Origin of the sequence: Sporosarcina sp. NCCP-2716 (genome assembly GCF_023707985.1) — a bacterium.
Lineage (GTDB): Bacteria > Bacillota > Bacilli > Bacillales_A > Planococcaceae > Sporosarcina.
Genome location: NZ_BRCF01000009.1, coordinates 114,097 through 165,440, shown reverse-complemented (window position 1 = coordinate 165,440; position 51,344 = coordinate 114,097). Strand labels below are relative to the sequence as shown.

Genomic DNA, 51,344 nt, shown 5'->3' with positions numbered 1-51,344 from the left:
TAAAACAAGATGATTGGCAAGGACCTACATTTTTAATTGCCGAAACATACATTTTCTACTTGCCAAATACACGTATACGATGGTGATGAAGACCTATATCCACAGCTTCCTGATCACGGGCAGTTTTCTACTGGCGGCGGGTCTGTTCCTCGGGATTTCGATCTACATGGCTGCACTGTTTTGCGGCGTGAACCAGGTCGAACGGGCGGCTGATGAAGAGGCCGGGGAGTCACCGGATGCTCCGTAACTGGAAACAGCTGTTCTTCAGGGAAAAGCCGCCCGGTGTGACAGGAAGACTGATGGAGTTCGCCGTCTTCTTCTTGCTGCTGACCCTGGTGAGAAGGCTTTTTCATCCGGAGATCCGCTGGGTGGAGAATCTCGTACTGGCCGCCGCGATTTTCGCAGTGAATGCGTTTGTGGAATGGGCCTGGAAACCGATTGACTATACAAACGGGAAGAAACCGAAATGAGGGATTGCATGGACGGGGATGACCCGCAAGTTTCCGGCAGATCTCCAGGACTCCTCCTAGCGATATTCGCTGCCGCATATCTGCTCATGAGCATCCCTGCCATGCTAGGTGTCGGTCAGGTGATTGATTGGGTACCGGAAGCGACCGTCTTCCAGAAAGTCAGCGGCACGTTCGTCAGTGCCTTGACCGACCATGTTGCCTTGAAGCTCACAGCATCCGCCGTCTTGGCGTTGTTGGTCAGCTGGAGGTGGAAGCGGCGTGCGCGAAGTGGAATAAGATAGTGACAGCTCAACCGGAGTTGCGTCTGAATTCGGTTTTCTGAATTATGAAACGGAAAGGGAGTCGGAGGGATGCGAAAATTCCTATTTTCACTTGTGATGCTCGTGGCGCTCTTATCAGCTTGTGGACAGCAGGAAGCAAGCCTAGTTGAGATGAACCATCTTCCGGATAAGGTGGACAAAGCGATCGATCCTGAAGAGCAGTTGCAAGTCGTGAATGACAGCGGCGGATTCTACTACATCGTTTTCCAGTCGGACGCGGATGTGAAAACCGCTCTGCAAACGAAGGATGACATAGCGATTGTCCAATTGGAAGAATCGCCTGCCGCCAGCGGGGAGAGTAAAAGGACCATCTATAAGCTGACGACAGGTCCGGAGCATGAAAAAATGGACATCCGGGTCAATGGCGAGTCGGTATCCTACCCGGTGATCATTGTGAACTAATCTGCCTTACTGGATATTCCGGCATTGACGAAACGAAGAAACGGACAGGCGGAAGGAGGTGCCGAGGTGATCGGTATCCTAGTGAGATATATTGTCGTTTTCCTCGTGATTGCCATCTTCATGTGGGCGGCGAAAACCATCGTCCGCAAGGCATTCGGCATTCCAAAGGAACCAGAGGGGAGCCGCACGCAAAACTATGTGAAGCAGCGATTTGACGAGGTGGATCAGCAGGTGAAAAATTACACTTGGGTCGTCCTGTTCGCGGTGCTTGTCGTGAACGTGGCGTATTTCCCCCAGTCCTATGCCTTCATCATCGCTGTCTTCCTCTACACCGCAACCCGGATGCTGATCAAAGCGTATATCGAGCGGAAATACTCAACAGTCCCGAGACAGGCACTTGTCACGATAACCGAACTGGCTGTTCTGACCGCGTCACTCATAATCATACTGAACTTCAATTTACTCTAATAACGACAGGTGCCGATCAGGACACAATCGATATTATCTTCAATGGGGAGAACATGTCTTATCCGTTACCCAATGTTCTGTGATGAAAGCATAGTCCAGGGCTAATAATTATCCTGGGATTAGATTTTTGAATTGATCATCGGAATAAGGAAAGGGGAGATGGAATGTTAGTTGAATTCATCTGGCTAGGTCTGGCAATTGCAGCTGCCGGTTATTTTATAGGGGATGGACTAAAAAACTTCAATAATCCGAATGCAAAAGATCATCTGAGTGATTTCTTCGACGATGACGATGAACCAGAACTTATAAAGGAAAGCGACGTTCATCACTTTATGGGAATTTCTAAAGAAGACGCCAAGAATTTGTTGTTGGAATATCCGGACATTCCACATGTATTCATCAATAATAATGTGTATTATCCCAAATTGAAATTACGTAAGTGGCTAACGGAACAATTAGGAGGACGCTAACAAATGAAATACACCATCTGTAAGATGAAAAAAGAAGACACACCGGACGTCCGGGAAGTGGCAGAAATCAGCTGGTACTCAACGTATGAAGGGATCATCCCGCGTGAGATACAGGAGAATTTCCTTAAGACGGCTTACAGCGATGAGATGTTGGCGACCCGTTTGGCACGCTCCCTTCTCTTCGTAGCGAAAGCGGGGGAGCACATCGTTGGATTCGCCGATTTCACACCAGTGAATGACAAGGGGCATTCGGAGTTGAACGCCATCTATCTCGACCCCGACTGGCAGGGACATGGAATCGGGACGGCCCTGCTGCAGCGAGGTCTCGATGAACTGGGCGGCGCACGGAAATTATATATCAATGTGGAAAAAGACAATACGATCGGCAAACGGTTTTACGAAGCGAAAGGATTCGAAGCTGTCCGCGAGTACGATGATCTTTTTGATGGGCATGTCTTGAAAACAGTGCGTATGTACCTGACTCTGTGAGCGTAGGTCTGCTGTGTCCGATCACTTTAATCTACACTGAAAAGAAGGGAGAGGGAGTACATAAAAGCTGCACCGCTTAGTATCCGGCCATTGCTCATTCTCGCAGTTATTCTGTTAACGGCCTGCCAGCCACCGAAGCCGTCTGTTGAAAAGACCGAGGTGCCGAGTGAAGAACCTGCAATCACCTATACCTTCAAAAACCCACGGACAGGGCAGGCATTCAGCATCCATCATGCGTACTTGCTGTATGATAACTTTTTCACTGCAGTGAGCGAAAACCCCAAAGATTCGCCGTATGAATTGTACGATCGGGAAGTCTTGCAGTCTGTGAATGAGGCATGCTTCGAGAATGCCGAGCTGGCTCAGTTGGATTACACAGCCGCCTTGGAGTGGACGCCGGCGAAACGAGAATATGAACAGGTCACGAAGCAGATTGCGAGAATGAACACCGAGCAATTGAATGACTTGTTCGAGGAAGCGCTTGTGAAATCATCGGATCTCCTGCCATCCGACCAGCAGACGAATGTCTGTATTTTCCCGGAAAATGAAGCATTCCCTTCTGAGATGCTGACAGTCGGTTCCGAGGAAATATTGGTTTTTTACAGTAAATATGACAGGACGTACAAGGCAGGAATGGCCCATGAATATCACCACACTGTCTGGCTGGGCAAGCATATCGACGACGATACCCCTCTCACGCTATTTGACCATCTGGCGCTCGAAGGCCAAGCAGTCATGTTTGAAAGTATCGTATATCCGGACATGAACAGCACCTATTACATAGTCGATGAAAGTTACAACCAGGATTATTGGGACCAGATGGTATCGAAATTAGACAGCATCTACACGGAAGATATCGACGGAACGATCCAAGGGGGAATCAATGGTCTTCCTCATGCCTACGGCTATAGCGAAGGCTACAAAATCATCCGCGCCTACTTGGAGAAACACCCTGACATGTCCGTGGAAGAGTGGACCTCCAAAGATCCCCGGGAAATCTTCGAGGACTCGAAGTATGTGGATAACTATCAGTGAGCCCCTGCATATAGGACGCCGACTTTATTTTGGAGGAGGATGAACGATGGAGGAAAACCCATTGGAATGTGAAAAGCATGAGTATGAAGAGCACCTGTTACCAATTGACGACGAGATCTGTGCATTGGTGAAGAAACGGCTGGAACAACCGGTTGATCATACGGCCTTCCCTTCTGAACAAATGATAACCAGCTTAGCGGAGAAGCATGGGCTGCACGAAGAATTGGTCAGCGCTCTATTCAACACGCTGGAGATGGAGGAATACTTCAGGCCCCGCGTCGACCCGGTTGGTTTCCGGAAACATCTGCCCGTCTTGCAATCCGTGGAGATAGGTGATCGCCTGTACTCCGTCACATTTGTCCGGCAGTACAAGAACGCAAGCGTCGTAAATCTCAATGCTGATTGGGACGGCACCCAGGATTCCCCGCACGAGTACGAACCGAACACATTCGAGCTGTCCATCGGTGACTCCTATGATTGCCGGATGGACAGCGGTAGCGGATCGACCGGATACTCCCACACGACCTACATCGTCACGCCGCTGCCAGACGACTTGGCAGGCATCGACTTGACGTTCACCGAATACACCGATCATGTCAGAAAGAAACCGACAGGCGTGGCATTTGTGATGCGTCTGTCGTAAATGCAAACTGAAAACGAAGAGAGGAAGTGAACGTGTTGGGTATTCTGCTGCCGATCATGATGGCTGTTTCCATAGTCGTCACATTTTTTTCGCTGTCCTTCGCTATCTTGAAACGTTCGTGGCAAGCGATGCTGGTGTCCGTGTTTGCCAGTTTGCCGGTTTCCTTGTATCTCGCAGGTGTCAATCCGCCGTTGTCATTTCTAGGGGGGATACCCATGCTTCTGCTGTTCGGCACATTCATTATGAAAAGACGGGATCACAAACAAATTGCCCGATAAGCAGTTTGGAAACTGCATTGGCTCCTGAAAAGTAAGTCGGTCTGCTTGTTCCATAGCTGTGTAATTAAATTCGGCTGCTCGCAAGGCTGACTGGAACAGCATATAAATTCCGAAGATCAGCTGCGCAACAATTGGGGAGGATAACTCATGACCGTATTCAGGCGACTCTCTTTTTGGTTGCCCGTACTAGCCGTGATGCTTTATGTGAACGAGTTGTGGATGAATCCTGCAAAAGACATCGTGTTTGCTGTCGATCCTTTGCTGGCACAAATAGTGGGAGTGCTAAATCATCGCGATTATCTCTATGATCATGACAGATTGCAAATGCTGTTCCCCGGCTTTTTGGTGCACGTCATCCTGTGGTTTCTTTATGGGCTTTTCATTGACTATGCTATTCACATATTATTTAAACAAGAAGAAAAGGAGGATTGAAAAAATGGACTCAAGAGATTTGAAACTCAAGCAAGGTGCAGCTATTTCCATTTCAACTTTACTGATTGTCGTAGGATTCCTATTGATCGCACAGATGTACTTCACGTCCACAGAGAACCAGGCCATGACGAACGCTTGTTATGACCAAGGCGGTTTGCCGGTAGTGGAACGATCACTGTTCAGTATCACTTTTTTTGATTGTCAGGTGGATTTGTAATGCTGATCGGAGGTTTGGATGAGTTCCGATATGCTTCCGGGGAACGGGATTGCTAATGCTGACATTCCATGTGAATTGTGAAAGAGGAATCGTTTAAGCAGACGTGGTTCTTGGAACAAGAGCTACGCTAGTTCGACAATCGGGCCGGATTACGAAATTCTGGTAAAGTAGAATTAGGAGGGGACATTATGCCACGTTGCACTAATTGTAATTACAAGTGGAGTGGTAAAGATATACTAGCGCTCGGATTTTCTAAGAATGGAAAAGACTGTCCGAATTGCGGTAATAGGCAATATCTTTCTAGTGAAACACAGAAACTATTTACCTTGGGTTATTTAAGTTTAATTTTTGTTCCTTTTCTTCTTTTCAAGATTAAGCTGAGCAATAAAGATGAGCCTATATGGTAGTACTGCAATCGTGCTCGATAGTGGGAAAGCGGTTTGTACCCTTTCCTCAATCTGGCTAGAGATGATTGACCAGAAAGAATTTAGTATTAGGAGACTGAGCTGATGAAAAGAATCGCTAATATATTAATTCTTTTATTTATTCCATCGCTTTTAATAGCGTGTAACAACCCAGAGGATGAAGAATACTTTATTTACAGTTCAAACTTCACTGATCAATTAATAGAATGTCTTGATAATGAAGGAATTAAGTATAAGTTGGATGATAATGAAAATGTATTGATTAAAAGGAAAGATAATGGCAAAGCCGTTATGCGATGTGCTTGAAAATTTTACAAACGGACGCGATTACGGGAAAGGATTTTCGCCCGTTCATCAATCAGGTCAGATTCCAATGAACCATTAGTATTTTTTTAATCAATTAAGCCAGCTCAGTAACAAGCGCGAAAAATTTGATTTGATTAAAATATCTGTTTAAAAGGAGTAAATGATGATAAAAAATATCCAAGTTGATGTGTTTTTGAAAAAAAAGGATTTCACACCTTTAGAGGAAAAGCTTATCGAACTATTCATCATTAACATAGGTACCTTTGTTAATGCTTTTAATATAGCTAAGCCTATGGCTATGAATCCGATTGAACAATCTAACGCTGACTTTTCTATGGAATTTGTGTTCCAAGAATTAATTGAAAGAGAAATAGCTGTTAAAATGGCTGAAGATATAGAAAAAAGACTTGATGTAATGTTCTATATGGCGGAAATCGAGTTAGTGGAACTTAAATCCATGCCCATAGAGCAGCAATAATTAACTTCTTTTACTTTCTTGTTTCGCACTTGGGGCCAAGTGTGAAACAAGGAATTATGCCCATTCATCAATCGGGCCATTTTGTTGAAGAAGTAATTGTAGAAGATGATGATGTAGGCGAATTTCAATGGTAATAGTATATTAATGTATATTATTAACAGTTAATTTAAAATACTTGAAACTTAATGGGGTGCTAATGTGAAAGCTTTATTGGTCATAGATTTTCAAAATGGGTTTCTACAAATAGGTGATTTCAGCCTAGAGAAAGAAAAGGTTGAAAACCTTATTAAAGATTTTAAACGTAATAAACAACCGGTTATTTTTATTCGTCACAAGGATGAAAATAGTGAAAGTCCAATAGCTAATGGTTCTGAAGGAGGAAATATTGACTCGGATTTAGTTAAGTATGCAGATAATATTATTGAAAAAAGTACACCAAGTGCATTTTTTAAGACCAATTTGCAGGAAATACTACAATCGCTCGGTGTTAATCATATTTTCGTAACTGGATTCAATACAGAGTATTGTCCTCAATTTACGGCAATTGCTGCATATGACAGAGGATTTCAGGTTACTTTTATTGAAGATGCAACGGCTACAGTTAACGATGACAGTACCTATGAATTTCCAGGGTTAGATATCCGTGATTTTGTTGGGTCAGTGCTTAACTGGTCGAATGTCATTGAAGTTATCGATTATGAAGAATATGTAGAAGAATATGCCGATATAGAATTAAAATCTTAATCTCACTTTGGAATAATAACTGATGTTGTCTACCGCAATGGGGCGCGTTTGCTTGATAAACAAATGCTCCAATAAATGCTCCAGTATCGCAAGAGGGCCAAAATAGGGATAAGTATACTACGAGTATCAAATCATTTCTTTTCGACTCAGATATTCATGGAATTGGAAGGGATTGAACAGGATGAAAATAACTAGCCTGATTTTAGCCGCCATTGTACTAACTTTAAGTATTTATACGTTGGTTACAGATAATTATTTTGTAATGCCTTATTTCGAGTTATTTGTTTCTTTCATGTTTGTAGTATTAGGTCTCCTGCAGTTGCGGGAAAATCATAAAGTCTTTGGTATCTTTTTGTTGGTTTGCGCTGGTTTCGCACTTTACGCAAGTATCGTAGGTTTCGTATAAGTATACTGAAATTCACTATCGGGCACGATTGCGAGGCAAAGATTGCGTGTCAAACAGGTCATTCAGAAGCAGCTGGGAGGAAGAAAAGTGGATGTAAAAACAGAGACAAACAGTAAGTCCATTGTTTCTTTGGTACTGGGGATCCTGTCGATCTTCATTCCATTTGTGGGGTTCATCCTCGGAGTTATTGGTATAGTACTTTCAAGAATGGCGACTCGGGAAATTGCGATGAGGAATGAGAACGGAAAGGGGTTGGCGGTGGCGGGGTTGACTTGCAGCATTGTCGGTATAGTACTACAAATTCTCCTGGTTTTGCTTTACCTTTTGTTTTTCATTCTTTTCAGCGTGAACTCTTTCGAAATACAGTAACTACAGTGAGATTGGAGATTATCCAGTATCGGACAGCCATACTGCTTGCTCGTTTTTATTTGTGAAATTTATAATACGGGAGTGACGGGAATGAAACGATTGTGCCATCAGTGCCGGGACGAGATGATCGAGGACTGCAAAGTGACGGTGGAAGGCGGGTTCTATGGTATCAAAGTGAGCGAAACGGGGAACGGAATATTCAAGAATGCTTCATCCAGGCTGCAGGCGGCTGTCTGTCCGTCCTGTGGGTACGTGGCGCTCTATGTCGAGGATGTCAGGGAGTTTAGAAAATAAAGTAGCTCGTTACAAAGTCACGAAGAATAAGCCAGGGGGAATTGAGATGTACATACCGAAGTATTTTAACGTGGACGACACAGAGGAAGTTTGGAAATTTGTCGAGCAGCATGCGTTCGGGACGGTTGTAACGACCGTGGATGGTAAGCCGGTGGCGACGCATGTGCCGCTGCAAGTGCACCGAGAGGGCGAGAAGGTTTCGATCACCGGCCATCTGGCTTATGGGAACCGTCAGTGGCGGACGCTTGAATCGACGGACAGCGTGCTGGTTCTGTTTCAAGGTCCGCACGCATATGTCTCGTCTTCCTGGTATGAAAAGGAGAATGTGCCGACATGGAATTATCAGGCGGTGCATGTCTACGGGAAAGCGCGGCTGCTTTCGGAGGACGAACTGAAGCGGGATTTGGCGGGACTGCTGCACAAATACGAAGCGCACCGGGAGTCGCCGGTGCTGTGGGAGACGCTGTCACCCGAGCTGGTCGCAAAAGAGTTGAAAGGGATTGTCGGATTTACGATTCACGTGACAGACGTCCAAGCGGCGTATAAGTTGAGTCAGAACCGCAACGAAAGGGATTACAAGGCGATTATCGATAAGCTGGAAGAAGAAGCGGACGATCATTCACACCAAGTCGCACATGTGATGAAGCAGAGGACGGAAGATATGGTCTGATAGCGATGGCAGGTGGGACGCATGGTGTGAGTCAGGGGATGAAGCTAGAAGTGAGGAATTCTATGAAATCCATCTCAAAATTATTGCTGGGGGTTCTTTTGGCGCTCGTGCTGGCAGGCTGTATCGGGGAAGACTACGATTTTTCACCGCCTGCTGTGACGCTCCAACCGGCTGATGCTGCCCAGCAGGAGCAGTTAGCAGAAGCGAACATTGAGTGGTCGTATGACGAGAAGTATAACAAGAAGACGGATGATATTTTCGCCTTGGCGGTAAAGCAGAACAAACTGCTCCTGACACCCGATCAGCGTGTGCAGCTGACATTGGACCATGGGGATTTCAAGCTGGACGGTATTACAATTTTCGTGTGGCAGAACGACGAACGAGTCACCTTACCCTTCGATGAAAAGGACCAGTCGTTTGCCGCACCGGCAGAAGCCGGTAACTATGTCGTCGAAGTGGCACTGGCTGCCGATAAGGGGCAGGCTCAGTATGTAGGGATGCTCGCGGTGGAGTAAGGCGCTGGAAAGGCCGCATCGGAATTTGAAAAATCGGGAGACGTGGAAGAATGGAACAAAGACTGCAGGAAGCCATCCGTTTACGAGAAGCTGGAGACCACCAGAAGGCAAACGAGCAATTCATGGAACTGATACGGGATTTCCCTGAGGATGCTGTTGTTAACTATCAGTGCGCTTGGAGTTTCGATGTACTCGGGGAAGAAGCGAAAGCAGTTCCATTTTACGAACGAGCGATTGAGTTGGGATTGTCCTCTGAAGACCTGCAAGGTGCTTATTTAGGATTAGGCAGTACCTATCGAACACTGGGTGATTATGAGAAATCCAAAAAGACATTCGAACGTGCGATGGAAGTGTTTCCTGCTAACCAAGTGCTTCCCATATTCTATGCCATGACGTTATATAATCTGCAAGAGCACAGCAAGGCGATGGAACTGTTGCTGAAGTGTGTAGCGGAGACATCTGCTGACCCGGACATCGTCAGTTATAAAGGTGCAATTGAATTTTATTCTACTCAGTTGGACAAGGTCTGGAACTAGCGTACTTTCGTTATACGATGACTGAAAGCTTGTCAGGAGGATGCTCATGAGAGGGATGAAGGTATCGAAGTTTACATTGTTCCTCTGGTTGCTCGCGGCGGTGTTAGTCGTTTTACTCGTCGTTTGGAAGGTGGCACGCGACCATGAGGAGAAAAACTTGGCCGATGTACTGGTTGAGGATCGCTCGGATACAGAAGCAATTTCACTGGAGCTCCGAGGGGATAAGAATCTCTCGATGACTAGTGAGGAGCATGGTCAGTTTGAACAATTACTAGACTTTTTGGCAGCATATCAGGTGAAAAAGATAGAGGATTCTAAGGCAGCAGAAGCGGACGTTCACAACGCAAATGGTGCTGATTTGTTCGTCAGGAAGAGAGGACATTCATCCTCTGATCAATCCATAATACTAGAGGATTTTGTCTACATTGCAGGTTCGGGGCATTACCGAGTGACTAACGGGCCGATCGATATGGATTGGATTAATAAGTTTGTTTCAGAAAATCAGAAGTGAGAATCACCTGACACATACTCGTTCTGTATCCTCGGGAAACGGATTGGATATGCGGGTTACATGGCGGATCCACCTGGCAAGGAGACACCTCGTGCGATGGGTTGTCTGCATTTACTTTACAATTCACCAAAAAGCCCGACCTCACAAGTGAGGGTCGGGCATTTGTTTATTTAACTTATACCGTCTGCAGTTTGTATTTTTTGATCTCCGGCGGGATCGGGCAGATGTACTCTTCGCCGTTGCGCTGTTCGATGAGTTCCGCTTTTGCCTTTTCGAGCAGTTCCGGGTTATGGAGTACTTCGATTGCCGTGGCGGCCATGACTTTGCCCGCGTGGAGCATGCCTTTGTGGCCGACGGACGTTTTGCCGGTGGAGACGATCTGCCACGTGTGCAGCGGGGTGCCGATCGGTTCGCAGCCGACGAGTGCCTGGACTGTCGGGACGACCCAGCTGACATCGCCGACGTCGCTTGTGCCTGGCATGACGCCGTTCGATGGAATGAATGGATCGATGACATCCGCTAAGTCCTTGCCTGCAAGTTCTTTGTTGGCCAGAACGTCCTTCCGTTTGTCCGCTTCGTCGAGCGTTGCGCGGATGGCTTTTGCGAAATTATAATCTTGTTCGTCGTACTCCGGAACGCCGAGTGCTGTGAAGTTGTCGTACATGACGGATTCAAGCGTATTGTTCGGCAGGATGTCGGAGGCGGCGGATGCAAAATCGATTTCGACCTTGGTACCAGTCATGAGGGCCGCTCCCCGAGCGACGTCACAGACACGCTGATAGATCTCTTCGGCCTGTGCGACGCGCGGGGCCCGGACGAAGTACAGGACGTCTGCACGGTCCTGGACGACGTTCGGTGAGACACCGCCTGTGTTCGTGACGGCGTAGTGCATCCTTGCTTCCGGAATGACGTGTTCGCGCAAATAGTTGACACCGACGTTCATGAGTTCAACTGCGTCAAGTGCGCTTCTGCCGAGGTGCGGGCTGTCCGCTGCGTGTGCGCTCTTGCCTTTGAAACGGAACGATACCTCGTAGCAGGCGAGGGACGCCATGGACCAGACGGCATGGCGTGACCAAGGGTGCCAGCAGACGGCGAAGTCGACGTCGTCGAACAGGCCTGCGCGTACCATGAACGTCTTGCCGCTGCCGATCTCCTCACCCGGACATCCGTAATACCGGACGGTTCCTTCGAGGTTGTTTTCCTTCAGATGATCGCGGATGGCGATGGCTGCCGCAAGAGCCCCGGTGCCGAGCAGGTTATGCCCGCAGCCGTGGCCGCTGCCGCCTGGCTGGAGGGGATTGTAACTCGTCTCCCCACCGGCTTGGCTCAATCCGGACAGCGCGTCGAACTCGCCGAGTACGGCAATGACCGGCCCGCCGCTGCCATAGCTGCCGACGAATGCAGTTTCAATATCGGCGACGCCTTTCTCCACTTCGAACCCTTCTTCTTCGAGCGCCCTGCAGAGCAGTTCCGCGGACTGGAATTCGACGAATCCGGTTTCAGCATATCCCCAAAGTTCGTCACTGACGGCAATCAGTTTCTCGCGTTTCTCTTCGATGACTTTCGATACGGCTTCACGATAATTCACGTCATTCACCTCTGTGTAAGATTGTTGGATTGGCGGATATTCCGCCTCTTCGTTGAACTGTTAAATGTTAGAACGGTCCGTAATTAATCGCCTGGGCGATGATCAGGAACACGATGACAACCACGACTTGGATTGCGACATACGGTAAAATCCATTTCACCCACTTGGAGTAAGGGATGCCCATCATTCCAAGTGCAGCAAGGAGCAGGCCGCCTGTAGGGATGATCAGGTTCGACACGCCCGCACCCATAACGGTTGCAAAGGCAGCCGTCTGCCGGGTGACACCCACCAGATCAGCAAGCGGCGCCATGATCGGCATGACGAGCGATGCATGGCCGCTGCCAGACGGGACGATGAAGTGGATGAAGAAGTTGGCGACGCCCATTCCGACCGCCGTGATGCTTGGCGGCAGGTCGTCGAGCAGGCCGGACGTGACATGCAAGATCGTATCGAGCAGGCCGCCCGCTGTCAGGACGACGAGGATCGTGCTGGCGACCCCGATGATCATCGCGCCCGGCACCATTTCCGCACAGCCTTTGATGAAGGCGTCGGTCATGTCGTTGCCGGAAAGTTTACCGATGATGCCCATGATGATTGCGCCAAGCAGGAAGATCCCGACGATTTCCCCGATATACCAGCCGAGGCTGATGACACCGTAGATCAATGCGATGAAGCACGCAAGGAATACGAGCAGGGAGATGGCATGGCGCTTGCTGATTTTGTAATTTGTGTCGAACTTGACGCTTTCATCCGGATTGAACCGGCCGTACTCCGCAAGTTCAGGATTCTTCTCTATCCGATTGACGTGCCTCAGAATGAACGCGACCGACAGGATGTAGAAGATGATATAGATCGCAATCCGCAGCCCGATACCGGAGTACATCGGAAGTTCAGCGACAGACTGGGCGACCCCGATCGTGAACGGGTTGGTGATGCCGGCTGTAAACCCGGCGCCGAGCATGCCAAGCACGACGATCGCAAAGCCTGTGATGGCGTCAAAACCTAACGCGATCGCCATCGGTACGACGATTGTAATGTAAACGAGTGTATCTTCGGCTGAGCCGATCAAGGTTCCAAGCAGGGAGAAGATGAGCACCATCACCGGGATGATCAGCTTTTTCCGTGCGCCGAATTTCTGCGCTGTGAAGCGGATGAGTGCGTCAATGGAGCCGGTGGCCTGCATGATACCGAGCGCACCGCCGATGAGCAGGACGAACAGAATGATCGGAGCGGCGTTCACCATTCCCTGATGGAAGGAGTTGAACATTTGAAGCAGCCCGACCGGCGTCCTTGCCACGTACTCGAACTTCGCCGGGTCGATCATCGTCCGGCCGTTCTCCTCGAAGCGGGCATATTTACCGGCCGGAATGACATAGGTCAAAACCGTGATGGCGGCGATGATGAAGAACATCAGGACGTAAGCACTGACGCCTCCGCCTTTCTTCTTCGGCATTTTGTCTGCGCTTTCATTTACTTTCGCTTGGTTGGCCATGCTCATGTGTAACACTCCCCCGTGTCTTATATTTACAGCAGTTTGCTGCGAACCATCCAATAGCGTGAAGTATAGCTTGCGGACTTTCGTATCGCAAAGTAGGCCCCCAATTGAATGTTTTCTGAAAAATCATTGTCAACGCTTTCATTTTACCGGCTTTTGTATACAGTGATATTCAAAATAGGAATATTGGATAGTAAGAACCTGAATATCGATAAGGTATAATGGGAGCGGACCATCGTATACAACAGACAGATTGCCGTCTATTTTGACGTGAAATACAGGAATCCAAGAGAAAGGTCGCGGTCATATGGAAATCAGGCACCTCCAGACGTTTCAAATTGTTGTGGAAGAACAGAATCTTATTCAGGCTGCAATGCGTCTTAATTACTCACAGCCGACGATGACCAAGCACCTTCAGTTGCTGGAGGAGGAATTCGGCCAGCCGCTCTTCGAGAAAGTGGACAACCGCAGGAGGCTGACGAAGGCAGGAGAGTACTTGTATGAACATGCGAAAAGCATCCTGAACGAGATTTTCATCCTGCAGCGCGGGATGGATGAGCTGAGAGGCGAGCGGCAGATGATCCGGGTGTGCGGACTGGATGAATACTGCGACCGTTTCTTCCTGCCGTTCATCCGTGGGTTCCAGAAGAAATACCCGGACGTGCTGGTGGATGTCCAGGCCATCAACAGCAGTGATGATTCGCTGAAGGCCGTTGTGCTGAATGAAGCGGATTTCGCCATCGTGGCCGGCCGTCCGCTGACAGCGGATCTGTCTTCCCGGATCATCGATCATGCCGACCTTGTACTGGTCGGTTCCAGCAAAGTGGCAGGGGATCCGTCGAAAGCCGATGAATACTTGGCGAAGTATCCCGTTCTCGTCGATCATAACGCGCCGTTCATCAAGTTCGAGATCTTGAAGAAAGGAACGAACTTTACGAATACAATTCAATGCAACAGTGATGAAAGCATTAAGAACGCCGTGCTCCATCATGAGTATCTCGGCATTCTCGGCACGGGGCGCATCAAGGAAGAGATCAGGTCCGGCGCCATTACAGTGCTCGAAACATATGCCGCCAACAATGCAGTCAAGCTCATTGTCTCCTCGAAAAAGCTGGCCAATCCAGTATTTCAGGAATTTTTCACCGGATTCGTCGGACCGGAAAGTCGGCCGCCTGCAGAGTGAGAATGAAAGACAGATGTGCGGTCAGTGGCGCGGGTGTGCTAGGATCATAGAGGATGCGCTGTCAGAATCGCAGTCATGAGGCGGCGATTCAAGTGAATTTCTATTTTAGAGGAGAAGTGGGTCGATGAATCTCATTCAAGGGTTGATCAGTTTCATCTTGCATATTGACGAACATTTGGTCGATATCATCCAAATGTTCGGGAACTGGTCGTATCTCGTGCTATTTTTAATTGTATTTGTGGAGACGGGGGTCGTCATCTTCCCGTTCCTGCCGGGGGATTCGCTGCTATTCGCGGCGGCTGCGTTCTCAGCGGTCGGCGCGTTCCATATTTGGTTGCTAATTATCACGTTCTTCGTCGCAGCAGTGCTCGGCGACACGGTCAATTACCACATCGGCCGGAAAGTCGGGACGTCGATTCCGCCGAACAGCTGGCTCGGCCGGTTCGTGAACCAGGAGAAAATGGACGCGGCCGAACGCTTTTTCAACAAGCATGGCGGCAAAACGATCATCATCGCTCGTTTCATGCCGTTCATCCGCACGTTCGCGCCATTTGTCGCAGGCGCGAGCCGGATGAACTACCGCTATTTCCTCATGTATAACGTCATCGGCGCGGCACTTTGGGTCGGCATCTGTACGGCACTCGGCTTCGTGTTCGGCAACATTCCGGTCGTGAAAGACAATTTCTCGACAGTGCTGCTCGCCATCATCTTCATCTCCGTGCTGCCAGCGCTGATCGGCATCGTAAAGAGCAAGTTCGGCAAACAGTCTGTTAGCTGAGGGGGGGGTTGCTCGGGGGGCGCGCGCAAAGTTGGGTTTGTGCGTAAATTGCTTCTGAGCGCGCGCAAATGTGTCGTGAAGGCGCGTAAACGTCGGGGGACGGCGCGCATTGGTCTCGGGAGCGCGCGTAAAATTGGGATGGCGCGTAAATTGCTTCTGAGCGCGCGCAAATGTGTTGCGAGGGCGCGCAAACGTCGGGGGACGGCGCGTATTGGTCTCGGGAGCGCGCGTAAAATTGGGAATGCGCGTAAACTGCTGCTGAGCGCGCGTAAACTTGGGAATGCGCGTAAATTGCTATTGAGCGCGCGCAAATGTGTCGTGAAGGCGCGTAAATGTCGGGGGACGGCGCGTAAATTGCTTCTGACCGCGCGTAACGCATGGCCGAGGGCGCCTAAACGACAGCGAAGACGCGCATTTCCTTCGGTACCGCGCGTAAATAGGTTTTCCTTCAATGACAACCCTCGCTCTGCAACGAATAACGGCCAGGTCGGATGAACTTCATCCGGCCTGGCTGTTTTAATTTCCATTGAAACCCCAAAGAGATGCCCGATCGCTCTTCCAGACATCGAAATATTGTTAAGTATTATTTACATAATGTTAAGTATAGTATACATTAGAACAAAGGAGTGGCGTCATGCTGAAAAACCGTTTGAAGGAACTGAGGGCCCGCTGCAGTCTGACACAAATCGAGTTGGCAAAGAAAGTCGGCGTCACGCGGCAGACGATCGGATTCATCGAAAAAGGAGAGTTTTCGCCGTCTGTCACGCTTTCTCTGAAACTTGCCCGGGCGCTTGACTGTGATCTCAACGAAATCTTTTGGCTGGAAGGAGAAGAGGAACATGAAACATGATATGCGCTTGACGTATCCGCTCTGGCAGATGGCGGGGATCGCGATTGCAATTGGGTTTGTCCTGGTGATCGGCTATGCTGGAAGCTTTAATATGTTTTCGGACGGCGGTCTGGAGGTTGAATTGAACTTCACTACGGTCACGGGTGTCATTGCAATCTTTCTGTTGGTTGCCTTTGTCTCTTATATCATCCTGTTTGCCCGGCGTGTTGGGAGACATAACAGGGAATACCCGAACCATCCGATCACTGCGGCGAAATTCAAGCCTCAAGAATATATGGAAGACGATGAATTGTTTGAGGCCTTCACCCAGCGTGCGACAAAGAAAGTATACGCTTATTTTAACCTTCTGCTGCCTGCCATGATCGCGGTGTTTTGTATTGTACCTATCTCGAAAACTTGGATCATCGTCATCATCTGCCTGGCATCAATGGGGCAGTATTGGATCTATTACCGGACGATGCGCGCGTATGTCTCGGCAGAGTGATGAAAACAGAAACGGCCCATCCTGCTGCGGGATGGGCCGTTTCTCGTTCGGTTTATCACTTCACCTCGATGGCAAATGCATAATGGGCATCCCCGAGCGAAACTTCGGGGTTTTCCTTCTCGTGCCACCACACTGAGTAATCGTAATAGTAGACCCCAGCTTCCTCAGGTACAGTGAACGCCGAACCGTTCAGCGGTATGTCGGTTTGACGTGCTGCATCGAGCGACTGCACCAGGTGCTGTTCATCTGGAGCGGGTGTTTCATCCATCACCAGTTCCAGCAGTTCGCCCGGCTGCACTTCGATCGGAGTCTCGCCTTTCATCATATCGACAGCGCCCGCCGTGTCAACACATATTCCCGAGGTTTTGGTGCTCCAGCAATAGGTCCCGAGCTTCGTCTCATACCGCTCTCCGCCAATCATGATATCTACGCGGGGCGGTTTATTTCCAAGCGGCGATTTCCCCGAAGCTGCTTTTTCCGCACAGCCGCCGAGCAGCAGGATGGTCAGTACGCCCCCGATAATCAGTATCCTTTTCATCGTCCACTCTCCTCACTTCCATTTTGACGCCCTGTTACAATGACTCTTTTCAATACCTCGATAGTTACCCCATTTGACGGGCCGACCGCCAAGGAGTTACAGCTATCTGTATCAAAAAAAACAACTGTCCGCGCTTTTGTCAGGAAGCGGACAGCCGAAACTTTGTCAGGGGTTTCAATGAGTGGATTAAGGATTCGTCATACCTCTCACGTTGGAATCGCCTTTAAACAGATGCCGGATGCCTTTCCCCGCATGGACTTCATCCGCGTAGCGTGGCAGTACATGGAGATGTGCATAGGGCAGATGCTGTCCGCCGGTTTCCCCGCAGTTCCAACCGATGTTATAACCTTGCGGATGATACATCTCATCGATGTGACGCTTGGCGTCATGAAGCAGGGCATAGGTGTCATGCCATTCATCAGAGGTCAAATCGAATACAGTTTCCCTGTGCTGCTTGGGTACGATGATTCCGGCTCCGGCAAGGGTTCCTTGTATATCTTGTGCATGTCGCAACTGTAAAAACAGGCAGTGCTCGTTGCTCAGAAGGATGGTCTGTTCAGGATCGAGCTCCGGGTGGCAGAGCAGGCAGGTTTCCAAGGGGATTTCCTTCATTTCTATGCCTCAACAGACGTTTTCATCATTTTCTTGATCAGTCGGATCTGCCCGCGGTGATTCAGCTCGTCCTCAAACACGTGGAACCATTTGAAGTAGTTATTGGTAGGCTCGTTATACAAGAATGGGGCTTGTTCGAACAGCCAGGAATCCGGCAGCTTACTGAATGTGTCGAGTGTCTTCTTTCTGCTGTCCTCGATTTTTTGCAAATAATGCTCAGCGGGCTGGCTATGAATTTGTTCACGGGCTGTGTCTCCCAGTTCTAATCCGGGGTTCAGGTGTAGGACGTCGTCTTCCGTGACTTCCCGTTGTTCGAACGTATCGATCTGATAAAACCGCTCCACCGAATCCATATGCGCGAGCAGCATGCCGATCGAGTTGGCGTCTTCCTGGAAACGGAAATCCAGTTCCTCAGCGGACAGTCCCTGCACCTCAGCAATCGTCGTCGCGCGCACATACGCCATCATTGAAATCAGCTTGCTGAACTCCTCGCCGAAACCTTCTTTCCGGTCGATCAGGAATACTTCTTCTTTTTTCACAACAAGTTCCCTCATTCCCTGTTTTAAGAGTGTTGTGAATAGTATACCATTTGTCTTGCGGGTCTTCAACTAAACTCAAAACTCCTGTTTCCATATAGGCAGGAACCATTTGACGCCGCGGCGGTTGACCGGCAGCAGTTTCATGTCCGCGGCGAGATGGCTGAGGTAGCCGGCGAGTCCGGCGGCAACCATGCCGTCGATCGGCCATTCGGCGTACAAATAATGAAGGATGAATCCGTAAAACGCGACGCCGAGCAGGGAGTGGGTGTACGAGCGATGCGGCAGGAAGGATGCCATTATGATGTAACTGCCGGCGAGCAGGATGCCGATTGATTCGCCGAGTACGAATCCAAGGAGCATGACGAGGACCCCGGTGATGGTGAGCATCCGTCGCTGCGTGATGATGCGCGAGACGATGAGCAGCAAAAGCCCGAGGCCGCCATACAGATAGATATCGCTGCTCAAGCCTTCCGTGAATGTCTGGTAGACGAGCGTCAGCAAAATGACGATGCCGGCCGTCTCCATCAGCCATTTGCTCACCTTTTTGCTGACGGTGATGTGATTGCTGGCGAGTCCGTTCGTGTCGAGATCGGGAGCGACGCCCGATACGCCGCCGATCATTGCGCCGATCAGCGCTGTCTTGACGTCCGGCTGCGCTGTGTATCCGGCGATGGCGCCGGCGGCCGTGCCGATCAGTAAGTGTGAAGTGCCTTTCATGATGAATGAATCCTCTCTTGATGTGAGATTGGAACGTACATTCGCCCCGTCTGATCAGTATACCGGAGCGGCGCGTGAAAGGGAAATCACGTGGGGGAGTGGGAATGGAGCGGTTATGCGGAGGAAACGAGCGGTTAGCGGTGGGAATGGAGCGGATAGGCGTGGGAAATGAGCGGTTAGCGGCGGGAATGGAGCGGTTATACGGAGGAAATGAGCGGTTATGGACTTCCGTCAAGAAACGTACACCTAAAAAGGAGTGCTTTTTGTGAAATGTTGCTACCGCGCTTTACTTGGTGGGACAGACAAGGAGAATGATTCCGTTGGAATTATTCTCCTTGTCCGTCTAAAGGGTTACGAAATGAGCGCCTGTCGTGCACGTTCTTCCTCACGCTTTTTCGCCTCAAATAAATTCGGCGACAGGTAGTCCAGCGTCGAGTGCCGGCGCCTCGCATTGTAGAATTCATCAATGTATCGGGTGATTTCCCGACGAGCCTGCGCGCGTGTCACCTGGCCCCATTGATACACCAGCTCCTTCTTGATGGTCGCATGGAACGACTCGATACAGGCATTGTCATAGGGGTCGCCCTTCCGGCTCATACTGATCTGCACTTCACGCGACTCTAGAAGCTCGACATACTCCTTGGAACAGTACTGGCTGCCACGATCCGAGTGATGCATGAATCCGTTCTTCGGCTGCCGCAGAAGCAGCGCCTTCTTGAGCGCCGAACTGATAAGTTCTGTTTTCATCGACTCGCTCATCGTGTAGCCGACGATTCGCCGGGAACAGAGATCCATCACACTGGCCAGGTAGAGCCAGCCGTCCTTGGTGTAGATATACGTGATGTCCGCCACCCAGACGGTGTCCAGCTCCGGGACGGTAAACTGCCGGTCCAACAGGTTCGGATAGACCGCCTTGTCATGATTCGAATCTGTGGTAGTCACGAATTTCCGCTGCGTTATCGCGGCGATTCCCATCTCCTTCATCAGCTGACCGACATAGCTTTCGCTGACCAGGTAGCCAATCTCCAGCAGATCCTGATGGATCCGGGGACTGCCATAAGTGCCGTAGTTCATGTGGTAGAAGATAGCGATGTCCTGCTTCAGCGCCTCCCGTTTTTCCTTACGTGCTTGCCATTCTTTTGACAGCGGCCGCCGTTTCCATTCGTAGTAGCCGCTTGTCGAAACATCCAGTACTTTGCACATCTTCGCCACACTGTACTTGTCTACATTCGCTTCAATAAACTGGTACCTTATGACTGGCTTTTCACGAAGACATGCATAGCCTTTTTTAAAATTTCGTTCTCCTGTTTCAAGTCCTCGACTTCTTTTTCAGCTTTGCGAAGCTTCTTTTCGATGTCGCCGGGGGTCGCCATGCCTTCCTCTTTCCGCTCCGTCTGGGTTGACTGCCGGTGTTTCGCCACCCATTTTCGGATGGTCCCCAGTGCGACTCCTGTTTCGTAGGAGAGCTCGGTCATCTTCCGGCCTTCTTCAATCACCAACCGACAGATGTACAATTTAAATTCTTGTGTCTGATGTTTTCCCATGGTGTACACAACCTCATTTCAAGTAGTTTGAATATAACAAAAAGGAACGCTGTTGTGTACGTTTTCTATGGTAGCACCAGTTAGCGGTGGGAATGGAGCGGTTAAACAGGAGAAACGAGCGGTTATGGGCGCGAATGGAGCGGTTCGCCTCCCCGACGGAATCCCGTGCATGGACTGTCGCCAGTTTCGTTATGATTTATTGCAAAGCGTCAATTATTTATTGATTAACGATAAATAAACGGTTAAGATAATAGCAATCCATGCAAATGAGGTGTTCGGTTTGAAACGTGAAACGCTCTTTTTGAAAATAACGCTTGTGCTCATGGCACTACCGATTCTGGCGCTCTGTATCTTTTTAGCACCGCAAATCGCCGAGTTCTTTGCAGAGCTTGTTCCGGACTGGGCATTTTTGCAGTATCCTTTCCTGGCAGGTCTTTATATCACTGCACTCATCTACTTTGCGGCGCTTTGGCAGACGATGAAACTGTTGGCATTCATTGACCATGGGACGGCGTTTTCCGACGCTTCCGTGACGGTGCTTCGGAATATAAAACTGTGCGCAATGCTGATTGGTGCTTGTTATGTGCTGTTCCTGCCGCTGCTGTACCGGATGGCAGATGCCGACGACGCACCGGGACTTCTGGTCATCGGCCTTGCCATTATCTTCGGCTCCATGGTAGTCGCTGTGTTCGCGGCTGTCCTGCAAAAGCTGCTGCAGCATGCGATCACCATCCAACAAGAAAACGAATTGACGGTCTGAGGTGAATGCTATGTCAATAATCATTAATATCGATGTGATGCTCGCGAAACGGAAGATGAGTGTGACGGAGCTGTCGGAGAAGGTGGGCATCACAATGGCGAATTTATCTATCCTGAAAAACGGCAAAGCGAAAGCGATCCGGTTCTCGACGCTGGAAGGGATCTGCCAGGCGCTCGACTGCCAGCCGGGAGACATTCTGGAATACCGGGAGGGCGATGAGAATGAGTAACAAGCAATTGACGGCCCCCCGGAACCCGTTTCTTCTCCGCAAAGCCAACCGACCCGTTACACAATTGTTGAACTTTGGCTGGCAGCAGGCGATGTCCTGCGTATTTCCGGTCGTCATTTTCGGTTCCCTTGCGCTCACGCAGTGGGTTCCGCTGCCGCTGCTGCCGCGCTACGACTGGCTTCTCCTGCTGTTTTTAGGGATGCAAGTGTGGATGGTGCGTTCGGGACTGGAGACGAGGGACGAGCTGAAGGTGATTACGCTGTTCCACCTGATCGGGCTGGCGCTGGAAATCTTCAAAGTCAATATGGGCTCGTGGTCGTACCCGGAAGAGGGGTACTCGAAAGTGTTCGGTGTGCCGCTCTACAGCGGTTTCATGTACGCGAGCGTCGCCAGCTACTTGTGTCAGGCGTGGCGGCGGCTCGATGTCCGGCTGGTGAACTGGCCGCCTTTCGCGCTCGTCGTGACCGTGGCCTCATCCATTTATTTGAACTTCTTCGTCCATCATTTCTGGATCGACATCCGCTGGTGGCTGTTCGCGGCGGTCCTCGTCGTGTTCCGCCGAGCGTCCGTCCGATACAGCGTGAACGGGGTGCACCACCGGATGCCGATTGTCCTGTCGTTTGCTCTGATCGGCTTCTTCATCTGGATCGCTGAAAACATTGCGACGTTTTTCGGTGCCTGGCAGTATCCTGACCAGGCGGATGCGTGGAGTCTCGTGCATATCGGTAAAATCAGCTCGTGGCTGCTGCTCGTCATCGTGAGTTTCCTGATTGTCGCGAGTCTGAAGCGGGTGAAAGAGGCGAGGCCGGTGGAGTGATTGGCAGAAAGTTGCTTAGCGGGATGTGAACGGGTATACTGGCGCAAATAGTGAAGGAGGATGAACGCATGCGAAACGGTTTCAATGAGAACGAGTTGGAAATGGAGGAAGGCTTGGATAACGTCTACACTTCCGCACCGCCGCCCGGAGTGATCTTGGAAGAGGCGACGCAGGAAGAGATGGACAAAGCGGCATCGCTTGAAGTGCGCCATATTGCATTCATGAGACTGCAAGACATGAATATCCAGTTCGACGGCTCGTCGTACAAGGAACTGCTGAAAGACTTCCAGGACTTCGAGCAGGAGTCCAGTGACTTTTGGCGCGGTGTCGCAGCGCGTTTGTCCGTCCCCTATGAATGGCCGATCCATATCGATTATGCACTCGGCATCATTTATATGGGCGAGCACGACTTTGGAATGGAAGACGAGGATCTGGATTAAGACGTAAAAGAAATTCAATGTTGAGAGCGCATCGGCTATCCGGCTGATGCGTTTTTTTGTTGGTTGAAATTGGTGGCTTGAGCGTTTCAATCTGTTGCTTGAGCGTTTCAGCCTGATGCTCGATCGTTTTTCGCCTTGCTTGAGCGTTTCAGCCTGACGCTTGATCGTTTCTCGCCGTACTTGAGCGTTTCAGCCTGACGCTTGATCGTTTCTCGCCGTACTTGAGCGTTTCAGCCTGCTGCTTGATCGTTTCTCGCTGTGCTTGATCGCTTCAACCTGATGCTTGAGCGTTTCCCCCCATTCAGACTGCGCTCATCCAGACGCAAGCACCAGGGTGTTAATCTTCCGTGAAAATGGGCAGGATGAGGCCAAAGGAGGGATGCGGCGATGGAAATCGAAATCCGGCGATCGTCCGAATGGAAAGAAGGGTTTGCCGAACGGCTGGAGCAGCGCCGGCCGTGGGACAACTGGACGCTCTATCAGCTGTGCTATGAGGCGGAACAGGCGAAGTTGATCCCCGAGTTCCACGGTCTCCAATGTCCGCGGCATCTGCCCAATCTGACCGCCTACCCCCACCAGCTGGAGGCGGCGGAGACGGTCATTGAGCGCATGAACGGCAAGGCGATTCTCGCGGATGAAGTGGGACTCGGGAAGACGATCGAAGCCGGCCTCATCCTGAAGGAATATCTGATCCGCGGGGTGGTGAAGAAGGCGCTCATTTTGGCGCCGGCTTCGCTGACGAACCAGTGGCTGGCGGAACTGAACACGAAATTTCATATCCCCGCGATGGCGTACAATAAAAAATATAACTTGGATCACTGCCCGATCGTCGTCACGAGCATCGACATGGCGAAACGGAGCCCTCATAGGGAAGCGATCAGCGCGCAGGAATATGATCTAGTCATCATCGACGAGGCACACAAGCTGAAAAACCCGAAGACGAAAAACTACGAGTTCGTCCAGCAGATGAAGAAGAAGTTCTGCCTGCTGCTGACGGCAACGCCGATCCAGAACGATGTGTTCGAACTGTTCAACCTGATTTCCCTGCTGAAACCAGGGCATCTCGGGAACTTGGAGACATTCCAGCGCGTATTTTCGGCAAGCAAACACCACGTTGAAGAAGACGAGTTTCTGAGGGAGCTTATCCAGCAGGTGATGGTGCGCAACAGCCGGGACGACACAGGAATCACGTGGACCAACCGCCATGTCCGGATATTGCCGGCCGTGTTTTCAGCGGACGAGCGGGAGGTATACAATCACGTGTCCAATTTGCCGGTCGGGGATTCATTCACACGGCTGACGCTGCAGCGCGAACTGTGCAGCAGTCCGCTGGCCGCGGTGATGACGCTCGAGAAGATCGCGAAGGAAACGGGGGATCCGGACATTCGTCACGAGATGGAACAGCTTTTGCTGAAATTGACACAATCGGGCATCCATGCCAAAGCGAAAATGACAGCGGAGCTGATTCGGAAGGCGGGCGACAAAGTGATCGTGTTCACGGAATACCGGGCGACCCAAGTCTACCTGCAGGCGTATTTTCATCAGCAGGGGATTACGAGCGTGCTGTTCAACGGCAAGTTCAACAAAAACAAACGGGAGTGGATGAAACAGCTCTTCCAGCAGAAAGCGCAAGTGCTGATTGCCACGGAATCCGGCAGTGAAGGGCTCAACCTGCAGTTTTGCCACCATGTCGTCAACTACGACTTGCCTTGGAATCCGATGAAACTCGAACAGCGCATCGGCCGCGTCCACCGGCTCGGCCAGACAGAGGATGTTCACATTTACAACTTGGCAGTGCAGGAAACGGTGGAAGATCAGATGGTCGAACTGCTCGAGAAAAAACTCGGCGTATTCGAGCAGGTGGTCGGGGAACTCGATGACATTTTGACAGACTCAAAGAGATCGATCTCGTGAAGGGGAATGCATATGAATGAGCAGCGGATCCATCAGTACATCCGACAGTTTTTTGAAGAAAATGAATGCCGGGTGGTCGACGCGGGCGGTCAGCTGACCGTCCAGCTTACGGCGGCAATGGACAAACGGCTCATGAACCGGCCGTATTATTGGAGTTATATTGAGAGCATCGGTGCGGAACCGCGCCCCGCGGAGCTGACGATGATCACGGATCCGAAGCTGTTTTCGGGCGATATGCCCGGCGAACGGATCCATTTCGGATCGCCGCGGCTGCACCAGCTGTTCGATGTGACGAAGGAGCAGGGGGCATACGTGCAGCTGTACGAGAAACCGGCGGCCGGGCAGACCGCGCAAGTGACGCTGACTCCCTGGCTCGGCATGAACTGCAAAGTGACCTATGCGAGCGATCGGACGAAGGAATCGCTCTATTCGCTCGGCATGAACTTGATGAATGGAGCGGTCATCGACGGATTCCAGCCGACCGTGCGCGAGCTGGACCTGACAGCGGCAATCCCGGCGAACACCTATTATCTGCCGTACATCATCCATCCGAACAACGCGGTCGGCCGGCTCGAAGACCTTCTCGACCGCGTCATCCGCGAAGATGATCACGCATGGATGGGCGAAGCCGCGCAGCGACGGGTCCGCGATCTCCGCGTGCTCGATTATTTCTACGCAGACGACGAAGAAGTGCCCGAAAGCTACGAATCGGAGCGGCAGGCGATCGAGGAGCAGTATGCCGTCTCCGTTTCAGTGGAAGTGATCAACGGCGGACTGTTCTATCTGCACAGCGGCCTCGTGAAAAACCGCAGCGGCGGGTGAAGATTGCCGCTGCGGGGTGGGGGAGCGCTGATTAATAGGGAAGCGCTCATAAATCTGCGAAAACGATCATAAAAACGGAAAAACGCTCATAAATCAGGAAAACCGCTCATAAATCTGTGGAACCGCTCATAAAATAGAAATATCGCTCATAAATCTCGAAAACCGCTCATAAACCACCCCAAAACCGTAAAAAAGGGTACCTGTGCGTCACACAACTTCGACACTATTCCGAATAGTGTCTGAATTGTGTAGCGCACAGGTACCTTCCATCACTTCCTTCCATCAAAATCACTCCAGGTTCGCCGCCTGCATGCGCGCCTGCAGATTGGCACGCTCCCGCTCGAACCCTTCTTTCCCGAGCAGCGCGAACATGTTGCGCTTGTACGCCTCCACACCGGGCTGGTCGAACGGGTTGACGCCGAGCAGCAGGCCGCTCATGGCGCACGCTTTCTCGAAGAAGTAGATCAGCTCACCGAAGTTGAATTCATCCAACTCTTCCATCTCGATCCGCATGTTCGGCACGCCGCCGTCCACGTGGGCAAGCGTCGCGCCGCGGGAAGCCTGTTCGTTCACTTCGTTCAGCGTCTGGCCTGACAGGAAATTGAGCCCGTCCAAGTTAGCCGGGTCCTCGCCGATCGTCCAGTCGACGGACGGCTTCGTCACTTGCAGGACGGTCTCGATGAACAGCTCGGGCCCCTGCTGGATATACTGGCCGATCGCGTGCAGATCGGTCGTGAACGTGACCGATGCCGGGAACAGGCCTTTGCCTTCCTTCCCTTCACTTTCGCCGAACAGCTGCTTCCACCACTCTGCCACGTATTCAAGCGCCGGGTCGTACACGGCCAGCAGTTCGATAGATTTGCCGTCCGCATGCAGCAGATTGCGCCAGACGGCATATTGATAGCACGGATTCTCCGCAAGATTCCCGATTCCATACCGCTCGCAAGCCGCCAGGGCACCCGCCATCATCGCTTCGATGTCGAGTCCTGCCACCGCCATCGGCAGCAGTCCGACCGGCGTGAGTACGGAATACCGGCCGCCGATGTCCGCAGGGATCACGAACGTCTCGTATCCTTTTTCATCGGACAGCTGCAATAACGCCCCTTCCTCCGCGTCCGTCGTCACATAGATCCGCTTGCGTGCTTCCTCTTCTCCGTATCGGTTCTCCATATATTCCCGCAGAATCCGGAAAGCGAGGGCGGGCTCCGTCGTCGTCCCGGACTTCGAAATGACATTGACCGACACTTCCTTGCCGCGCAGCACATCGAGCAGGTCAATCAGATAACGCGCGCTCGTGTTGTGGCCGGCAAAGTAGATTTCCATCTCGCCGTCCGCCTGGTTGCGGAACGTATGGCCAAGCGCCTCGATTGCGGCTTTTGCACCTAAATACGAACCGCCGATCCCGATGACCACGAGCGCATGCGACTGCTTGCGGATCCGTTCCGCAGCCGTCTGTATATGTGCGAATTCCTGCCGGTCATAGTTTTTCGGCCAGTCGACCCAGCCGAGCACCTGCTCGTCGTCGGGCACGGCATGCAGGCGCGCATGTGCAGCTGCCACCGGCTCCGTGAAAGCGTCAACCGCCCCTCGGCCGATGAACGGACGGGCATTCGTATCGTCAAATGTGATAGGCATGGACAATTCTCCTTTAATGAACGGCTGCTGTGCAAACGATGACACAGTCACCCGCATTCAGTACAATGGGTTACAATAAAACCGATAAGCATTTCCATAAGTATAATGAAGTTCGGAACGAAAAGGTATCCGCAGCCTTGCTTGCTTGGAAATTCCCTCTTACCGGACGGCCAAAACATCCGGGGAGGGGTGGAACGGATTGATGGACCTCCAGGATTAATTCCGGCGCGAGCCGAAGTGAAACTTTTCCTTCGTTCAGCCGACTACTTCCTTGAAAGCAAAACTTGAAAAAATGGAGTGGTATTCATGAAAAAGTTGTTGACGATTTCTGTGCTGCTGTTGGCGATGGTGCTGACGGCATGCGGTACGACGTCGAAAGACGAACAGGGCAGCGGAGCCGGCACCGAGCCGAAGGAACCGGAATTCGCGGATGTCCTGACGGCGCTAAAAGAGAAACTGGCGGAAGATCATAAAGCGGATGGTGTCGAAGATTGGAGCCGGCTCTATTTGGAAGCCGACTTGACCGACACATCCGGTGACGATCCGGCTCCCGGCATCTGGACGGAGAAGATGAAACTGGATCCTGAGAAACTTGCGAACGGAACGGTGATCGCCGCTCTCATGAACGTGAATGCGGATGAGATCATTTTGCTGGAGGCGAAGTCGAAAGACGACGTCGCTGACTTGAAAGCATCACTTGAAAACGAACTGGCTGCCCAGACACAGACGTGGGAACAGTACTTGCCGGAGCAGTTTGACAAGGTGAAAGCCAACAAGATCGTCACGAAGGGGAAATACTTGCTGTACGTGACGTACACCGATCCGGCGGGCATCGAGAAGGTCTTCCATGACCAAATGGACTGACAGCCGGATGAGCAATGGGCGGAAGGCGTGCCTCGCGGTGCGCTTTTTTGCGTAAAGGGGGGAGCCCATGGTATTCAGCAGTCTGACATTCCTGTTTTTCTTTCTGCCTGCTGTCCTGGTCATCTATTACATAAGTCCGCGGCCGCTGAAGAACGCGGTGCTTCTTGCCGTCAGCCTGTTCTTCTATGCGTGGGGGGAGCCGGTCTACATCGTGCTGATGATTTTCTCCGCAGTGGCGGATTATGCGATCGGCCGGTTCATCGGCCGGTACCGTGACCATCGGCCGGCACTCGCGAAGACGGGGCTGATCGCATCGCTGACCGTCAATCTGGCAGTGCTGTCGTTCTTCAAATATGCGGACTTCCTGGTCGGCATCGTGAACAGTTCAGCGGGGACCGGCTTCCAGCCGCTCGATCTGCCGCTGCCGATCGGTATTTCGTTCTATACGTTCCAGACGATGTCGTACGCGATCGACGTCTACCGGGGGACGGTCCGGCCGCAGCGGAACATCGTCACGTTCGCCTTATACGTATCGCTGTTCCCGCAGCTCATCGCCGGACCGATCGTCCGCTACGAGGAGATCGAGCGGGAACTCATGCACCGCAAGACGACGGTCAGCCAGTTCGCGGAGGGCGCCAGGATTTTCACGATCGGGCTCGGCAAGAAAGTGCTCATCGCGAACCAGGCGGGACAGCTGTGGTCGTCCATCCAGAGCCAGGGTTTCGACGAACTGAGCGTGCTGTCCGCCTGGCTCGGCATTACGGCATTCGGCCTGCAGATCTACTTCGACTTCAGCGGCTATTCGGACATGGCGGTCGGTCTCGGCAAAATGTTCGGCTTCGAGTTTCCGCGGAACTTCAACTATCCGTATATCGCGAGGAGCGCTTCGGAATTCTGGCGGCGCTGGCATATGACACTCGGCGGCTGGTTCCGCGATTACGTCTATATCCCGCTTGGCGGGAGCCGGCGCGGCAAATGGGTGCTGTACCGCAACCTGTTCGTCGTCTGGGGGCTGACGGGCTTATGGCACGGGGCAAGCTGGAATTTCGTCCTATGGGGATTGTATTTCGGCGCGCTGATCGCAGCGGAGCGGGCCGGCCTGCTCCGGTTCCTCGATAGGCTGCCGCGGGCCGTGCAGCACCTGTACCTGCTGCTCGCCGTGCTGTTCAGCTGGGTGCTGTTCGTCTTCGAGGATATCCGCGACGGCTGGCAGTTCGCGCGCATCATGCTCGGGTTCGGCGGCCGGCCGTTCGCGGACTCCGCGTTCCTGTATGATGCGTACACGAACGGTCTGCTGCTAGCAGCCGCCGCTCTGCTGTCGACGCCGCTTGCTGCGCGCTTTTGGAAACAGCAGGCTGCGAATAGTCGGCTGCTGCGGAAAGAATCTGTGCAGCTCGCCGTACAGGCTGTCTTTCTTGTAGTGATCCTGATGCTCGCGACCGCCTACCTGGTCGACGATTCGTTCAATCCGTTCCTGTATTTCCGGTTTTGATCAACAAGAGGAGAGGAGGGGGTTCGGTGAAGAAAACCGATTACGCTGCAGTGATCATCTTCTGCGGCTTCCTTTTGACGTTCGGCCTGCTGACTGTCCTGTCAAAAGACAAAAGCTTCTCGGAAGATGAAAACCGCGTGCTCCAGCAGCTTCCGTGTATTACGTGGGAGCGCATCGTCTCGGGCGATTATACGAAGGAGATGGAGACGTACTTGAGCGATCAGTTCGTGTCCAAGCGGTTCTGGACGGGTGTGAAAGCGTCCGCCCAGAAGCTGACCTTGAAACAGGACAACAACGGCGTGTTCTACGGCAAGGACGGCTATCTGCTGGAGCCGTTCCGTCCAACTGCCGGGCAGCTTGCGGCGAACAGCGAAAGCCTCGCCCGGTTCGCTGGGGGACTGCCCGCGGATGTCCGTGTCTTCGGCCTGCTCGCGCCGACATCGGTCGGTATGTATCCGGAAAAGCTGCCGGCATTTGCGCAGACGGATGACGAAGTGCAGGCCATCCGGAAAGCGGAAGCCCTGACAGGGGACGGGGTGACCTGGATCGACGCGGCGGCTGCACTGCAGGCGGATAAGAGTGGGCAGATTTACTTCCGGACGGACCACCACTGGACAGTGCAGGGCGCCTATGCTGCATACCGGGCGGCCGCCGCGGAGATGGGACTGACTCCGTACGGTAAGGAAGAGTTCGATATCCGGACCGTTTCGAACAGCTTCAAAGGGACCTTCGACGCCAAGGCGAACGACCCGTCGATTTCCGCTGAGCCGCTCGATGTGTTCCTGCCGAAGTTCGAAATGACGTACCGCGTCGATTACGACGGGGACGGATCCGGCATGGACTCCCTATATGACTGGTCGTTCCTGGACAAGCGCGATAAATATTCGCTGTTCCTCGGCGGCAATCACCGCGCTGTCACGATCCGTTCCTCCGCGTCAAATGACCGCAAACTGCTGGTGATCAAAGACTCGTACGCCCATTCGTTCGTGCCGTTCCTTGCGAATCATTACGGGCAGATCGAAATGGTGGACCTGCGCTATGACCACCGCAGTATGAGGAAACTGATCGAAGAGGAAGGCATCGACGACGTGCTCATCCTCTATAATATCGCCACGTTCGCCGACGATCAGAATCTGATCTGGCTCCGGCAATGACAAACGAAAAAGCCGGCATCCCACGCGTGGGTGCCGGCTTTTTAAGATTCATTACGGACGCCGGTCCAGTTCCTCGGCGACTTCTTTGATTTGATCGATGTGACGGAGTTCGTGGTAGGCGGCGAACGGGATCCACTGTGTGAGGTTCATCTCACCGAATACCGGATGAGGGTACGAGCGGACTTCGAGTTCCTCGGCTGGGATCGACTCTTCGGTCTGCCGCAGGAGCTGATGGGAACCGTCAAGTTTTGCGCGCAGCTCGGCCTTCGTCATGAATGAATCACCGGGGACGGCAAAACCGGGCGCTTCCACTTTCGTCGACCGGTCGACAGTCCGCTCGATCGGCTTTTCAGCGACCGGATCGCCGGCTTCTTTCTTCACTTCCGCCTGGATCGTTTTTGCGACGGCACCTTCCATGAGGTGGATATGCTCCATCACTTGCCGGATGGACCAGCGATCCTCTGCCGGTTTCCAGTTCAAGTCGTCATCGCTGATCCCCTCGACTGTGTTCCAAAGCGTTTCACGTGCTTCCTCGTTCACCTTCATACCATCACTCCTCCTAGTGTTGCGAATAATTCCAGTTTAAAGGGGGGCTGAACAAATAGCGAGCGGACAGGCTTACCAATATCCGGCATCCCGGGTAGATTGCTGTTGCAGCCAGCTGAATTCCGCTATAATCAACCTACAGTAAAGGAGCGGTCAGACCTGACAGCAGCCCCGACTACACAATCCTACTCAATGAAGAAGGTGAACCTTTGGAAATCTTTGAAGTCATATTGCTCATGCTCACCGCGGTGTTCCTCTCTAACGTCTTCAACCGCTTTCTTCCGTCCATCGCAGTGCCGCTCATTCAAGTGGCGCTCGGCATCATCCTGGCGATCCCGCTGTCCGACCATTCCCTTAAACTGAGCCCCGAGCTGTTCCTGCTGCTGTTCATCGCCCCGATTCTGTTCAACGACGGCGTGAATGTCGACAAGCAGGCGATCTGGGGGGAACGGAAGTCGATCCTCTCCCTGTCGATCGGCCTCGTGTTCGCAACGGTCGGCCTGCTCGGCTGGTTTGTCCATTGGCTTATTCCGGAAATCCCGATCGCGGCGGCGTTCGCCCTGGCCGCAGCGCTCGCCCCGACGGACGCCGTCGCTGTCCAGGCGCTCGCAGAAAAAGTGCGTGTGCCGAACAAAATCATGCACACACTCGAAGGCGAGTCGCTCATCAACGACGCGTCCGGCCTGGTATCCTTCCAGTTCGCGGTCGCTGCACTGCTGACAGGCACGTTTTCGCTGTTCAACGCAGGGACGACCTTCCTGCTCATCTCAACGGGCGGCATCCTCCTCGGTGCGGTACTGACGCTGCTCAAGATCGGACTCATGCGCTGGCTCCGGAATCTCGGGATTGAGAACAGCATTTCGTTCATCCTCATGGAAGTGTTACTGCCGTTCCTCATCTTCGTCATCGCTGAACACGTCGGCGTGAACGGCATCCTGGCGGTCGTCAGCGGGGGGCTCGTCCATTCCCTGACATTCCGCAGGCTGAACCCTGAGGAAGCGCAGCTGAAACTGCTGTCGCGCAGTACGTGGGCGGTCATCACGTTCAGTCTGAATGGGATTGTCTTCGTCCTGCTCGGCACCCAGCTGCCGAATATCGTGGAAGCCGTACTGCGGGACGGCGTGACTCATATCTTTACGCTCATCGGCTATATCCTGGCGGTGACGGCCGGTCTGCTCGGCCTCCGGTTCGTCTGGATCGGGCTGTTCAACAACTTCCAGAGTACGTCCGTCGTGCTGAGCAAGCAGCGGGCGGCCGATACGCTGCTGTACACGATCGCCGGCGTGCGGGGGACAATCACCCTCGTCAGTGTGCTGTCCCTGCCGCTGTTCTTAAGCGATGGGACGCCGTTTGGTGAACGGGATCTCCTGCTGTTCATCGCCGGAGGGGTCATTCTCCTGACACTGCTGCTGGCGAATTTCACACTGCATCTGTTTGCGCCGAAACTCGATCCGGGAACTTTGGAAGATGATCACACGTGGGAAATCGGCATGCTGCGTCATGTGAAAGACGAATTGCGCAAGCACCGGACGAAAGAGAACCGGCAGTCGATCGGCCGGGTCATCAAAATCTACAACGACCGCATCTTTACGCTGACCAATACACTTGATCTGAGCAAAAATGAACAGCAGCTGCGCCGGCTGATCCTGGAATGGCAGCTGGAGCATACCGCCGAGCTGGTGAGGGAAGGGCGTGTGCGGCTGCAGATTGCATTCCCGATCCTGCGCCGGCTGAATATGCGGCTGTACCGGCTGACGAAATTGAAGCAATACCGATCGAACTTCTTCTATACCCGCCTCGCCCGACGCTATTTGCATGGGCTGAAAGTGAAACCGCTGTCTCCGAAACAGCGCAAGGAACAGCGGCTGATCCTCATGCACAGCACGTCCGATTATGTAATGGACAAGCTGAAAACGCTGCAGGACGGCCAGTTCTCACCGGAATTGGTTGAAGGGTTCCTGCTGAATTACGAGCGGATGGGCGGCATCGGGCTGCCGAAAGAGGCGGCCCACCATCTGCACGAATGGGTCGATTACGCGCTGCAAGTCGAGCGGGCCTACATTCAGGCGGCGTTCGAGCGTGGGGACATTACCCGCGGTGAGATGAAGCAGCATCGCGAAAACCTGCTCGCCATCGAAAACAGCATCCAGCTGCAGGATTGAACGGGCAGGGGAGCGGAGGGCGGCGTGAGGTTATGAGCGCTTTCCGCGTTTTATGAGCGGAAAACGGGATTTATGAGCGCTTTCCGCGTTTTATGAGCGGAAATCAGGAATTATGAGCGCTTTCCGCGTTTTATGTGCGGAAATCAGGAATTATGAGCGCTTTCCGAGTTTTATGAGCGGAAATCGGGATTTATGAGCGCTTTCCGAGTTTTATGAGCGGAATTCGAAATTTATGAGCGTTTCTCCGCTTTTATGATCACTACCCACACCGCCCCAACACAAAAAAGGCTGTCCGGAGTCAGTTAACTGACTCCGGACAGCCTTTTCGTATGGAATTATGCTTTGGCAGCTGCTTTTTTCGGCTGCGTGAGCAATTTTGGTTCTTTCAAGTACTTGATGATGCCTTCTGAAGCACGGTAGCTGAGTGCGCCGATCGTTGCAGTCGGGTGGTGTCCGCCGAATTGCGGGAATGCCGATCCGCCGACGACGAACAGGTTTTCCATATCCCACAGCTGCAAGTAGTTGTTGACTGCAGATGTTGCCGGGTCTTCTCCCATGCTGACGCCGCCGGCATAGTGGCCGCCGTCGTAGATGTGATCGAATTCTTCCGGGATTTCGTCTGGATCGACGATGTCTGCACCCATCTTCTCCATGATTTCCGTACACTTCTCGATACCGAACTTGGCCATCGCCTTGTCGTGATCCGTGTACTTGTTCGTGATCCGGAGAAGCGGATCGCCGAATTCGTCCGTATACGTCGGGTCGAGGGACGTATAGTTGTGCCACCACGACATGACGGCTGGTGTGTACCAGACGACGAGGCTGCGGTTCGTGTAATGGAGGGACTTGTCCTTGAACTCAGGTCCCCATTGCTTCGTTCCGCGCGGTACTTTGTTCGTCGCGATCGGGCCGTGGCCGTACTGACGGATTTCGATGCCGCCTCCGTTGATGAAGTCGACGTCGGAGTGGTCGAAGTTATCGCCGGCGAAGTCGCTGAGCGCGCCGCCGAGTGCGCCTGCTCCCATGAACAGGTTGAACTTCTTGTCTTCGAAGAAGCCGCGTGCGCCGAGGAACGTGATGTTGAACTGTCCGTTAAAGTTCCGCCCGATGACACCTGTCCGTTTGACTGGGTCATACGGCTTGCCGATCTTCGAAAGAAGAAGCAGGCGGTTGTTCGTGAACGAGAACGCACCGAGCACGACGACGTCCGCAGGCTGGATGTATTCGAGGCCAGTTCGCAGGTCGACATACATGACGCCGGTCGCCTTGCCGTTTTCGTGCAGGACACGGCGGACCAGGGAATGTGTGCGGATTTCACAGTTGCCAGTTTTGACGGCAGTCGGGATGACGGTGACGAGCGGATCTGATTTCGCTCCGAAGTCACAGCCGTACTGTGTACAGAACGAACAGAACATACATTGTGCAATCGTTTCGCCGTCAGGGTTCGTATAAGATTGCGACAAGTTCGCAGAAGCGACCTGATATGGGTGGTAGCCCATCTTCTTCGTCGTTTCCTTGAACAGCTTGACGGCAGGGGATTCTTTCATCGGCGGGTTCGGCCACGGATTGGAACGTTTCTCTCCAAGCGGGTCTTCTTCGCCTGAAATGCCGGCTGTTTTCTCCCATTTGTCGTAATATGGGTCCATCTCTTCGTACGTGATACCCCAGTCACGGCTGATCATGCCTTCAGGGATTTTCTTCTCCCCGTAGCGCTCGACCGTTTTGGTGCGGAATTGGAAATCGATCGGTCTCCAGCGATACGTAGCACCCGCCCAGTGGACACTTCCGCCGCCGAGGTCTGTACCGGCCATCATTTCGTTCCGTGTACGGACTGGCAGTGCTTCTTCCTCCAGTGTATTTCGTGAAGTGATTGTTTCAGGTGCAAGGTTCTGCATCATTTCATAACGGTCTGTATAGCGGAGTTCGTCTTTCACCCCGATATAGTCTTGGCGGTCGACGGGTTTCCCCCGCTCGAGCGTGACGACTTTATAGCCCGCTTTCGCAACTTCTGCAGAGACGACTCCGCCTGCCCAGCCGCTGCCGACGACGACGACGTCGACTTTTTCAAGTTTCTTAGCCATTTAGCTTCCTCCTATCCCCACATGTCCTGATAATCGCGCAGGCTTTCCTGTTTCATGACAGCGAATTCCTCGTCTTCGATCTGACCGAGGTAGCCCATGCGCGGACCAGGGTATTCTTTCATCTTCCAGCCTGCCATATCGCGGTTTCCGCCGTAAACGGGATCCGCGTATGCGCCTTCGACGGTCGTCTGGAGCAGCAAGTTGAAGAATGCGATTGAGTCGATTCCGTTCATGCGGATTTTGCCTTCTTCGAAATCTGTGAGGATGGCATCCATCTGTTCGCCTTCCAGCTCCGCGAACTTTTTCTTGTGCTTCGTGTTTGCCACGTCCTGAAGGGTTTTCACACCTTCCCGGAAAATTTCGCCGCGGTTCATGCGGGTCTGGTAGCGTGGTGTCGGAGTCGGTGTTTGGACATCCGCGTTCGGACCTTGCTTGTTCTGGTCCTTGCTTTGGTTTTCGTAGTACGCGGATTCCTGGTTTTGCGGGAACGGCCCTTTCATGTATTCATGGGCATTCGAACCCCAATCCCCAGCGAGCTGACGGTCGATGAAGTACGGGACACTGAGAGCGATAGCGCCTGGTCCGTTTTTGTCTTCCGGATAGAGCCGCTCGGTCGCAGCAGAGAGTGTTTCGAAATCATCGGTGCGACTGAAGAACGTACGGGCGTCCATGTCATGGTTCGCAGTAGCTGCCGGTTTCTTGCCGTTGTTGGCAGGTTTCTTCATCTGATTCGTGATCAGACCTCCGAACAGTCCTCCGCCGATCAGTCCGCCGGCAACCAGGCCGGTGTTCTTCAGGAAATTCCTCCGGCTCATGTTGCTGCCTGGTTTCTTCGGATCTTGCGTTTCAGCCATCGTCGATTCCTCCTTTGTAATAGGACTTGCAGATTGTGGAGCAGCGGGCATCGGTCGAACATCTAAATAGGCGCGGTAACAAAAAAAGAATCGTATAATACGGGAAAAATTCCAATGCTGCGGCGCCTGTCAGCGTTACGGATTGCCCGGTCTATCACTGGCTTAAAATCTACAGTTGTTAAGTATAACAATTTCCGCCGGGAATATCTCGGGAAGCGAAATAAATTGGACAAATTACCTAGCGAATGTGCGTGCAGGGCATCCGTTTGCCGGAAGAACCTGTACAAGTGCCCCCAAACGTTACAGGCACTGGAAAAGGGGGGCGTTTCAATGTTGTCAGCTTGCTGCCTAAGTATACCCGTTTAGCAAATAGTTAGACTGCTTTCCGGGAAAGATTTTGTGCAGTTTCCTCCGTCAGCGAGGGCCTTCCGGATCAACTGAGGGAATGGACGAGTTCACCCTGCACCCATACGCTGCGGATATTTTGCGGGCGTGCCAGATACATGATCTTCTGGAAGACGTCGATCAGCGGTTCATCAGCATCGAACAGAGGGATCCGCGCGGATTCGGCGGACGGATCGAGACACTGGACGTCCCATGCATATCCTTCTGCCAGCCGTCCGATCGGCAGGCTCAGGCTTTCCCCGCCGCCAGCAGTCGCGAGGTAGAAGGATTCCGCAATCGTGATACGCGAATTTGCTGTGCCGCGCTCCTCTGCAGGAAGCCGAGGGTCGACTCCGTCCTCTAGCATGCGGGACGACATGACGGCCTGCCGCGCATTATCGTACAGGCTTGGAGAGAATCCGCCTGAAATGTCGGAACCGAGGCCGATGTCGACGTTCATCGCGGAAAAGCGGTTGATTGGGATGACGCTGTTCGCAAAGTACGCATTTGAGACCGGGCAATGGGCGATGGCGCTTCCGGTTTCTGCGAATAATTCCGCATCCGAATCGGACAGGAAGTTGCAGTGGGCGAGGACGGACTTGTCCTGCAAAAGACCGAAACCGTCCAGTGCTTCAGCGTCATTCTTGCCGAAGCGTTCCTGGACATGCTGGTGCGCCCAGTCACTTTCGCTGCAGTGGGATTGGATGTGCGTATCATATTTTGCGGCAAGTGCGCCAAGTCCTTCGAGCACTTCATCCGTACAAGTGGGGACGAACCGGGGCGTGACGACGGGGTAGACGCCCTGTTTCGCCGTGCGTCCCACTTCTTTCACTTTGAGGATGAATTCCTCTGTGTCGCGGAGTGCGGTCGCTGAGTCCGCATCGCGGTAATCCGTCGGGCATTCCGTCTCCAGATCCATGACGACTTTGCCGACGAGACCGCGCTGTCCTCGTTCTGCACAGATTTCGGCGAGCCGGATACTCGCTTCCTTATGGACCGTCGCGAAATACAGCGCCGTCGTCGTTCCGTTTGCGAGAAGTGTTTTGACAACGTCCGTATAGACCATGTCGGCGTATGCGAGGTCACTGAATTTCGACTCCGACGGGAATGTGTACGTATTCAGCCAATCATGTAACGGGATATCGAGCGCGGTGCCGGCCTGCGCCCATTGCGATGCGTGGCAGTGCAGGTCGACGAAGCCGGGCAGGAGGTAGGAACCTGACGGGATTCTCGTGAAGTGCTCCGTCTGTCCGTAGCCGCTCAGGATCTTTTCATAATCACTGTCTCCCGGATAGGCAATGCGGGCGATCATTCCTTCTTTATCGATGCAGAACAAGCAGTCTTCCAGTACGTCCACTTCTTTTTTGGAACGGCTCGTGAATGCTGTGGCAAGAAAAACTTTATCATAACTCATCGTTCGTCCTCCTTAAGGCAGGTATATGCATTGTTCAGTATGCACGTTGTAAAGCCGATTGACAACCGAATATTAAAATATTTATAGATAAAATCATTCGTCTGACGTCTTGATCGTGAATAGGGATCCATGACAGAGTGGCATCAGTCTTCTGGAGTAATCGGAATAGATGTTTTATTCGCCGGAAGGAGTGGAATAACGGTAACAGGGTATGTGTAGAAGACTAGACTGGCATATTATGAGAAAGCAGGTGCGCGGAATGAAAGATCAGTTGATTTCATTCGTGATCCCTTCCTATAACGAAGAAGGTAATATACATCCCATGATAGAAGCGCTCCGCCGCACGATGGCCTTTTCCAAACGCCAGTATGAGCTGGTGTTCGTCGATGATGGCAGCAGTGACGGCACGATGGAAGAGATTCGGGAAGCGGTGCTCATGTATCCGGAAGTCGAATATATTTCGTTCACGCGGAATTTCGGGAAAGAAGCGGCCATCCTGGCAGGCCTCGAAAGTGCCAAAGGGGATGCCGTCATTTTGATGGATGCGGACCTGCAGCATCCGCCTGACCTGATTCCGAAGCTGCTTCGCGGCTACGATGAAGGATATGATCAGGTAATTGCGAAGCGCAACCGGAAAGGGGATGCGAAGTTCCGGTCGATGCTCTCCCGCATGTATTACTGGGGCGTCAACAAAGCGGTCGATGTGGAGCTGCGTGACGGCGAGGGGGACTTCCGTCTGCTCAGCCGCCGCGCTGTCGATTCCCTGCTGCAGCTGAGCGAGGGCAACCGGTTCTCGAAAGGGCTCTACTCCTGGATCGGATTGGAGCAGAAGACGATCTGCTACGATAATGTCACCCGGCAGCACGGAGAGACTAAGTGGTCGTTCAAACAGCTCGTCAATTACGCGGTGGACGGGGTCGTCTCGTTCAACACCAAACCGCTGCGGCTCTGCTTCTATGCAGGCCTGTTCAGTCTGTTCCTCGCCGTTTCTTATATACTCGTAACGCTCGTCGGAATCATCCGCCACGGGGTCGAGGTGCCCGGTTACTTTACGATCATTTCCGCAGTCCTGTTCCTCGGCGGCGTCCAGCTCCTGTCGCTCGGAATCATCGGGGAATACGTCGGACGGATCTACAATGAAACGAAAAAGCGGCCGCATTATCTCGTTCAGCGGACAAGCGCCGAGGTGAAAGGAAAGCCACTGTCCCATGCCAAAATTCGAAGCTCGTGAATTCATCTTATTCGCCATAGTAGGCGTCGTGAATACAGCAACCTATTATCTGTTCTACCTGGCCGGGCTGAAAGGGCTCGGTCTGCCTTACATGATCGCGCATTTCGGTGCGGTCATTTTAAGCATGATCATTTCGTTTTTCCTGAATAGCTATGTGACGTACAAAGTGAAGCCGACGTGGAAGAAGTTTCTTATGTATCCGCTCACGCAGCTTGTCAATATCGCAGTGACTGCTGTGCTGCTCTTCCTGCTCGTCGACGGCTTGGGTATGAATAGCACGATCGCTCCGCTGGCCGCGCTGATCGTCACGGTGCCAGTCACCTTCATCGTTACAGGAAAGGTGCTGAAGTCGGCATGATGACGAAACGGAATTGGCTGATCGTGACGGCTGCCGCCCTGCTTGTGTCCGTGGCAGCGCACGGTTTCATGCTGTCTGAATGGCTGCATGGCCGTTATTTGATCGGGGCGAATGATGGGATGTCCCAAATGGTGCCGTTCAAGCACTTCCTATACGAATCGATGCGCGACGGGAACTACTTCTACTCGGAACGGTTCGGCTTCGGGGGCGGGATCTTCTCCCAGCTCGGCTACTACTTTTCGACGTCTGTCGTCTTTTTGCTCACTGCCGCTGTGACGGTCTGCCTTGAATGGGCGGGCGCTGTCGATCCGTCGCTGCAGTACTGGGCGGACGCGACCGTTTTCGTCAGCATCATCCGGCTCACGGTGATCCAGCTGCTGGCGGTCGTTTTTTTCCGTCAACTAGGTCTCCGCACACGCTACGCGTATGCCGGGGCGGTATTGTACAGCGTCAGCGTGCTCTATTTCCGGCATGTGACGTATTGGGAATTTTTCGCGGATGCGATGTTGTTCTTGCCGCTGCTGCTGATCGGGGCGGAGCGGATCATGCGCTCCGGAAAACCGGCTGTCTTCGTCGTTGCCGTCATGCTGTCCATGGCGGACAATTTCTATTTCGCGTATGTCAATTTCCTGCTGACATTCATCTACATAGTGTTCCGCTGGTTCATCCCGATTGCAGGACGGGACGTGAGCAAGCTGCGTCAGATGATCCAATTCATCGTTGGCGGCATTGCGGGCGCCGCTTTGAGCGCACCGTTTTTCGTGCCGGCGGTCTATGGCTATCTGAATAACTACCGGCCTCCTTTTGAAGGGGAGATTCCGCTGTTCAGGATGCACGACAACTTCCTGACAGACGGCAGGGTGGTCGTCCTTCCTGCGATTGCCGTTGTCGCCCTGCTGCTGTTTCCGCTTTACAAAAACAGGCTGTTCCGTCTGTTCGCGCTGCTGACAACGATGCTTGCTGTCCTGCACGAAAGCCCTGCGGCCGGCAGTCTGTTCAACGGATTATCCGCGCCACAGTACCGGTGGGAGCATATGCTCATGCTGGTGGCAGGCGGCACGGCTGCCTGCACGCTGCAATATTGGAAAACGCTCCGCGTGAAGGATATCGCGGTGGCAGCAGCAGGGGCCATCGGGCTCTACGCCATATTCACGATAGTCGACCGCGGAGGCGGGGGAAGCCTATATTCGGACAGCCTGATCGTGCTGCTGTTCGTCATTTGCGCCCTTGCGCTGCTCGCTGCGGTCCGTCAGTTCAAGCATTGGGACGGGGCACTGTACCTGGCCGTGCTGGCCGCTGCTCTTGTCACGGTGATCCTTTACCAGGAAACGAAGCTCGCACTCGACAATACAGACGTCGGCCAGGTGCAGGGGCAGGGCGTGCCGAAATCGTTTCTGACGAGTGACGGCTACAACGCTGCAGCACCGCGCGAAATGATTCAGCGGCTTTCCGCGGATGATCCCGATGAACTCGCCCGGTTCGACTGGATGATCGGACTCCGCAACAATACGCCGATCGTCCAGGATTTCCTCGGGATGAGCATGTATTCAAGCCTGCTGAACAAGAATCTCCTGCACTTCTACTGGGATGACCTGTCGATCGACATGGGCCGCGAAAGTGTCAGCCGCTATGCGGGGCTGGGCGGCCGGGCGAATCTGTACAGCTTGCTGAACGGCGTGTATGCTGTACGCGGCGAGCACGGGAATCCGGTGCCGTACGGATTCCGGGAAGTTGCGGAGCAGGACGACTACCGGGCTTACGAGAGCAGCAACCGCCTGCCGTTCGTCCGGACAGCGGGGCGTGTCTATACGGAAGCCGAATTGGCGGATTCACCAGCCCTCGCACGCGAGCATGCCATGCTGGACGGCATCATCTTGGAAAATGCATCAGGAGATACGGAACGGGCGCCGGAAGTGACGGATCTGATCAGACAGGCGGACGTCAAACCGGTGAACGCCGAGTATGTAGGCGATACACTCGTCGTGACCGGTGAGAACGGCGGACTCGACCTCCATGTGAAAGACCGATCGCTCCTGAAGGAAGACATGTACGTCTCGATGTACTTGAAGCGTACCGAGGCGGATCAGGGATTCGCCATGACGGTCAACGACTACCGGACGACCCGCAAACGGATCGACTCGATTTACCGGACACGCGTCTATGATCTGTCCATCAGGATCCCTTCCGATGAAACCATCCGGATCCGTATGCCGCAGGGGACCTACACGCTGCGCGATCTGGCGCTGTACGCAGAGGACTACGAAACGTTGAAACGCGCCGGGCAGCGGAGTGCTGCCGTGCCGCCGCCTGACGTGGAATGGAAAGGCGGCCGTGCTAGTATCCGGCTCGATAACGTGGATGCTGATCCGTATGCCGTTATGCCGATCCCTTATGAAAAAGGGTGGCGCGCCAAGGTGAACGGCGAACGGATTGCTATCGAAAAGGCGAATTATGCCTTTACGGGCATACGGATCGGGCCGGGGGTGAATACGATCGAACTGACGTATTACCCGCCCTACTTTGGAATCTCGCTTCTGCTGGCGGTCATCACGGCCGGACTGCTGCTTGTTTTCCGGCTGCTCACTAGAAAAAAGGGGACGCCTCGCAACTGAGGCATCCCTTTCTTCATTTAATAGGGTACGCCGAATGACAGCCAGAACACAGCTGCCACACTGACCGCCATGACGGCAAGGAAGATAGCGTCATGACGGCTGTACGACGTCGAATAGAAATACGTCCGCGCTGCGCCCATCTGGTACTGCTTCGCTTCCATGGCGATGGCGATCCGCTGGGCGCGCCGGATGCTTTGGGCGAAAAGGGGCACGGTGTACGACCGGATCCGCTCACCGACGCCCCGCACGCCGCGCGAAAACGTGATGCCGCGGACTTTCAGTGCATTGCTGCGCACTTGGATCTCCTCGGCGATGACGGGCAGCAGGCGGATCGATGCGATGAAACTGTACGCGTACTTGGACGGCAGGCGGAACTGCTGCATCATCGCGTAGAAGAACAGGACCGGCTCGACGGTCAGCAGGAACGCGAAGCCGGTGAAGCCGAACGACAGCGATTTCGTGCCGAGCAGCAGGCCGTGCCGGATGCTCTCCTCGGAAATCTTGAAGATGCCCCACTGCCAGAGCACCGTATCGCCTTTGCCGAACAGCGCCATCGTGATGAAGGATGACGCGAACGACAGGGCGATCGGAATTGACAGCAGCGCGAGTTTCTTCGCGGAATAGCCGCTGAACCCATACAGCAGGATGGCGGACAGGACGGCGAGCCAGGCCGCGAGCGGCAGGTTCCGGTTGAACAGTGTGATGAAGAGCAGGAGCAGGAAGACGGCGAATTTCAAGGCGGGATTGACACGGAACAGCCAAGTCATACGTTCAGGAGTGAACCAGGCGGGCATGCGCGGCACCTCCCGTCTTTTCGCAGGACATGAGCCGGCCGTCCGCGATGTGCCACTGATGGGTCGCGAAATGATCGGCAATTTCCAGATCGTGCGTCACCATGACGATGGTCAGTCCGTTTCTCCGCAAAGTCTCGAGTGTCTCGAGCATGACGAACGTATTGCGCGCGTCCTGGCCGAATGTCGGTTCGTCGAGCAGCAGCACCTGCGTATTCCCGGTCAGCGCCGTCGCCACGCTCAGCCGCCGTTTCTGGCCGACAGACAGCTGATATGGATGGCGCTTTCCGTCTTCCGGCAGGCTGAAGCGCTTGAGCAGACCGTACGCTCGCTTCTCAGCCTCCTCCGGATTGAGAGTGTGCATGGACACCGTCAGTTCCTCAAACAGGGAATTCGCGACGAACTGCAATTCAGGATTCTGGAAGACGAGCGACAGGCCGTCCGGCAGCGTCCGCCTCCGTTTTTTCTGAATAACCGTCCGACCGTCCACCGTCAGTGTCCCCGTCGTCTTCAGCAGCTGGATCATTGACAGCAGGAGCGAACTTTTGCCGGATCCGTTCTCGCCGAGGACCGCAATCCATGATCCTTCAGCGACGTCCGCTTTTTCAGCATGGATGACCGCCCGCTTCCCGCGCCAGCCGGTGAACGACTCGAGCTCCACGATGCGGCTGTCCCCGGTTCCCGGCCGGTCACGCATGAGCTGGAGAAAACCCTCCGATCGTACATAATCTTCCCAGACGCCGGGATACCAGATGCCGTAACGGATGAGTTCCGGCCGGTGCTCGCGGAATACGGTGTCCGGCGGCCCGTCCGCTAGGATTTCGCCATGATCCGTGAACAGCACGACACGGTCGATCCAGCCCGTGATCTGCTCGATCTTATGCTCGACGATGACGACCGTCTTATCGGCCGCCGCATCGCGGATCGATGACCAGATCTGCTCAGTGCCTTCCGGGTCGAGCAGGGCGGAAGGTTCGTCGAGGAACAGGACGTCCGGCTCCATGAGCAGGACCGAGGCGAGGGCGAGCCGCTGTTTCATCCCTTGAGAGAGTTCGAGGATCGGTGTGTGGACATCTGTCAATTGAAGACCGACCCGCCGCAGTACCGCTTCGATCCGCTCCGGCATCTCTTCCTGCGGGACAGCGAGGTTCTCGAGGACGAATGCGAGCTCTTCGTCGACATACGGCATGCAGAACTGCGTATCGGGATCCTGGAAGACGAACCCCCAGGATGAAGGCAGGTCGATTGCTTCCGACTTCATCGGCAGTTCGAACGAGCGCGGGACGATACCGCTCGCAACCTGCAGCAAGGTTGACTTGCCGCAGCCGCTCGGTCCGAGTAGCAGCACTTTCTCGCCCTTCTTCACAGAGAAAGAGAGGTCCTTGAAAAGCAAGGAATCCTCTCCCGGGAACTTCAAGCGCAGCTTGCGGAGGGAGAGAGCTTCATCCGTACAGCTGCCGGCCGCAGTGTCCAGCGGTTTCACCGGTCCAGCAGCGAGTATTCTTCCTTCGCTACAGGACGGATCGAGTTCGTGACACCTGTCGCTTCCAGTGCACGGATGACAAGGACCGCGAATACGCCGGTGAAGATGAACGCACTGACCGCACGCAGGCCGTATTTCACGATGAGCGCCCACGTTTCAAGATCGGCATAGCCGTAAATCAGGTCGAGACCGAAACTTGCTGCACACGACGCGACACCGGCCAGGCCGGCAAACGGGATCGAGAATTTCCGGTAGCGGAACGCAGCGAACAGCAATTCAGCCGCAAGCCCCTGGGCCGCTCCGTAGATGAGGACGCCGAGCCCGTGCCCGATGAATGCCGACAGACCTGCTCCGGCGATGCTTGCAATCAGGGCGACACCCGGTTTACGGATGAGCAGGAAGGCGAACACGCCGTTCATGAACCACATGCCGTACAGCAGCTGGCGGGCGACAGGCAGGACGGGCTTGATGGCCGTATACAGGTCGTCCCAGAATTTCATGAGGATACCGAAGACCACACCAACCATAATCGTGATGAGCAAATCGGTGAATGTTAACTTTTTCATTGTAAAATCCACTCCTATTTTTTGATGAAACTCACAAAAAAAGACCGTCTGAAAGCGCAGACGGTCGAAAGGAGGGTCCCGGGCCCCGGCATGATCCTTCGATCACGGCTCTCTACGCTGGCATTATCCAGATCAGATGCGGTCAGCAGCGGATTCATCTGCTATCTCAGCCTGATTCACTCAAGCACCCGTACGGTCAGTTATGTAAGTGACTCGAGTATACAACACGTACAATTTTCTGGCAACCGCTCATTTCAGAAAAGTCTGCGCCGCTCAAACGGTACCCTCTGCGTTCTCCAGCAGTTTCGTGAATTTCCTCCGCCATTCTTCGGCAAGCGGTCCGATGTCCAGCACCCTGCGGATCCCTTCGATATCTCGCGGCCGGTGGAAGTAGACTGTATTCGCTTCCAGGACGGTCACGCCGTTCGGATCCTTTTCTTCAAGCGTTATCTCCGCATCCGCGGGCACGGATCCTTCTTCGAGCACCCGGCACAAATACCCGGTGAAACCCGTCTCGATCATCGCTTTCATGACAGGGTAGCCGAGACGCTGGTCGATCGTGCTGCACGGGATCCGTCCCTGCGTCACTTGGATCCGCACATCACCGATCCGGTAAATGTCCCCGATGCAGACGTCCGCCTCCGTCATGCCCGCGACGGTCAGGTTTTCCCCGAAAGCAGCCTGCGGCAGCGTGCAGCCAAATGTTTCATTCCATTCAAGGTAGTGCTCCGCGGGATAAACACATACCGCCCGGTCCGGCCCGCCGTGGTGTTTCTTATCCGCCACGTCGTCCTGCTGGAATCCGTCCTTTGTCAAAAAGGCTTCTGTAACTTCCTGTTTGCAGATCCCCGTCAGGAGATCCCTTCCTTTTGCCGTCCGGATAGTGCGCGGAAGGCCTGTCGCCAAATGAGTCAGCTGCATTTCCAATCCCCCTCTGTTTTCCTGTCCATAGCCTTCCAGTATACCAAATCGGGCTGCCGGCGGCCAGAGTATTCTGACAGGGGAAACGGGCAGAAAAGGTCGACGCCCTGCTTCCGTCCGCCTATAATGAAGACAAGTTAACTAGAATGCTTATGGAAATGGGGAACAGTTGTGAAAAAGGCAGTGATTTTCGACTTCGACGGAACGATCATCGATACGGAGTCGGCGTGGTTCGATATCTATCAGGAAATCTTGAAAGAGCAGCACGGTTTCGATCTGACACTGGAGGAATTCGTGAAGGTGGTCGGCTCGACGGACGGTGCGCTGTTCGACTTCGTCGACAGATCACTCGGTGTCCCGCTTGACCGGTCGGTATTCCGGGACGAACTCGACGCCCGTTTCGAAAAGATCCGGGAACAGCTCGCATTGCGGGAAGGATTCCTTGAAACCGCCCGGCGCCTGGAGGAACAGGGTATTGCGATGGCGGTGGCAAGCAGTTCGAAGCGCAGCTGGATCGAGAGGTTCCTGAACCAGTACGGCCTGATTAGCTACTTCCCGATCATCGTCAGCGCGGAGGACGTGGAAAACGTCAAGCCTGATCCGGCCATCTACCACGTCGCCCTGGAGCGGCTCGGTGTGACGGCGGACGAGGCGATTGCCGTGGAAGACTCGTATAACGGCTCGATCGCTGCGATCAGTGCAGGGATCCACTGCCTGATCATCCCGAACGACGTGACCCGTTCACTGTCCTTCCATGAAAAAGGACAGCTCATGGAATCGTTCGCTGATTTCGATTACGGACTGTTGGAAGCGGCGGATGCAGGAGGTGCGTGCTCATGAATCGGCGGCTCCTCGCGGTTGATGGCGGAGGCTCGAAAACCGCTTTTTCCCTGCGTGATGAGCAGGAAGCGGAGTTGTACGCGGCCGAAAAAGGCGGCTCTAACTGGCATGCCGTCGGGGAAACGGCCTTCCGTCAAGTCATGGAAGAAGCGGCTGCCGAACTGCTGCAGTTTTGTCCGGACGGCGTCATCGATACGGCTGTGTTCGCGCTGGCGGGGACGGACACGCCGGAAGACGAGACGCAGATCACAGAAATGCTGCGGGACGTATTCGGACGGCAGAACCTGATGATCCGGGATCTGCTTGTTGAAAACGATGCCTTTTCCGTGCTGAAAGGGCTGTTGCACGATGAGCCCGGAGTACTGCTCATTTCCGGCACGGGTGCTATCGCTTTTGCGCAGGATGATGAGGGGACGGTCATCCGCGCAGGCGGCTGGGGCCACCGGACAGGCGATGGCGGCGGAGGCCGCTGGATGGGCATGCGGGTGATCGATGCCGTGTTCCGTGCGGCGGACGGTCGGGAGCCGGCGACAGCGCTGACCGGGAAAGTGCTTGCACGGCTGCGCATGCAGTCTGTGGACGAACTGTGCAACTGGGTGAACGGCCCGGCGTTCTCCGGCCATACGGTGGCGGGGCTGACGCGGGAACTTGCAATAGCTGCAGAGGAAGGCGACCGCACATCGATCCTGCTCATCGAAGAAGCGGCAGAGGAACTTGGAGACATGACGGCAGCGGCCATACGGCGCCTGGGGCTCGCCGGCCAGGCGTGTCCTGTCTATTGCGCAGGCGGGAACTTGCAGCATTTCGACCGGCTGTTCTCGCAGCTTGAAGAAAAATTGACTGCAAGGTGTCCACATGCCACAGTTATCTGCACAACTGACGCACCGATCGACGTGATTGCAGAGCGTGCGAGGCATCATCAGAGCCGTCATCAGAGCCGTCAGGAGGAATGACATATGCGAAGCAGGCAGCTGGAACTGCTGCTCGACTTGCTGAAACAGAAGCAGGCGACCCACCGGGAACTTGCTGAAAAATTCGGTGTCAGTGTGAAAACGATCCAACGGGATGTCGACAGATTGTCAGGGCTTGGTGTTCCGCTTCACTGCAGGCAGGGAAGGGACGGAGGGATTTTCATTGATCCGTCCTACAAACTGTCCCGCAGTTTCTTGACAAAACAGGACTTGCAGACCAGCGCGTTCGCATTATCCCTGTATGATCAGCTATCGCAAAGAGATCAAAAGACGGCGATCCTCAGTAAACTCGCATTGATCGATCCGGATTTCATCGGGCTGCTCGATCATGACGCGTCCGAATACTTCACCGCTGACCTGACAGATGCCCCTGTGTCGGTGGAAGGCCCGCTGTTTGAGGCGGTCAACCGATGCCTGGATGATGAATGCAGGATCCTGTTGACAGCATGCGGAACGACCCGGCCGGTTGCGCCGATCGGTTATGTGCTGCGCCGCGACGGGCTACACTTGTATGGGGAGTCCGATGGGCTTCGTCTTGTCCCGCTGCAAGAAGTGACACAGTTCTGTCAGACAGATGAAGAATTTAAACGTAATTTTCCGCCTTACTTGGAAGTGAAAGACAAAGTACTTCCATTTTCATTTTAAATAAGACATTACCTGTCCGATTTGGCCGGTACACTGGATACATGGAGGGATAATCGATGGAACAGTCGATATACACCCGGTATTCTGTGAACCGGCTTATTTTAATATTTTCCATGCCTGCGATCTTATCGTTAATCGTCGAATTGATGACAGGGGTCATCGACACGGCTTTCGCTGGGCATTTAGGGGGCGTCTCGGAAGCAGCTCTCACTGCCATGGGGCTGGCGGCACCGCTGCTCGGTCTGTTTGTCGCCGTTCAATCCTTGTTCGCCGTATCGACAGCCATCACGGTATCGTCACTGTTCGGCAGTCAAGACAGGCGGTCACTGGACAGCCATCTGCAGACAGGTATTATCATGACGATTGTCCTGAATACGCTGCTGTCGCTTGCGGTCTGGCTCATGCTGGATCCGCTTCTCGGTGCCCTCGGTGCAGCCGGCGAGGCGCTTCTTCAGGCAAGGGCGTACATGAGCGTCCTGTTGATCAGCAATGTGTTCAGTTCAGTCGGCTATCTGCTAACAAGCGTCATTCGGGCTTTCGGACACCCGAAAACGGAAATGGTGATCATCACGGCGTCCGTTGTCCTGAATATCGCCGCGAACGCTGTCCTGACGTTCGGGCTGCAGCTCGGGATGACAGGCATCGCCCTCGGCACATTGGTGAGTGAACTAATCTGTGCCGCTGTGGCCATGCTCTGGCTGAAGAAAAAAGGATTTTGGTTCGTGTACAGACACCTGCCGCTGTCCGAGACGATGGCAATTACCCGGCGGCTCATCATCATCGGCTCTGTCCAGACCGTTCTGCAGTCGCTTGCCGGTCTCACAGCCTTCTTCGTCAACCGACAGCTCCTTGAGTATGCAGGTGCCGTACAAGTGGGAGCCTGGGCAGTCGCGAACAAAGTATACATGCTGCTGCTGATGCCGATCATTGGTCTCACGCAGTCGGTCCAGTCCATCCTCGCATATTTCAGCGGCCGCGGTGAGCGTGACAAACAGCGTGCGGTTTCTGTCAGGACAATCCTGATTACCGCCGCCTACGGAATTGCTGGAGCGGCTGCCTCCTTCTCTGCAGGCGGATGGATTGCAGGTCTCATGTCAGGCAGCAGCGAGGTCACGGATCAGGCCGCCGTTATGTTGGATCTTCTGTTCCTGACGTTCCCGCTCGTCGGTATTACGTATACGGTTATCACGCTGTTGCAGGTGACTGGGTATGAGAAACAGTCGCTCCTGATCGCCAGTTTCCGCCAGGTGCTAGTGGTCATCCCTCTTATCCTTGTGCTCCCGTATGCTGTGCAAAGTCTGGAGTTGCAGCTAGCGCCGGCCTTGTCGGTCCTCGCAGCTATTCCGATCGCTGATCTGCTGACACTGCTGCTAGCGCTCTATCTTGGCAGGAAAGCGTCCAAGCCTCTGCAAGAAACTGTCCGGATTTCATGACCCGGGCATGGCATGATTTGTCGAATCAATGAAACTTTTTCGTGTTTTGACCGTAAGTGAACGAAGAGGTGATTCCGATGAAAAAATTGATCAGCGGCCTGCTGATACTGACAATGTTCCTCGCATTGCCGACAGCGGTATCCGCGAAGAGCTTCGAAATTGACGCGTTCACAATCGATGCTCAGCTGGAGGAGAATGGACAGGTGCATGTGAAGGAGGAGCTGACTTACCGCTTCAGCGGCTCGTTCAACGGCATCACCCGGGCGATTTATCCGAAAAAGGGGTCTGAGATCCGGGACGTACAAGCATCGGAGAATGGCAGGGAGCTTTCCGTCGAACGGGCGGGCGGCGACTATCGTGTCCACCGAAAAGCGAAAGACGAGACGGTCACCATCCAGCTGACGTATACGATTGTGGGCGGAGTCGCGGCCTACACCGATATGGCGGACTTTTACTGGCCGTTCTTCGACGACCGGAACGAAACCGAGTTCAAGGATGTGACGGTCACCGTGCATCCGCCGGCTCCGACTGCGGATGTGATCGCATTCGGATATGATGCTGCCCTGACGGCGCCTGCCGTGGAACCGGACGGTACTGTTATCTTCCGGCTCGGGAAGGTGCCGTCGGAGCAGAATGCGGATATCCGTGTAGGCATGGGCATGGCCGTTTTCCCGGCCATGAAGGAGCCTTCAAGCTCAGAGATCCGGCCGGTACTGCTGGCGGAGAAGGAGAAGCTCGACGCGAAGATGGCGCGCTACGAACGGATGCATGAAGCGGGCAAAACGGCTGCGCCGATCGTATTCGTCCTCGGTGCAGCTGTCTTCGCGGCGCTGCTGAGCTTCATGCGCCGACGGAAGAAGGAAAGGAAACGCGAAGCGGCAGAGCAGTATCCGGATCCGTATTTCGTGCCGGATCAGGTCATGAGCCTGCCGGCGACGATCGATTTCACGAGTGCGATCACGGAGCCGGAGTCCCTCCTGACCTCGGCTTTGCTCGATCTGATCAGGAAAGGCAACATCGAGCGGGAAGGTGACGAAGGGTTCCGCCTGCGCAGCCGGGATGTCGATCATGAGCATGAGCGGCTGCTGCTCGAGTGGCTGTTCGACAAGACGGGCGACG

At 53.5% G+C, this 51,344-nt stretch carries 61 protein-coding genes and 1 riboswitch (1 of these 62 running past the window's edge); of the genes, 44 read left to right on the top strand and 17 right to left on the bottom strand.

What is annotated here, in order from left to right; all coding sequences use genetic code 11:
• Positions 1-85 precede the first annotated feature (85 nt).
• The 22 genes from NFU03_RS13660 to NFU03_RS13560 all read left to right on the top strand — a co-directional run bounded on the left by NFU03_RS13660 (position 86) and on the right by NFU03_RS13560 (position 10,478).
• Positions 86-247 (top strand): hypothetical protein, encoded by a 162-nt coding sequence (locus NFU03_RS13660; protein WP_251639543.1) that lies wholly within the window; start codon positions 86-88, stop codon positions 245-247.
• A complete protein-coding gene (locus NFU03_RS13655; protein WP_251639541.1) occupies positions 237-470 on the top strand; it encodes a hypothetical protein in 234 nt (77 codons plus the stop codon). The genes NFU03_RS13660 and NFU03_RS13655 overlap by 11 nt, the downstream gene beginning before the upstream one ends.
• A 350-nt stretch (positions 471-820) precedes the next feature.
• A complete protein-coding gene (locus NFU03_RS13650) occupies positions 821-1,192 on the top strand; it encodes a hypothetical protein (protein WP_251639538.1) in 372 nt (123 codons plus the stop codon).
• A 24-nt stretch (positions 1,193-1,216) separates the two neighbouring features.
• Entirely contained in the window at positions 1,217-1,660 is a 444-nt protein-coding gene (locus NFU03_RS13645; protein ID WP_251639537.1) for a DUF4181 domain-containing protein, read from the top strand.
• Between the two features lie 164 nt (positions 1,661-1,824).
• The gene (locus NFU03_RS13640) at positions 1,825-2,130 is read left to right on the top strand and encodes a DNA-binding protein (RefSeq protein WP_251639534.1); all 306 of its coding nucleotides are present in this window, start codon (positions 1,825-1,827) and stop codon (positions 2,128-2,130) included.
• A gap of 3 nt (positions 2,131-2,133) precedes the next feature.
• A complete protein-coding gene (locus tag NFU03_RS13635; RefSeq protein ID WP_251639532.1) occupies positions 2,134-2,619 on the top strand; it encodes a GNAT family N-acetyltransferase in 486 nt (161 codons plus the stop codon).
• A 159-nt stretch (positions 2,620-2,778) separates the two neighbouring features.
• Positions 2,779-3,654, top strand: a complete 876-nt coding sequence (locus NFU03_RS13630) for a DUF2268 domain-containing putative Zn-dependent protease (RefSeq protein ID WP_251639529.1) — start codon at positions 2,779-2,781, stop codon at positions 3,652-3,654.
• A gap of 46 nt (positions 3,655-3,700) precedes the next feature.
• A complete protein-coding gene (locus tag NFU03_RS13625) occupies positions 3,701-4,297 on the top strand; it encodes a hypothetical protein (RefSeq protein WP_251639528.1) in 597 nt (198 codons plus the stop codon).
• A 35-nt stretch (positions 4,298-4,332) separates the two neighbouring features.
• Positions 4,333-4,575: a hypothetical protein gene (locus tag NFU03_RS13620; RefSeq protein WP_251639526.1), complete on the top strand. Its 243-nt coding sequence runs from the start codon at positions 4,333-4,335 to the stop codon at positions 4,573-4,575.
• A gap of 147 nt (positions 4,576-4,722) precedes the next feature.
• Positions 4,723-5,007: a hypothetical protein gene (locus NFU03_RS13615; protein WP_251639525.1), complete on the top strand. Its 285-nt coding sequence runs from the start codon at positions 4,723-4,725 to the stop codon at positions 5,005-5,007.
• A gap of 4 nt (positions 5,008-5,011) precedes the next feature.
• Entirely contained in the window at positions 5,012-5,224 is a 213-nt protein-coding gene (locus NFU03_RS13610) for a hypothetical protein (protein WP_251639522.1), read from the top strand.
• Between the two features lie 188 nt (positions 5,225-5,412).
• Complete coding sequence (locus NFU03_RS13605) at positions 5,413-5,631, top strand: TIGR04104 family putative zinc finger protein (RefSeq protein WP_251639520.1); 219 nt, start codon at positions 5,413-5,415, stop codon at positions 5,629-5,631.
• A gap of 102 nt (positions 5,632-5,733) precedes the next feature.
• A complete protein-coding gene (locus tag NFU03_RS13600; RefSeq protein WP_251639518.1) occupies positions 5,734-5,955 on the top strand; it encodes a hypothetical protein in 222 nt (73 codons plus the stop codon).
• 163 nt (positions 5,956-6,118) lie between these two features.
• Positions 6,119-6,433, top strand: coding sequence for a hypothetical protein (locus tag NFU03_RS13595; RefSeq protein ID WP_251639516.1), 315 nt, complete (start codon positions 6,119-6,121; stop codon positions 6,431-6,433).
• A 198-nt stretch (positions 6,434-6,631) separates the two neighbouring features.
• Positions 6,632-7,177, top strand: coding sequence for an isochorismatase family protein (locus NFU03_RS13590; RefSeq protein ID WP_251639514.1), 546 nt, complete (start codon positions 6,632-6,634; stop codon positions 7,175-7,177).
• A gap of 181 nt (positions 7,178-7,358) precedes the next feature.
• Entirely contained in the window at positions 7,359-7,583 is a 225-nt protein-coding gene (locus NFU03_RS15790; protein WP_398290414.1) for a DUF3953 domain-containing protein, read from the top strand.
• Positions 7,584-7,670: 87 nt separating this feature from the next.
• Positions 7,671-7,952: a DUF4190 domain-containing protein gene (locus tag NFU03_RS13585; protein ID WP_251639512.1), complete on the top strand. Its 282-nt coding sequence runs from the start codon at positions 7,671-7,673 to the stop codon at positions 7,950-7,952.
• A gap of 90 nt (positions 7,953-8,042) precedes the next feature.
• Positions 8,043-8,246 (top strand): hypothetical protein, encoded by a 204-nt coding sequence (locus NFU03_RS13580; RefSeq protein WP_251639510.1) that lies wholly within the window; start codon positions 8,043-8,045, stop codon positions 8,244-8,246.
• A 46-nt stretch (positions 8,247-8,292) separates the two neighbouring features.
• Entirely contained in the window at positions 8,293-8,916 is a 624-nt protein-coding gene (locus NFU03_RS13575) for an FMN-binding negative transcriptional regulator (RefSeq protein ID WP_251639508.1), read from the top strand.
• Positions 8,917-8,978: 62 nt separating this feature from the next.
• Positions 8,979-9,431 (top strand): hypothetical protein, encoded by a 453-nt coding sequence (locus tag NFU03_RS13570; protein ID WP_251639506.1) that lies wholly within the window; start codon positions 8,979-8,981, stop codon positions 9,429-9,431.
• A gap of 50 nt (positions 9,432-9,481) precedes the next feature.
• Positions 9,482-9,967, top strand: coding sequence for a tetratricopeptide repeat protein (locus NFU03_RS13565; protein ID WP_251639504.1), 486 nt, complete (start codon positions 9,482-9,484; stop codon positions 9,965-9,967).
• Positions 9,968-10,013: 46 nt separating this feature from the next.
• Complete coding sequence (locus NFU03_RS13560) at positions 10,014-10,478, top strand: hypothetical protein (protein WP_251639502.1); 465 nt, start codon at positions 10,014-10,016, stop codon at positions 10,476-10,478.
• 175 nt (positions 10,479-10,653) lie between these two features.
• Here NFU03_RS13560 and NFU03_RS13555 read toward each other — a convergent pair whose 3' ends face one another.
• Positions 10,654-12,066, bottom strand: a complete 1,413-nt coding sequence (locus NFU03_RS13555; protein WP_251639499.1) for a M20 family metallopeptidase — start codon at positions 12,064-12,066, stop codon at positions 10,654-10,656.
• Between the two features lie 67 nt (positions 12,067-12,133).
• Positions 12,134-13,564, bottom strand: coding sequence for a YfcC family protein (locus NFU03_RS13550; protein ID WP_251639497.1), 1,431 nt, complete (start codon positions 13,562-13,564; stop codon positions 12,134-12,136).
• A 304-nt stretch (positions 13,565-13,868) separates the two neighbouring features.
• On the opposite strand from NFU03_RS13550, the gene NFU03_RS13545 reads away from it, so the two are divergent.
• From NFU03_RS13545 to NFU03_RS13530, 4 genes are all read left to right on the top strand, one after another.
• Positions 13,869-14,744, top strand: coding sequence for a LysR family transcriptional regulator (locus NFU03_RS13545; RefSeq protein WP_251639495.1), 876 nt, complete (start codon positions 13,869-13,871; stop codon positions 14,742-14,744).
• Positions 14,745-14,868: 124 nt separating this feature from the next.
• Complete coding sequence (locus tag NFU03_RS13540; RefSeq protein WP_251639493.1) at positions 14,869-15,522, top strand: VTT domain-containing protein; 654 nt, start codon at positions 14,869-14,871, stop codon at positions 15,520-15,522.
• Between the two features lie 634 nt (positions 15,523-16,156).
• Positions 16,157-16,372, top strand: a complete 216-nt coding sequence (locus NFU03_RS13535; protein ID WP_251639491.1) for a helix-turn-helix transcriptional regulator — start codon at positions 16,157-16,159, stop codon at positions 16,370-16,372.
• Entirely contained in the window at positions 16,362-16,856 is a 495-nt protein-coding gene (locus tag NFU03_RS13530; RefSeq protein WP_251639489.1) for a hypothetical protein, read from the top strand. Before NFU03_RS13535 ends, NFU03_RS13530 begins: the two co-directional genes overlap by 11 nt.
• Positions 16,857-16,911: 55 nt before the next feature.
• Here NFU03_RS13530 and NFU03_RS13525 read toward each other — a convergent pair whose 3' ends face one another.
• From NFU03_RS13525 to NFU03_RS13500, 6 genes are all read right to left on the bottom strand, one after another.
• Positions 16,912-17,394: a hypothetical protein gene (locus tag NFU03_RS13525; protein ID WP_251639487.1), complete on the bottom strand. Its 483-nt coding sequence runs from the start codon at positions 17,392-17,394 to the stop codon at positions 16,912-16,914.
• A 186-nt stretch (positions 17,395-17,580) separates the two neighbouring features.
• Positions 17,581-18,006: an HIT family protein gene (locus tag NFU03_RS13520; protein WP_251639484.1), complete on the bottom strand. Its 426-nt coding sequence runs from the start codon at positions 18,004-18,006 to the stop codon at positions 17,581-17,583.
• Positions 18,007-18,008: 2 nt separating this feature from the next.
• Complete coding sequence (locus NFU03_RS13515; RefSeq protein ID WP_251639552.1) at positions 18,009-18,473, bottom strand: DinB family protein; 465 nt, start codon at positions 18,471-18,473, stop codon at positions 18,009-18,011.
• 147 nt (positions 18,474-18,620) lie between these two features.
• Positions 18,621-19,262, bottom strand: a complete 642-nt coding sequence (locus tag NFU03_RS13510) for a metal-dependent hydrolase (RefSeq protein WP_251639482.1) — start codon at positions 19,260-19,262, stop codon at positions 18,621-18,623.
• A gap of 351 nt (positions 19,263-19,613) precedes the next feature.
• Positions 19,614-20,501 carry an IS3 family transposase gene (locus tag NFU03_RS13505; protein WP_251639551.1) on the bottom strand — a complete coding sequence of 296 codons (888 nt, stop codon included), beginning with the start codon at positions 20,499-20,501 and terminating at the stop codon, positions 19,614-19,616.
• Between the two features lie 11 nt (positions 20,502-20,512).
• Entirely contained in the window at positions 20,513-20,806 is a 294-nt protein-coding gene (locus NFU03_RS13500) for a transposase (RefSeq protein ID WP_285835452.1), read from the bottom strand.
• Between the two features lie 280 nt (positions 20,807-21,086).
• Between NFU03_RS13500 and NFU03_RS13495 the strand changes: the two genes are divergently transcribed.
• From NFU03_RS13495 to NFU03_RS13470, 6 genes are all read left to right on the top strand, one after another.
• Complete coding sequence (locus NFU03_RS13495) at positions 21,087-21,566, top strand: DUF2975 domain-containing protein (RefSeq protein ID WP_251639479.1); 480 nt, start codon at positions 21,087-21,089, stop codon at positions 21,564-21,566.
• A 10-nt stretch (positions 21,567-21,576) separates the two neighbouring features.
• A complete protein-coding gene (locus tag NFU03_RS13490; protein ID WP_251639477.1) occupies positions 21,577-21,795 on the top strand; it encodes a helix-turn-helix domain-containing protein in 219 nt (72 codons plus the stop codon).
• A complete protein-coding gene (locus NFU03_RS13485; RefSeq protein WP_285835451.1) occupies positions 21,788-22,612 on the top strand; it encodes a DUF817 domain-containing protein in 825 nt (274 codons plus the stop codon). Before NFU03_RS13490 ends, NFU03_RS13485 begins: the two co-directional genes overlap by 8 nt.
• Positions 22,613-22,680: 68 nt before the next feature.
• Positions 22,681-23,052, top strand: coding sequence for a hypothetical protein (locus NFU03_RS13480; protein ID WP_398290405.1), 372 nt, complete (start codon positions 22,681-22,683; stop codon positions 23,050-23,052).
• Between the two features lie 387 nt (positions 23,053-23,439).
• On the top strand, positions 23,440-24,966 hold the full coding sequence (locus NFU03_RS13475) for a DEAD/DEAH box helicase (protein ID WP_251639475.1): 1,527 nt from the start codon (positions 23,440-23,442) through the stop codon (positions 24,964-24,966).
• A 12-nt stretch (positions 24,967-24,978) separates the two neighbouring features.
• On the top strand, positions 24,979-25,788 hold the full coding sequence (locus NFU03_RS13470) for a YqhG family protein (RefSeq protein ID WP_251639473.1): 810 nt from the start codon (positions 24,979-24,981) through the stop codon (positions 25,786-25,788).
• A gap of 288 nt (positions 25,789-26,076) precedes the next feature.
• On the opposite strand, the gene NFU03_RS13465 is transcribed toward NFU03_RS13470, so the two are convergent.
• The gene (locus NFU03_RS13465) at positions 26,077-27,423 is read right to left on the bottom strand and encodes a glucose-6-phosphate isomerase (protein WP_251639472.1); all 1,347 of its coding nucleotides are present in this window, start codon (positions 27,421-27,423) and stop codon (positions 26,077-26,079) included.
• Between the two features lie 306 nt (positions 27,424-27,729).
• Here NFU03_RS13465 and NFU03_RS13460 point away from each other — a divergent pair, with 306 nt between their 5' ends.
• The 3 genes from NFU03_RS13460 (at position 27,730) to NFU03_RS13450 (ending at position 30,933) form a co-directional block, all read left to right on the top strand.
• Complete coding sequence (locus tag NFU03_RS13460) at positions 27,730-28,287, top strand: DUF4358 domain-containing protein (RefSeq protein ID WP_251639470.1); 558 nt, start codon at positions 27,730-27,732, stop codon at positions 28,285-28,287.
• A 67-nt stretch (positions 28,288-28,354) separates the two neighbouring features.
• Positions 28,355-29,779 carry an MBOAT family O-acyltransferase gene (locus tag NFU03_RS13455; RefSeq protein WP_251639467.1) on the top strand — a complete coding sequence of 475 codons (1,425 nt, stop codon included), beginning with the start codon at positions 28,355-28,357 and terminating at the stop codon, positions 29,777-29,779.
• Positions 29,780-29,805: 26 nt separating this feature from the next.
• Complete coding sequence (locus NFU03_RS13450; RefSeq protein WP_251639465.1) at positions 29,806-30,933, top strand: DHHW family protein; 1,128 nt, start codon at positions 29,806-29,808, stop codon at positions 30,931-30,933.
• A gap of 51 nt (positions 30,934-30,984) precedes the next feature.
• On the opposite strand, the gene NFU03_RS13445 is transcribed toward NFU03_RS13450, so the two are convergent.
• Positions 30,985-31,479 carry a DinB family protein gene (locus tag NFU03_RS13445; protein ID WP_251639464.1) on the bottom strand — a complete coding sequence of 165 codons (495 nt, stop codon included), beginning with the start codon at positions 31,477-31,479 and terminating at the stop codon, positions 30,985-30,987.
• Between the two features lie 209 nt (positions 31,480-31,688).
• On the opposite strand from NFU03_RS13445, the gene NFU03_RS13440 reads away from it, so the two are divergent.
• Positions 31,689-33,641, top strand: coding sequence for a cation:proton antiporter (locus tag NFU03_RS13440; protein WP_251639462.1), 1,953 nt, complete (start codon positions 31,689-31,691; stop codon positions 33,639-33,641).
• A gap of 335 nt (positions 33,642-33,976) precedes the next feature.
• On the opposite strand, the gene NFU03_RS13435 is transcribed toward NFU03_RS13440, so the two are convergent.
• The 3 genes from NFU03_RS13435 to guaD all read right to left on the bottom strand — a co-directional run bounded on the left by NFU03_RS13435 (position 33,977) and on the right by guaD (position 38,374).
• Positions 33,977-35,722 (bottom strand): GMC family oxidoreductase, encoded by a 1,746-nt coding sequence (locus NFU03_RS13435; RefSeq protein WP_251639460.1) that lies wholly within the window; start codon positions 35,720-35,722, stop codon positions 33,977-33,979.
• An 11-nt stretch (positions 35,723-35,733) separates the two neighbouring features.
• Positions 35,734-36,576 (bottom strand): gluconate 2-dehydrogenase subunit 3 family protein, encoded by an 843-nt coding sequence (locus tag NFU03_RS13430; protein ID WP_251639459.1) that lies wholly within the window; start codon positions 36,574-36,576, stop codon positions 35,734-35,736.
• A 433-nt stretch (positions 36,577-37,009) separates the two neighbouring features.
• Positions 37,010-38,374 (bottom strand): guanine deaminase, encoded by a 1,365-nt coding sequence (gene guaD, locus NFU03_RS13425; RefSeq protein WP_251639457.1) that lies wholly within the window; start codon positions 38,372-38,374, stop codon positions 37,010-37,012.
• Between the two features lie 259 nt (positions 38,375-38,633).
• Between guaD and NFU03_RS13420 the strand changes: the two genes are divergently transcribed.
• From NFU03_RS13420 to NFU03_RS13410, 3 genes are read left to right on the top strand one after another with little or no spacing between them, the layout of a single operon-like run.
• Entirely contained in the window at positions 38,634-39,605 is a 972-nt protein-coding gene (locus NFU03_RS13420) for a glycosyltransferase family 2 protein (protein ID WP_251639455.1), read from the top strand.
• Complete coding sequence (locus NFU03_RS13415) at positions 39,583-39,963, top strand: GtrA family protein (RefSeq protein ID WP_251639453.1); 381 nt, start codon at positions 39,583-39,585, stop codon at positions 39,961-39,963. Before NFU03_RS13420 ends, NFU03_RS13415 begins: the two co-directional genes overlap by 23 nt.
• Positions 39,963-42,575 (top strand): YfhO family protein, encoded by a 2,613-nt coding sequence (locus NFU03_RS13410; RefSeq protein ID WP_251639451.1) that lies wholly within the window; start codon positions 39,963-39,965, stop codon positions 42,573-42,575. Before NFU03_RS13415 ends, NFU03_RS13410 begins: the two co-directional genes overlap by 1 nt.
• 17 nt (positions 42,576-42,592) lie before the next feature.
• Here the strand turns inward: NFU03_RS13410 and NFU03_RS13405 are convergent, their stop codons facing one another.
• From NFU03_RS13405 to NFU03_RS13390, 4 genes are all read right to left on the bottom strand, one after another.
• Complete coding sequence (locus tag NFU03_RS13405) at positions 42,593-43,369, bottom strand: energy-coupling factor transporter transmembrane component T family protein (protein ID WP_251639450.1); 777 nt, start codon at positions 43,367-43,369, stop codon at positions 42,593-42,595.
• Positions 43,347-44,759: an ABC transporter ATP-binding protein gene (locus NFU03_RS13400; RefSeq protein ID WP_251639448.1), complete on the bottom strand. Its 1,413-nt coding sequence runs from the start codon at positions 44,757-44,759 to the stop codon at positions 43,347-43,349. The genes NFU03_RS13405 and NFU03_RS13400 overlap by 23 nt, the downstream gene beginning before the upstream one ends.
• Before the next feature lie 86 nt (positions 44,760-44,845).
• Positions 44,846-45,415, bottom strand: a complete 570-nt coding sequence (locus tag NFU03_RS13395) for an ECF transporter S component (protein ID WP_251639446.1) — start codon at positions 45,413-45,415, stop codon at positions 44,846-44,848.
• A gap of 92 nt (positions 45,416-45,507) precedes the next feature.
• A riboswitch (TPP riboswitch) is annotated at positions 45,508-45,617 on the bottom strand.
• Between the two features lie 71 nt (positions 45,618-45,688).
• Complete coding sequence (locus tag NFU03_RS13390; protein ID WP_251639444.1) at positions 45,689-46,342, bottom strand: MOSC domain-containing protein; 654 nt, start codon at positions 46,340-46,342, stop codon at positions 45,689-45,691.
• A 165-nt stretch (positions 46,343-46,507) separates the two neighbouring features.
• Here NFU03_RS13390 and NFU03_RS13385 point away from each other — a divergent pair, with 165 nt between their 5' ends.
• The 5 genes from NFU03_RS13385 to NFU03_RS13365 form a co-directional block, all read left to right on the top strand.
• The gene (locus NFU03_RS13385) at positions 46,508-47,176 is read left to right on the top strand and encodes an HAD family hydrolase (protein WP_251639442.1); all 669 of its coding nucleotides are present in this window, start codon (positions 46,508-46,510) and stop codon (positions 47,174-47,176) included.
• The gene (locus NFU03_RS13380; protein WP_251639440.1) at positions 47,173-48,129 is read left to right on the top strand and encodes a BadF/BadG/BcrA/BcrD ATPase family protein; all 957 of its coding nucleotides are present in this window, start codon (positions 47,173-47,175) and stop codon (positions 48,127-48,129) included. Before NFU03_RS13385 ends, NFU03_RS13380 begins: the two co-directional genes overlap by 4 nt.
• Before the next feature lie 3 nt (positions 48,130-48,132).
• Entirely contained in the window at positions 48,133-48,792 is a 660-nt protein-coding gene (locus NFU03_RS13375) for a helix-turn-helix transcriptional regulator (protein ID WP_251639438.1), read from the top strand.
• A 56-nt stretch (positions 48,793-48,848) separates the two neighbouring features.
• Entirely contained in the window at positions 48,849-50,225 is a 1,377-nt protein-coding gene (locus NFU03_RS13370) for an MATE family efflux transporter (protein ID WP_251639435.1), read from the top strand.
• 77 nt (positions 50,226-50,302) lie between these two features.
• Positions 50,303-51,344, top strand: the 5' portion of a protein-coding gene (locus NFU03_RS13365) for a DUF2207 domain-containing protein (protein WP_251639433.1). Its footprint extends 647 nt past the window's final position; the window shows 1,042 of its 1,689 coding nt (coding positions 1-1,042); its start codon is at positions 50,303-50,305; the stop codon falls past the right edge of the window.

Excerpts from the sequence above, each read along its gene's own strand:
- NFU03_RS13605 (WP_251639520.1), top strand. The coding sequence starts at position 5,413 with ATGCCACGTTGCACTAATTGTAATTACAAGTGGAGTGGTAAAGATATA.
- NFU03_RS13655 (WP_251639541.1), top strand. The coding sequence starts at position 237 with ATGCTCCGTAACTGGAAACAGCTGTTCTTCAGGGAAAAGCCGCCCGGT.
- NFU03_RS13470 (WP_251639473.1), top strand. The coding sequence starts at position 24,979 with ATGAATGAGCAGCGGATCCATCAGTACATCCGACAGTTTTTTGAAGAA.
- NFU03_RS13475 (WP_251639475.1), top strand. The coding sequence starts at position 23,440 with ATGGAAATCGAAATCCGGCGATCGTCCGAATGGAAAGAAGGGTTTGCC.
- NFU03_RS13520 (WP_251639484.1), bottom strand. The coding sequence starts at position 18,006 with ATGAAGGAAATCCCCTTGGAAACCTGCCTGCTCTGCCACCCGGAGCTC.
- NFU03_RS13420 (WP_251639455.1), top strand. The coding sequence starts at position 38,634 with ATGAAAGATCAGTTGATTTCATTCGTGATCCCTTCCTATAACGAAGAA.
- NFU03_RS13410 (WP_251639451.1), top strand. The coding sequence starts at position 39,963 with ATGACGAAACGGAATTGGCTGATCGTGACGGCTGCCGCCCTGCTTGTG.
- NFU03_RS13610 (WP_251639522.1), top strand. The coding sequence starts at position 5,012 with ATGGACTCAAGAGATTTGAAACTCAAGCAAGGTGCAGCTATTTCCATT.
- NFU03_RS13430 (WP_251639459.1), bottom strand. The coding sequence starts at position 36,576 with ATGGCTGAAACGCAAGATCCGAAGAAACCAGGCAGCAACATGAGCCGG.
- NFU03_RS13455 (WP_251639467.1), top strand. The coding sequence starts at position 28,355 with ATGGTATTCAGCAGTCTGACATTCCTGTTTTTCTTTCTGCCTGCTGTC.
- NFU03_RS13525 (WP_251639487.1), bottom strand. The coding sequence starts at position 17,394 with ATGAAAAGGATACTGATTATCGGGGGCGTACTGACCATCCTGCTGCTC.
- NFU03_RS13635 (WP_251639532.1), top strand. The coding sequence starts at position 2,134 with ATGAAATACACCATCTGTAAGATGAAAAAAGAAGACACACCGGACGTC.
- NFU03_RS13600 (WP_251639518.1), top strand. The coding sequence starts at position 5,734 with ATGAAAAGAATCGCTAATATATTAATTCTTTTATTTATTCCATCGCTT.
- NFU03_RS13530 (WP_251639489.1), top strand. The coding sequence starts at position 16,362 with ATGAAACATGATATGCGCTTGACGTATCCGCTCTGGCAGATGGCGGGG.
- NFU03_RS13490 (WP_251639477.1), top strand. The coding sequence starts at position 21,577 with ATGTCAATAATCATTAATATCGATGTGATGCTCGCGAAACGGAAGATG.
- NFU03_RS13595 (WP_251639516.1), top strand. The coding sequence starts at position 6,119 with ATGATAAAAAATATCCAAGTTGATGTGTTTTTGAAAAAAAAGGATTTC.
- NFU03_RS13640 (WP_251639534.1), top strand. The coding sequence starts at position 1,825 with ATGTTAGTTGAATTCATCTGGCTAGGTCTGGCAATTGCAGCTGCCGGT.
- NFU03_RS13375 (WP_251639438.1), top strand. The coding sequence starts at position 48,133 with ATGCGAAGCAGGCAGCTGGAACTGCTGCTCGACTTGCTGAAACAGAAG.
- NFU03_RS13535 (WP_251639491.1), top strand. The coding sequence starts at position 16,157 with ATGCTGAAAAACCGTTTGAAGGAACTGAGGGCCCGCTGCAGTCTGACA.
- NFU03_RS13460 (WP_251639470.1), top strand. The coding sequence starts at position 27,730 with ATGAAAAAGTTGTTGACGATTTCTGTGCTGCTGTTGGCGATGGTGCTG.
- NFU03_RS13515 (WP_251639552.1), bottom strand. The coding sequence starts at position 18,473 with ATGATGGCGTATGTGCGCGCGACGACGATTGCTGAGGTGCAGGGACTG.
- NFU03_RS13445 (WP_251639464.1), bottom strand. The coding sequence starts at position 31,479 with ATGAAGGTGAACGAGGAAGCACGTGAAACGCTTTGGAACACAGTCGAG.
- NFU03_RS13575 (WP_251639508.1), top strand. The coding sequence starts at position 8,293 with ATGTACATACCGAAGTATTTTAACGTGGACGACACAGAGGAAGTTTGG.
- NFU03_RS15790 (WP_398290414.1), top strand. The coding sequence starts at position 7,359 with ATGAAAATAACTAGCCTGATTTTAGCCGCCATTGTACTAACTTTAAGT.
- NFU03_RS13370 (WP_251639435.1), top strand. The coding sequence starts at position 48,849 with ATGGAACAGTCGATATACACCCGGTATTCTGTGAACCGGCTTATTTTA.
- NFU03_RS13395 (WP_251639446.1), bottom strand. The coding sequence starts at position 45,415 with ATGAAAAAGTTAACATTCACCGATTTGCTCATCACGATTATGGTTGGT.
- NFU03_RS13580 (WP_251639510.1), top strand. The coding sequence starts at position 8,043 with ATGAAACGATTGTGCCATCAGTGCCGGGACGAGATGATCGAGGACTGC.
- NFU03_RS13480 (WP_398290405.1), top strand. The coding sequence starts at position 22,681 with ATGCGAAACGGTTTCAATGAGAACGAGTTGGAAATGGAGGAAGGCTTG.
- NFU03_RS13380 (WP_251639440.1), top strand. The coding sequence starts at position 47,173 with ATGAATCGGCGGCTCCTCGCGGTTGATGGCGGAGGCTCGAAAACCGCT.
- NFU03_RS13565 (WP_251639504.1), top strand. The coding sequence starts at position 9,482 with ATGGAACAAAGACTGCAGGAAGCCATCCGTTTACGAGAAGCTGGAGAC.
- NFU03_RS13625 (WP_251639528.1), top strand. The coding sequence starts at position 3,701 with ATGGAGGAAAACCCATTGGAATGTGAAAAGCATGAGTATGAAGAGCAC.
- NFU03_RS13415 (WP_251639453.1), top strand. The coding sequence starts at position 39,583 with ATGCCAAAATTCGAAGCTCGTGAATTCATCTTATTCGCCATAGTAGGC.
- NFU03_RS13545 (WP_251639495.1), top strand. The coding sequence starts at position 13,869 with ATGGAAATCAGGCACCTCCAGACGTTTCAAATTGTTGTGGAAGAACAG.
- NFU03_RS13570 (WP_251639506.1), top strand. The coding sequence starts at position 8,979 with ATGAAATCCATCTCAAAATTATTGCTGGGGGTTCTTTTGGCGCTCGTG.
- NFU03_RS13485 (WP_285835451.1), top strand. The coding sequence starts at position 21,788 with ATGAGTAACAAGCAATTGACGGCCCCCCGGAACCCGTTTCTTCTCCGC.
- NFU03_RS13650 (WP_251639538.1), top strand. The coding sequence starts at position 821 with ATGCGAAAATTCCTATTTTCACTTGTGATGCTCGTGGCGCTCTTATCA.
- NFU03_RS13510 (WP_251639482.1), bottom strand. The coding sequence starts at position 19,262 with ATGAAAGGCACTTCACACTTACTGATCGGCACGGCCGCCGGCGCCATC.
- guaD (WP_251639457.1), bottom strand. The coding sequence starts at position 38,374 with ATGAGTTATGATAAAGTTTTTCTTGCCACAGCATTCACGAGCCGTTCC.
- NFU03_RS13465 (WP_251639472.1), bottom strand. The coding sequence starts at position 27,423 with ATGCCTATCACATTTGACGATACGAATGCCCGTCCGTTCATCGGCCGA.
- NFU03_RS13500 (WP_285835452.1), bottom strand. The coding sequence starts at position 20,806 with ATGGGAAAACATCAGACACAAGAATTTAAATTGTACATCTGTCGGTTG.
- NFU03_RS13405 (WP_251639450.1), bottom strand. The coding sequence starts at position 43,369 with ATGCCCGCCTGGTTCACTCCTGAACGTATGACTTGGCTGTTCCGTGTC.
- NFU03_RS13615 (WP_251639525.1), top strand. The coding sequence starts at position 4,723 with ATGACCGTATTCAGGCGACTCTCTTTTTGGTTGCCCGTACTAGCCGTG.
- NFU03_RS13540 (WP_251639493.1), top strand. The coding sequence starts at position 14,869 with ATGAATCTCATTCAAGGGTTGATCAGTTTCATCTTGCATATTGACGAA.
- NFU03_RS13660 (WP_251639543.1), top strand. The coding sequence starts at position 86 with ATGAAGACCTATATCCACAGCTTCCTGATCACGGGCAGTTTTCTACTG.
- NFU03_RS13560 (WP_251639502.1), top strand. The coding sequence starts at position 10,014 with ATGAGAGGGATGAAGGTATCGAAGTTTACATTGTTCCTCTGGTTGCTC.
- NFU03_RS13435 (WP_251639460.1), bottom strand. The coding sequence starts at position 35,722 with ATGGCTAAGAAACTTGAAAAAGTCGACGTCGTCGTCGTCGGCAGCGGC.
- NFU03_RS13550 (WP_251639497.1), bottom strand. The coding sequence starts at position 13,564 with ATGAGCATGGCCAACCAAGCGAAAGTAAATGAAAGCGCAGACAAAATG.